Here is a 57,671-nt window from a genome sequence, read left to right as displayed (position 1 = left end):
TACCGGCAAAAAGGTTGCCGTAATAGGCTCAGGGCCATCCGGTTTAACCGCGGCATTTGACTTGGCGCGTCAAGGGCATCAGGTTGCTGTTTACGACCGTTCCAGGGAGCCGGGCGGACATTTCATGGCCTCGCTGCCGACGTTCCGCCTGCCGCGGGAGGTACTGAGACGTGATGTCGGACTGATTCTGTCCGCCGGGGTTGAATTTATTCCGGAAACCGAAGTGGGTAGGGATATCAGTATTGATGAATTGAGAAACGAATATAACGCGGTTATTATTTGTACCGGTCTATGGGGTGGCCGGGGCCTGGCCATGCCGGGTTTTGACCATCCCGGCATATTATCTGCGCTGCCTTTTTTGAAGTCGGCAAATCAGGGAGAGCGCCCACGGGTTGGGAAAGAGGTCGTTGTGATCGGCGGAGGAAATGTGGCGATTGACGTGGCCCGCGCCGCGTTGCGCTTGGGGGCGCTAAGAGTTAAAGTCATTTCAGTTGAGAAACGGGAGCAAATGCCGGCGTCAGCCTGGGAGATTGCCGAGGCGCTGGATGAGGGGGTGATTTTGGAGCCTGGTTACGGCCCGGTGGAGGTCCTGCTGTCTAGCGGAGGTATTATTACCGGTGTCAAAGTGCAGAAGGTGAAAGCTGTTTTTGACCGGGAAGGAAAATTCAACCCGACTTATGAACCTAATGTTTATCAGATTGTTCCGGGAGATACGGTAATCCTTTCCATCGGTCAGACGCCGGAGACATCTTTTCTTGAAGGAAGCGGCCTGAAAACCGATGCGCTGGGTTACTTGCCGACAGATGAAAATTCTCTTGCAACCGGTGCCTCCGGCGTTTTTGCTTGCGGTGAAATAGTCACGGGGGCGGGACTGGCAATAGCCGCAGTGGCGTCAGGTCACCGGGCGGCAGGTATTGTCGGCCGCTACTTGCGTGGTGAAAAAGCGCTCCCGGTTGGTGGAGAATTTAAACTGCTTGGGGCGCTGCCTGAAGAAGTAGCCAAAAAAGTGCCGCTTAAAGAACGTCAGGGAATGCCTTCTCTATCGCCTCGACAACGTTCTCTGAGCTTTTTGCCTTATGAAATGGGTTTAAGTGAAGACGCGGCCCTTCGTGAAGCGGGACGTTGTATGAAATGCGGGTTGGGAGCAAGGGTGGAGCCGGAAAAATGCGCCGCTTGCTTAACCTGTCAGCGAGTTTGTCCTTATGGTGTTCCTGTTGTTGAAGAACACGCCAGGATTTCCGTGGAAGGCTGCCTGGCCTGCGGCGTCTGTGCGGCCGCCTGTCCGGCGGGCGCTATCACGCTGGAAGCTCTGGATGAGATTACCGTAAACATATCAAACGAAAGTTACCTGGTTATATTCGCCTGCCGGGAGGTCTGCACGAGCATCACCCGGAAAAAGTTAAAAAATATATCCGCATTATATGAATCGCGGCTGGTAGAAATACCTACCGCCGGAGCCCTGCGCCTGGAATGGATTCTGGAAGCTTTTGAGAAGGGTGCCGCCGGTGTGGCGGTCGCGGCCTGTGGACCGGGTCAATGTCGGCACCCCGGCGGGAGCGCCTCATGCAAAGGCGTATTAGAGCGCGCCAGAACGCTGATGGCCCAATTGGGGATTCCCTCAGAGCGGCTTTACTACTGCCAGCAAGATGAGGGAGAGGACCTGATTCCTCTGCTTGAAAATTATTATCACAGGTTGAAGATTATCGATACAAATTAGATGAACTCACCACAGTTTTGAGAGAATAAGCCGGGTGTTGGTAACCCGGCCGGCAATGAATTATTTTTTTTCATCTTTTGGGGGCTCATCTTTTTTGGCTTCTTCTGAATAAAACCCTTGGCCGCAGCCACAGTCACCGTCACCCGTGCCTGGGGGCATAATAGGGTTGGGATTCCAAGCCGGCATAGGGAAGCCGCCGGTTAGTCCGCCGGTTAATCCACCGGTTGGCATACCTGGACCGGGAGTGCCTGGACAAGGAGTGCAGCCGGGGGCTGGGCACCATCCGGATGTCGGGGCCATGCCGGGCGGCATGCCTGGAGGGCAGCCGGGAGTTGGGCACCATCCGGATGTCGGGGCCATGCCTGGAGGGCAACCGGGAGTTGGACACCATCCGGATGTCGGAGCCATGCCGGGTTGCATCCCTGGGCAAGTCTCTCCTCCGGTTACCTGGACTCCCCGGTATGCGGCATCAACTGTGTTCCAAAACTTTGCTTCCCCTGCCTCTTCCATGATCATGCCTAAAATTATATGCCGGGTAAATTCGTCCGGAGCCATACATCCCAGCATAGCCAGGTGTTTTATTTGCTGGAGTTCGATCTGAATCACTTCATGAACCAATGTGCGAAGAGCATCCATTTTTATTACCTCCTGTAAAAAATGTTTAGTAAATACTATTTTTTTTCTTCTTGCTCACCGGCGGAATAAGGCATGGTGCCAACAGGTGACGCGGCGGGCATTACCCCGAAACATTGGGACAGCAAGGAAAGTTTTTCCGTCATGCGTTGTTCTTTGCAGGCCATGTATAAGATTATTCTGCGGAGTTCTTCTGAAGGTACGGCTTGTGCAATCCGGGAATAGAGAGCGACTTCCTGTTGTTCACCTTTTGCCAGCATCCCCAGGATGTTTTGCGGGTTGGGATAACAGTCTCCTGTCATGCCGCCCATTACGTCTTCTTGCTTAGCGCTCATATTGATATCCTGCCTTTCTAAGGTTGATTGTTGTTATATTATATGAAAGCGGCTCCATGTGGTTACATTTACCATGTCTGGAATGTGAAATAATTTTATATTTTGTTGAGGCACCCAATATCGTCGTATGTTTTAAAATGTTATCTGACACGCAGCTTGGTTTGCTGAGGCACATCGTAATTGCCTTCTTTGCTGATCGTGGCGTTTATGTTAAAACGTGAAAACTTGTCCCGGTATGATTGGACAGCCGATAAATGTAAATCGTGATGACCTAAGACAACTTTTAAGTTATTGATGTTATCAGAACAAGTAAGACTGGCGCCATCAACGGACTGGACCCGTTGATAAAATTCAACAGCTCTCTGATGCTCTAATGTTACTGACAATTCAAACCGCGCCGGGCGAAATAACCGGCCGTTAGAATAAGAAAAGCACCGATCACCTATCCCGCCGAGACCGTACCAGGTGAAAATGGCATTACCACCGTTTTTGAGAATAAACCTTCCCCGGGACATTTCCGATAAATCCAGCCTGCTCACTTTGTATGAGTTGTAGACAAAACCATTTTCAAAAACTTGAACTACGGCATAAGCGCAAGGGAACTGCACAGTCGCCGGCACTTCCACGTAAGGGAGATTGCCGGTCATGAACCGGTTGGCGGTAACCTTGTTCCGGTGTATATGTCCGCAAAAAACACCTTGCACACAGGAAAATGGCCTGATGGTTTTTTTTAACTCAATATGGTTTTTGACGCCGAACCATAAGTCCGGACCGTTGCATGGATGGTGAAGAAACAGGTAAGAGGGCTTGCCCTCATTTTGCAATATGTTTTTAGTCCATTGCAGCTGATTTTGGTCTATATATCCCCAATTATTGTTTTCTCTGCAGGAGTCAACCAAAATAAACTGGTAATCACGAAATACATAGTTCGCGCAAGTTTTTTCCCGATTGGACACATAGTCAAGAAAACCCTGTTCGCCTATACCTGAATCTTTGGTATATTTGTCATGATTGCCGATGCATAACAGGTGGGGGGTGTCTCCGAAGCAGGGCAGGATTTGATTGCGTAGTTCCAAATATTGCTGCTTGTTGGCGGAATCAGTAAGGTCGCCTGTGAGTACCGCCAGATCAATGTTCCGTCTTTTGCTGTCCTGAATGCACTGGACTAATAAACTGCTTGAGTATTCAACGAGCTTGCCAAAGTAAATTTCATTGATGTCCTGCGCGGGGTTTGTGGAAGCAATGTGCGTGTCGCTAAAAATGGCGTAACTGAAAAGGTGCCTCCCTTCCGGTTTAGGTAGAGTGGTGAACGAGTTAAGGGGGCCTTGCGCTTCTTTGCATTCCACCCGGTACCAATAACGCGCGGAGGATTTTAAGCCATGTATTTCCACCCAGTGATATTGTGTATTTTGGTTGACTGTGTACTTAGTTAACCGTTCGGGAGTGTCCCCAAAACATATTGTGGTGTCGGCTAATCGTTTTGGTGTTGCCCAGGTGATCATGGCGTGGTCATAACCAACAGTACATAACTCTTCGTTGCAAATCGCCGGATAGCTTGTTATAGCCAACGGATAGTAATCAATTTGGCTGTCTGTTTTAAAATTCCAGGGTAAGTTATTGATACACCGTATAGCTGTTTTTTTTGAAACAGTACTCATTTGTGAATTTCTCCATAAATTTATTATTGCTAGTATATGCTTATTTATTGCGACTTGTAACATTTAGCATCAGCGGCGTTGAGTATCTAAAGCGGGTGGCTAAAATTGTTATTTAGACGAGGACAAGTGCCCATGTTTTGGATACCTCGGTATAGAGCAACTGTAGCCCCAAGGAGTATAGTAAAATTATACGGGACCAGACTAAGCGTTGAGTCTTTGTTTTTTCAGTAAGTATATGAATTTTTCTACCAATTGTGGATCAAATTGTTTCCCTGCACACCTTCTTAACTCTTTTATGGCTGCTGTTTGGGTTAAGGCCTTGCGGTATGGACGGTCGCTGGTTATGGCGTCATAAGCGTCAACAATTGCCAGGATACGGCATTCCAACGGTATTTCCTCACCCTTCAGTCCAAGGGGGTATCCCTCGCCGTTCCACCATTCGTGATGTTTAAGGACCCAGTCGGCAATAGGAACAAGATCCGGCGCGAGTATGGCGATACGGTGGCCAATTACGCAATGCTGCCTCATTTCAGCAGTTTCTTCAGCGTTTAGAGGACCGGGTTTAAATAAAATGCTGTCCGGTACTCCAATCTTGCCAATATCATGGAATTGCGCCAGAAGACGCAAATCGGTTAAACTGCGTTCCGGCAGATCGATGGCTGAAGCCAGATTAACGATCAGGATTTGTAACCGGTCCGCATGTTCTTCTGTCATAAAATCCCTTACTTGAAGCATTTTCATCAAGGTTTGCACTACGGCGCTGCGTGTGCTTTGAGCCTGGTGGAGTTTTTCCCGGTACATCTTATTGTCCGCTTCTTTAAAAAGCTCGTTGATGCTTATAGATTGATCGCTTCTTGCGGCAAACCCGACGGAAATACTGAGCGGCAGTTCATGGTTTGTCGCGTTGTGTCTGGCGATGGCGTCTTTTATTCTTTTACAGGCTTCTGCGAGAGTGCTTTCTTTAGTGTCTGGAATAATCGCGGCGAATTCGTCGCCGCCGATTCTTGCCACCACATCGCTTTCACGAAAAGAACTTCTTATGATATTGGCGACTGTCAGCAGTAGAGCGTCCCCGGCTTCATGCCCAAGTGTATCGTTGACAAGTTTGAGCCCGTCCACATCACAAACAATTATACCCGCCGTGTTGCCGCGCCCTCCTCCAACCCGCCGCATTTCCTCCTCAAAATAAGCGCGATTATGCAGGCCGGTGAGGGAGTCATGCAGGCTTATATGTTTCAGGCGTTCCTCAAGCTGCTTTTGTTCAGTTATGTCCCGAATAGTCTCAATCGCTCCGACAACTTGCTTTTCTTTGTCAAAAAGAGGTGAAACAATTCCCCAAATATAGGCGCCTTTTCCTCCGTGCAGATCAGGCAAATATGACTGCCCGTGCAATGTGATGCCTTTCTTTTCAAAGTAATCGTAAAAAGAAGAGGGATCAGCTTCAGCGTTGAAGGCAAAATCAACCAAACCTGGGCGGGGTATCCCGTAAAAAGGTAGGGAGTACATATAATCTCCTTTGCCCAGCATTTGTTCTTTTGGCATACCAGTCATTTCTTCAATAGCCCGGTTCCAGGCAATAATCTTCTTATCCGGGCCGATTACAAAAGTGGCATCGGGCAGGAATTCAATAATATCCTGCAGCCGCTGGTTTGCTAAAGCCAGGGCGGCCTCTTTCTTTTGTAATTTGTCATACTGTTGCCTGAGTTCTTCTTCGGTGGCAATTAATTCTTCATTGATGGCAATTAATTGTCCAAAACCGCCACCAAACAACCGGCAGTATCAACAACTGCTGAGATGAAATCACGTTCCCTTTTTAAATCCCGCTCAGCCTGCTTTCTCTTTGTGATGTCCGTGAGCATGCCCAATGAGCCAATAAAGCGACTGTCCTTGTCAAAAAAAGGGGTGGCCGACACTATCGCCCAAAATGGTGAGTTGTCTTCGCGGCGGTATTCAAATTCGTATTGTTCCCAAATTCCCAGTTTGCGGCGTTTCATGATGTTTTTAGCATGGGACCAGTGCTCTTTGTCTATATAATCAAAATAAGATCGCCCGTTCATTTCTTTAACAGTAGAACCAAACATTAAAGCCAGTTTTTCATTGGCGAAGGTTGTCCGATTGTCGGCATTCAATATCCAGATGCCATCATTGGCGGTTTCGACTATCCGGCGGTACTGCTCCTCCATGTCATACTTGTTTTCCGAGTTGTTTAACCAGTGCTCAACTTCGTATGCACTACTTTTTTGGTTTAGAAAATCATTTGGAGGCAAATAGTAAAAGTTATGGTGAATATGGGTACCACGCACCAGCATCGGGTGAGTGATGATCACTTCTTTTATGATTTCCGGGCCGGTTTCTTTACGGTTATACTGGCAAAGGGAAACACATGGATATTCCGGAAAGAAATAATTCAACTTGGCCTCATATTCCATTAGCTTACGCGCATCTGTTTCACTCTGGAGAAACCGGGTCATTTCTCCGGTTATACGTATGATATTATAACCATCAGCTATTGCTTCAGTTGTTTCTTTCTTTAATAATGCAATCATTTGGTCAGGATCAAATACGCCGTTTTCCAATTGAAGTTCATTTAATGTTAAAATAAGAAGTTGCCCGGATGATTCAGCAGCAGCTACGTTGACGCCTTCTTCATTTAAGTAGCCGCGTACTTGGTCAGCCGTGCTTGCATTCGCGATATAAATGCATTTGTCACCCTGCTCAAAACCAAGGACAATAAAAGGGATGACAATATCATACCATTCTTCCGGCGTGTCATAGATCAAGCAAAGATGACTGTGAGGCTTAATCATTTGCAGAGTATCCTTTTGTTGGTGAAGCAACCTATTTTCCTCCCAGTGCTGTCATATATTTTTTGTGAATTATTTGTTTTTCGGCAAAATTATGAATTTACCTGCAAAACGTGTCTTTTGATGTCGAAAAATATTGTAAAATAGTAATTAAATTATGACTATTATTAGGTGATATAAACTTTTATAATTAGATTACCAGCAGTTTGGTATGCCCGTCCGCATATCAGCCGCATTGTATGTCCAAGGGTTATTGATAAAACATATGTTCTTAAAGAGCAAATGTTTCTTAATTAAAATATATATGGAGGTGTAACTTTATTGAACAAGACAGAAATATTAAATAACATAACTAATTACTATATAAATTCTCACGATTTTAATGGGATTCCTTATATGGAGATCAAAAATAAATATAAAAATTATGATGAGAATGATTTTAAAGCAATAATAATTGATTTAATAAAAGAAAAATTAATAACATTAAACTATACAATAAATCCTCATGTTAAACAATATAGTGATTTTCCTATTACACAACAAATTGAAGTATTAAAGAACAATTCCGTAAAACAAATTTATTTTTATCCAACTGAAGAACATTTAGAAAGTACCTTGGATGAAAATAAGTACAGTGATAAACCGTTCATTAATATGTTGTATTTTGGCAAACCTCAATTAGAACCATTATTCTTCGATATGAGAATTCTGGCGGAATATTCCAATGATTCTTACCATATCAATGTTATATCTGATTATTCTGGTGCCATAGCTTATAATTATAAAGATATGTGCGAGAAGGACAAGATTCTGCTGCCGGCATTTGAGCTTGGATTTGTTAATAAAAGTAGAGAAAGGGTGGTTGCAGCTTCCTTAAGACATCTTAAAGATCTTTCTGTAGAACATCAAAATAAATGGATGTCTTATTTGATCGTTGATGATGAGTGTCAAACTTTTTGCGGTGATTATCATAATTCCATCTTCGGCGAATGGGTTGAAAACGCATCAATATATGAAGCTTTTATAGAGCAATTATTTCATATAAACCAAATGTCTTTGAGTATATTTGATAAAAAATTATTCAAAGAAGATTTCAAAAAAAACAGACCTGATGGTTTCAGGCCGCTTTTTGTTCCAAATGAGAATAATTATAATAATTTTATTAATGTATTGGATGATATGATGTCTGGAAACATCAATATAACTTTCTTTGAAGAGTCTCAAGATTCTTTTAATAACCCGGCAGCGCATCTCTTTAATGAATGGCTGCGGAAGAAAGTCATATTGCAGGATGATGAGGATTATAATGTTATTATTAACCCATTTCTTAGAATCAGCAATATTAAACAAAATTTAGCGCATCATATTGGTAATAATAATTACGATAAGAAATATATTAATGAACAGAATTCTTTATTGAAGGAAGCATATGAATCAATAAAGGCAGTTAGAACGTTGTTTGCCGGTCACCCGGCAGTTAGAGGTTATAGCGTACCGGATTGGTTAAATAAAGATGACTTGATCTTAATTTAATCTCAATTTTCAAGTATGTATTTAAATGTGCCGAGCGCTGCTTTTGCTCCTTCCCCCGCCGCGACGATTACTTGTTTCTCAGGCGCGGATGTGGCATCTCCCGCCGCGAAAATCCCCGGCACGGAAGTATTGCAGCTGCAGTCAATGACAATTTCGCCATTGTCATTTAAATTGATAAATCCCCTTAAAAAGTCGGTCATAGGCACGGTGCCGATTTCAATAAAGACACCTTGCACCTCCAGGGTCGATTCCCTGAAAGGCTCTTTGACAGACTTGAGGACAATATTTTTTACGGTTTGCTCACCGTCAATTCTAATTGTTTGATATCCGGTCATTTTAGTAAGATTCGGGGCGTCTTTAATCTTATCGTTTAGCACGGGATCACTGCTCCAGTCGTCCGGGGAAATCACGTATATGTGCTCAGCTATTTTCATTAAGTCATATGCCGCTGTAATTGCAGAATTGCCTCCGCCGATTACCGCTACTTTCATGTTCGCAAACAAGGGGGCGTCACAGATGGAGCAGTAACTTATTCCTTTGCCGGCAAACTCTTTTTCCCCCGGCACATTCAACCACCGGGGTTGCTTGCCGGTGGCCATGATCAATGTTCTGGCGGAGTATTGCCGTCCGCTTTTTGTGGCAAGAATAAAATTGCTGTTTTGTTTCCCGGCCGAAATAACTTCATCCAGTATTTTTTCAACCGGATACTTCTCAACCTGCTCCTCAAATTTTTTCATCAATTCTTGACCGGTGACAAGCTGAAACCCCATATAGTTCTCCACCATACCGGTCCTTGCCGCCTGACCTCCCCATTCCTTGCCGATGAGCAGGGTTTTTAGTTTTTTGCGTGCCGCGTATACAGCGGCTGTCATCCCGGCGGGACCCATGCCAACTATTGCGACATCGTACAAGAATAAAACCCCCTTTTATTATTAACTTTTGCTCAGTTGCCGGGGATTATTCATCAAACAACGATGGTGGATGGAATTGTCCTTCGTTTGACAGGGACTTGTTTTTTCTATAATATATAAACTGAAATAAAAATTTCCTCGTTAGGTGAGGCTTCTACATAGACCATATGCCGCTGCCCGGAAAAGTCGAAAGACTGTAACGGGTCAACAGGTATTACCGGCTTAAGGTTTTATCTAATGTGGCTGAGATCATTTCTCTAGCTATGTACGTGCCAAAGCTCGAACGAGAGGGGAAAGGGATTTACTGGGAACGACCCTTTTGATACCTTTCTCCAGGGTTGTTTTTATTTTTGTAACCATGAAGGGAAAATACTGTCCGGAAGCTGGGAGGTGCCTTTAAATGAATGAAGTCAAAACACAAGGAGAGTTTTTTATCAGCACCTTCCTTGGTAAAAAGATTTATGACGCCGGCGGTAAAAAGATAGGGACGGTCAGGGACCTGGCGGTGCTTTGGGACGGAATATATCCGAGAGTGACCGGGATAAAATATGCCAAAGGAAGCTTAAAAATCATTAATATTTCTGAGATAAATACATTTCATAATAAAGGGCTTTTTTTAAAAAACAATTCCGATGTGATGAATAATGCGGAAATTCAGGAAAATGAACTCTTTGTAAAAAAGTGGCTTCTTGATAAACAGATCGTGGATATCAAAGGGTCAAAGCTTGTTAGGGTTAATGACATCCAGCTTTCCTGGTTAAAGCGGAACGATGTCTATGAAGTGATGCTGAGCGCGGTAGATGTTGGCGTGCGCGGTTTACTCAGGAGGGTTATCGGTTACGACCCCAAGACAGAGCGGCTGCCTGTAAGTCTGGTTGGCTGGCAGTACTTGGAGCCGCTCCAGACACGCACGGAAAATATAAAGCTTTCCGAGACCACCGATAAGTTCAGTAAACTGCACCCCGCCGATATCGCCGAGATTATTGAAGAACTTGATCACTATGAAAGACCTCATTTTATCAATAAACTGGATGATCAGACCGCTGCCGAGGCGTTGGGCGAGGTGGACCTTGATACCCAGGTCAATATCATTGAACGTATGGATAGTGAGCGTGCTTCCCGCATCATCGAGGAAATGGCCCCTGACGAGGCCGCCGATTTGCTCGGCGAGCTAACGCAGGAGAAGTCGGATGAACTGCTGAACTTGATGGAGCCTGAAGAAGCGGAAGACGTGCGGGAATTGATGGAGTACCCTGAGGATACGGCCGGTGCGCTAATGACCACCGAGTTTATCGCCATAAGCCTAAACATGACCGCGCAGGAAGCTATTGATGAAATTCGCGAGACGGCCCATGCGGCGGAAATGATTTATTACCTTTATGTTCTGGATGAAGATGAAACACTATTGGGAGTGTTGTCCTTACGTGAATTAATTATGGCTCAACCGAATACTCCAATGCGGGAAATAATGCAGGATCGAATCATCACTGTTTTATCCGGCGACGAACACAGGGATGTGCTTGACACCATCGTAAAGTATGACTTGATCGCTGTGCCGGTGGTGGATGACAAAAATCACATGCTCGGAATAATCACGGTGGATGACGTATTAAACACTATTGTGCCTGATCGCAAAAACCTGGAGAGCTTTTCCTATTACATGATGCGCAAAGCCTTCAGCAGGAGGTGAGCGTGAATGAAAAAGCCGTCCTTTTTAAAGAAAATAATATTTTTCCTTTCTATTTTAGGGCCGGGAGTGATCACGGCCAATGTTGACAATGACGCCGGGGGTATTACTACTTACTCCGTGGCGGGAGCTACATTCGGCTATCAAATGCTGTGGGTTTTTCTGCCCATGATTCTGGCGCTGTTTGTCGTGCAGGAAATGGGCGTGCGGATGGGGGCTGTAACAGGCAAAGGCCTGGCAGACCTGATTCGCGAAAAATACGGAGTGCGTCTGATATTATTCGCCATGCTCGGTTTGGTTCTTTCCAGCCTGGGCAATACCATTGCTGAATTTGCCGGTGTGGCTGCGAGCCTGGAAATATTCCAGATAAATAGATATATATCAGTGCCGGTTTCCGCATTGGTTGTCTGGTGGCTGGTGGTTAAAGGAACATACCAAAGAGTAGAAAAAATATTCCTAATTGCCTCAGCTATATATTTTTCCTATATAATTTCAGGTATTTTGGCTGAACCGCCGTGGGGCACTGTCGCAAGAGAAACGGTAACCCCTCATTTTACATTTGACAGCGCGTATCTGGCCATGTTAATCGGTCTGGTCGGCACTACCATCGCGCCGTGGATGCAGTTTTACATTCAGTCTGCCGTTGTGGAAAAGGGGATAACAGTTAAAGAGTATAAACTTTCACGTCTTGATGTCATCGTCGGGGTAATTATGGTCAACGTAGTGGCCATTTTTATTGTGGTTGCCTGCGCGGCGACACTGCATAAAAACGGTGTCGCTATTGAAACAGCCAAGGACGCGGCCAGCGCCCTGATGCCCTTCGCCGGCCGCTGGGCTTCCGAGTTGTTTGCTTTCGGCTTGTTTAACGCTTCCTTGTTCGCGGCGTCAATTTTACCTCTTTCCACCGCTTTTCTTATTTGTGAAGCCCTTGGTTTTGAAGCGGGTGTGGATAAGACGTGGGAAGACGCGCCGGTGTTTTACTGGCTGTATACTTTTCTGGTGGTCGCGGGTGCCGGGATTATTCTTATTCCGAATATTCCCCTGATCCCAATAATGATTTGGTCCCAAGTTATCAACGGCGTGCTATTGCCGCTGGTATTGGTGTTTATGTTAAATTTGGTAAATGACCGTGACTTGATGGGTGAGTATGTAAATTCCCGTGTGTTTAATCTGATCGCTTGGGTGACTACAGTAATAATGATTATTTTAACAACGCTCCTGGTTATTTCATCGATATTGCCGGGTTTGTTCCGGTAAGAGCCTGTTGATTGACAGAAAGGTACCAGGGCTGAAGATAACGGCGGGTGATAGATTTGGGAATAATAAATTATGAAAGGAGTAATAGAACCAATATTTTATATAAAGATTATATAAATATTGGCTATGAATACTTGTTTTCTAATATTGTATCACTATAATATAAGCAGTGCAGAATACTATAAAAAACCCAGGTGCCATTTTTAGCATGCTGGGATTTTATTTTGGAGGAAAAAATAGTGTTTAAAAGTTCGGTGAATGGTTCCTCCATATCTTACGGAGAACAACAAAAGAGGTTGACCTTGCGGGCAACCCCGTCTCAGGTTCTGGTAGTGGGTTTTGCATCGCTTATTCTGACCGGAGCTGTTTTGCTTACAATGCCGGCGGCGGTGCGGCCTGGTCAAGAAATTAGCTTTTTAACCTCCCTCTTTACGGCTACGTCCGCTGTCTGTGTCACCGGGCTGGTGGTCGTTGATACCGGCACTCACTGGACCACTTTTGGTCAGGTGGTCATTCTGGCTTTAATCCAGGTAGGCGGTTTGGGATTTATGACAATGGCCACATTCTTCGCCATGTTGATGGGCCGCCGGATTGGCCTCAGGCAAAGGCTGATTATCCAGGAGTCGTTGAATCAGACCAATATAGCCGGTATAGTGAGATTAGCCAAATACGCGCTCCTTTTTACTTCTACCACCGAGTTTGTCTTCGCTATTCTGCTGGCCATCCGCTGGTCGACTGACCTGGGGTGGCGAAAGGGGCTCTGGTTCGGTTTATTTCACTCTATTTCGTCTTTTAACAATGCTGGTTTCGATCTGTTCGGCGGTTTTAAGAGCCTGACCGGTTATACTGGAGATATCACGGTAAATCTATGCATTACAACTTTGATCATCTTAGGCGGTATCGGTTTTAGTGTCATAGTCGACGTTTTGCGGCACAACAAAGATTTTAGACGTTTGTCCCTGCATACGAAGATGACTTTATCGGTTACCGGGCTTTTATTAGTAACAGGAACACTGATAATATACTTTCTGGAAATGGATAATACTTTAAAAACGCTAAGTCCGGCTGGCAAGGCTTTAGCCGCTTATTTCCAGGCGGTTACGCCCCGGACGGCGGGATACAACACCCTTGATATGGGTGCGTTGCGTTCAGCCACGCAGTTTTTTATCGTAATTCTGATGTTTATCGGTGCCTCGCCGGGTTCCACCGGAGGGGGCGTGAAAACCACCACCATAGGAGCCCTGGCCATTGCTGTCTGGTCAATGGCTAAAGGAAAGGAAAACGCTGAAGTATTTCAACGGCGGATTGGACCGGAGCAGATTTACAAGTCGGTTGCCATTATTCTGCTGGCCACTATCCTGGTTGCGTCAGTTTCTTTACTGTTGTCTATAACTGAGAATGCGGATTTTCTGGCAGTATTGTTCGAGGCCACTTCAGCTTTCGGCACGGTTGGACTGTCTATGGGGCTTACTCCTGAGCTTACCTCAGCCGGACGTATTATTATCATGCTGACTATGTTTTTAGGCAGGGTGGGCCTCCTGACTGTAATTTTTGCCTTGGCCAATAAACAGCGTAGCACTCCCCTGCGTTACCCTGAGGAAAAGATTATGGTCGGTTAGGCGTGGCAGTTGAAACACAACTCCTTTTCTCACTGCATATGCTATTAGAAAAAACATCATTATTGTTCAGCTTTTTTGTTTTTCGCCGATTTCACAGGGGGTATCGCAGATGAGGATCGGGGATATAGTAACCAGGAAAATATACGGTGAGGACATGCAGTTTTGTATTATCGGGTTTTATACGAATCAGACTACAGGGGAGAGGGTGGCTATTCTTGCCATCCTGGACCCCAGTTTAATTGTGGAGGCTTCAGTACAAGATCTGGCTCCAATTTCCGCCCGTCATTTATTTGCTCTGACAGCGCCTTTTGTACACTAAAATGCCGGGGACAGCATTGTTGTAAAGCGGAAATAGATATTTAAATCCATGTGTGCTGTAAATTCTTAGTTTCGTTAAAAGGGATATTATAACTGACATTGAATTATACTACATGAACAAGTAAAACAAGAGCTTGCTGTGGGAAGCTCTTGTTTTACTTGAACAATGCTCCAATTTTACTCATGTGAAATGACGGCATGTGGTAAACAGCATGTCAAAGCAAACTTCTCTTTTGAATTAATAGACGTTCTATGGTAGAATGTTTCCAGCCGGTAAGAGGTGTTATTATTGAAAATATTGGTGCTGAACGGTCCGAATTTAAACATGCTCGGGAAGCGTGAACCGGGAATATACGGTTCCTTGAGTTTGGAAGAGATTAACAATAATTTATCGGTATTGGCCGCCGAATTAGGCGTTGAAATTAGCTGTCGCCAATCAAATCACGAAGGCGACTTGATCGATTTGCTCCATCGCGCCGCAGCGGAAGTTGACGCGGTTATCTTCAACCCGGGTGCGTTTACCCATTATAGCTACGCCCTGCGCGATGCAGTGGCGGCTGTTGGCATTCCTACTATCGAAGTCCATCTATCTAATATATACGCGCGCGAGGATTTTCGGCAGCATTCCGTGATAGCGCCGGTTGCCGCGGGACAAATCAGCGGGCTTGGCGCAAGCAGTTACCTGTTGGCTTTGCGGGCATTAGTCGGTTTATTGGAGGAGAAGCGTGCAAGTAAAAATGCAGGCAAGGATTAATGAATTACAAAAACTGATGGATGCCGCTCAAGTTGAGGCGCTTTATGTGACTAATCCGGAAAACCGTTACTACCTGAGCGGTTTTACCGGAACAGCCGGCGCTCTATTAGTATGCCGGGACAATACTTTCCTGCTCACTGATTTTCGCTATTTGGAACAGGCGAAGCATGAAAGCCCGGGATTGACAATAATAGAGGTAAATGATTCTTACGCTGAGGCGCTTGCTTCGATTTTGACGGCGAATAGCGTTTCCGGTCTGGGTTGTGAAGGGGACCATCTGGTCCACAACCAGTTTCTCATGTTAAAGGATAAATTAGTTAGCGTTGAAATAAAAGAGACAAGTGGACTGGTGGAGAAACTCAGGATGGCTAAAGACGATGATGAGATTAAAAATATTGAGGAGGCCGTCCGCCTGGCTGATCTGGCTTTTGCAAAGGTGTTGCCCATGATTAAACCGGGCGTGTCCGAGCGTGAGGTGGCTCTGCAGCTGGAGTATTCAATGAGGTGTATGGGGGCGGATGGTGTGGCTTTTCAATTCATTGTCGCTTCCGGTCCCCGGTCGGCGCTTCCGCATGGAGTAGCTTCCACCAGGAGGTTGCAGCAGGGGGAGCTGGTTACCTTGGATTTTGGGGCGCTCTACCATGGCTACCATTCCGATATTACCAGAACTGTTGTTTTAGGAGAGCCAAGTCCAAAACAGCAGGAAATATATTATATCGTACTCGAAGCCCAGATGCGGGCAATAGAAGCGATTCGCAGCGGCGTACGGGCGTCGGATGTTGACAAAATAGCCCGTGACATTATTACCGGCAAAGGCTATGGTGAACGATTCGGTCACGGCACCGGGCACGGGCTTGGCCTGAATATACACGAAAACCCCAGACTGTCCATGAAAGATGATACTGTGTTGCGACAAGGTATGACAGTAACGGTTGAACCGGGTATCTACCTTCCGGACTGGGGTGGAGTGAGGATTGAAGACACGGTCGTGGTCGGGGAGTCCGACTGTGAGGTTTTAACCAGGACCCCCAAGGATAGGCTTATTAATCTGATCAACCTTTTTAGTTTATCATAAAAATTGTCAGGAGGCGGGAGCAGTGATATCAACCAACGATTTTAAAACAGGACTAACTATTGAACTGGAAGGAGACGTCTTCCAGGTAATTGAGTTCCAGCATGTTAAGCCGGGTAAAGGCGCTGCCTTTGTACGTTCGAAACTTAGAAACATACGTACTGGAGCCGTTGTCGAAAAAACATTTAACGCAGGGGAAAAAATACCTAAGGCCAGGATTGAGCGGCGTGAGGTTCAGTATCTTTATAACGATGGAAAAGACTATAATTTTATGGATATGGAGACTTATGATCAGATGGCCATGAATACCGAACAACTGGGTGATGCCGTAAAATACCTGAAAGAGAATATGAATATTCATATTCTTACTTTTCAGGAGAGGTCCATCGGTGTGGAATTGCCGAACTTCGTTGAGTTGGAGGTGGTTGAAACAAGTCCGGGTATCAAGGGCGACACCGCCTCTGGCGGTTCCAAACCGGCCACCCTGGAAACCGGGGCTGTAGTCCAGGTGCCTTTTTTTATTAATGTGGGGGATAAACTTCAGATTGACACCAGAACAGGGAACTATATTAAACGGGCGTAATTGATAGACGTGTTTAAACCCCCCTGGTTATAGACATACTATTAAAGCCGGTCAAGGATATAACCAGAGGAGGTATAATTTGAATGAATGATTTAAAAGCGAAAGTAGCATACCTGCAGGGATTGTCAAGCGGGCTTGACTTAAGCCCCGACTCGAAAGAAGGCAAACTTTTTCATGGAATTATTGAGGTCTTGGACGAATTCGCCGATTCATTCGGTGATCTGGAAGAAGGACAGGAACAGCTTGAAGATTATTTGGAAACAATCGACGAGGACCTTTATCAGCTGGAAGATGAATTGTATGAGGATAATGGAGCAAGCCAGAGCGCCGGAAATGGAAATTATATCGAAGTGGAGTGTCCCGGGTGTGGTGAAACAGTCTATTTTGATTCCAGTATAACTAATGATAAAGATGTAGTGGAAATCACCTGTCCTAATTGTGATGAAGTGGTTTTTGTAAACGACGAAGATTATCAAGTCGATGAAGAACCTGAAATGCTTGAAGGACAGACGAACGGGAAAAGATTAACGGCAAGCGATGAAGATATTTGAATTGTTTTTGCGTATTTTGCCCTGAAGCGGCGGCCAACAAGCTGGCCGCTTTAAATCTTTATTGAAAAATCTTACGGATGACCGCCAGTATTTGTTCTTTTCTTGTACCAAGCATGATTAAAATAAATATCAGGAATAAAATATAAGCGTTGGGCAGAACGGGTGTTTGTCTGGAGCAATTGTTAGCGGCCTGACAGGCATTTGGGTTGGCGCCGCTTAAATCCGCCGGGCAAAACGGCAGGGAAGTGTAAGGTGAACCCATGTAAGGACATGACGGATAAACCGGTATAAAAACCGGCGCGTAATTTTGATATTCTTTGGCGCTGCCGGCAGGACGGGCGTTTCCTTTGACCGGTTGTTGGTTTTGCAGCCATAAATGGTATTGTTCGAAAAACGTTTCCGGCCAGATGTATGAAACAGATGGTTGTTTTTTCATAATATATTGTCCTTCCAAAATACTGTTATAATTTTACCTACTACACAATATATGGCATAATGCCGCTTGGGTGACTGGTTTTTTTAAACCATGGTCGTTTAAGCGGCTTTTTTGTGTTGAAAAGAACTGGCATATTTTACCGCAATACTCAATATTAATTATTCAGGAGGGACAAAACTTTGAGTTTCGCGGACTTGTATCAGTTTACCCCGAGACATTGCGGCCCCGGGGCATTAGATGGTATTTTACCGGTTTTGCCGGGCAACATCCGGTCCATGGTTGCCGCGTTGCCTCACACAGCTATTGATAAAATCGAAGAGATCCGGTTTAGACAGGGAAAACCCTTAATCCTCGGGTTAGCCGGCAATGAAATTTTCTTAACTGTTGAGGGGCGGCCTACTCGTGAAGCCGGAGAAGCGTATTGTGTCGCACCTATTGACATGGAAAGATTAATCCAATTAATCAGCAACTCGTCTTTTTATGCAATTGAGGAAGAATTGAAAAACGGGTTTATTACTCTACCCGGTGGTCACCGTGTCGGCATTACGGGAAAAGCAGTGTTGGATGGCGGGAAAATCAGGACATTGAAGTACCTTTCCGGGTGCAATATTCGCCTAGCCAGGGCCGTCACCGGCGCAGCTTCCAGTCTTCTCCCGTACCTGTTGAACAATAGCCGTGGGGATATCTTCCATACGGTTTTGGTTTCCCCGCCTTGTTGCGGTAAGACAACCATGCTTAGAGACTTGATCAGGCAATTGAGTAATGGTGTTCCGGAACTTGGTTTTTCAGGATTAACTCTTGGCGTGGTGGACGAGCGGTCGGAAATTGCCGGCTGTTACAAGGGAGTACCGCAGCTGGACGTGGGACTAAGGACTGATGTCCTGGACGGGTGTCCTAAAGCAGAAGGCATGATGATGCTCTTGCGCTCAATGAGCCCGCGGGTAATAGCTGTTGATGAAATCGGACGCGGTGAAGATGTTGGGGCGTTGGAAGAAGTATTGAATGCCGGGGTGAAGGTTTTAGCCACCGCCCACGGAAAAAATTTGGCCGAACTGGCTGAGCGGCCGGCGCTGGGAAGGATAATCCGCTCAAAAATAATCGAGCGTTTTGTCATACTTGGCCGCTCCCGGGGGGTGGGAACAATAGAAGAAATAATCGACGGCAGAACCATGCGGTCACTGGGGGTGAAAAAATGCTGAAACTGATTGGAGCAGTGATGGTGATAGCGGCCAGCGGCCTCAGCGGGCTAGCCATGGCGGGAAATTACGCCCGCAGGCCGAAGGAATTGCGCTCGCTCCGTTCAGCACTTCAGATACTTGAAACGGAAATTGCATACAGCGCAACTTGTTTACCGGATGCTTTTATGCAAGTATCCGGCCGTTGCGATAAAACCTCTGCCACTTTATTCAGTGGGGCGGCGGCGGAACTTTCCAACATGTCCGGTGTTACCGCCTCAGAAGCCTGGGATAAGGCCCTTGAGAAATATTATCCGGGTACCGCGCTAAAGTCAGGTGACTTATCCATCCTGCGCAATCTTGGAGGTTCCCTGGGTATTTCCGACAGGGAGGATCAGATAAAACACCTGCGGCTGGCTATGGAACAAATCAGTGCGGAGACTTTAGCCGCGGAAGAGGAGGCGGCAAGGAATGTCAAGCTTTGGAGTTATCTTGGTTTTCTGGGAGGACTCCTGGTCGTGTTGCTCCTTTATTGAGAAGGGGGATAATTAGGTATTCAGGAGTCAGGATACATAGTAAGGATAAACCATTCTTTATTCTAGTAATTTCTAAATGATTTTTAGAAATGTTGAGGTAATTATAGATCGGAGGTCAATATATGGGAAGCAGTATAGATCTGATTTTTAAAATTGCCGGGGTGGGTATTCTGGTGGCTGTTTTAAACGCTATTTTAAAACACGCCGGAAAGGAAGAACAAGGTCATCTAGTCACTTTAGCGGGGTTGGCCATTGTTTTCATGTGGGTCATCCAACTGCTCGCCAATTTATTCGACCAGGTGAAATCTGTTTTTAAACTATTTTAGGGGCGTCAGTTTGAGAAAGTGTACGGGAGAGCAAGACATGGACATTATGCAAATAGTTGCCATCGGTCTTATTGCCACTGTCCTGATCGTGGTAGTGAAAAGTCAGCGGCCGGAATTGGGGGTACTCTTAAGCTTAGTGGCCGGCATTATCATTTTCCTTCTGGTATTAGGTAAAATCGGTTCGATTATGGATGTAATCATGGATTTGACGGCTAGAGCGGAAATCAACATGGTTTACTTGGGTACCATTCTAAAAATTATTGGAATTGCTTATATTGCTGAATTCGGGGCTCAAATCAGCCGGGATGCTGGTGAGAGCGCAGTTGCCACCAAGATTGAATTTGCCGCTAAGATAATGATTATGGTGCTTGCAGTACCAATGATCGTAGCTGTGCTTCAGATGCTTTTAAAACTTGTACCGTGAGGCGGTGGGATATTGCCTAATATTTTTTTTACGTTGTTTTTTGCTGTTCTTTTACTGGTTCCGGCGCCTGTATGGGGGGAGCAGCCCGCGGTTATAACACCGGAAGGACAAATATCATCCTTAAACCTGGCGGAAGTGCAACAATATGTTGAAAAGCTTGATACGGAAATCAAGGGGTCGATTCCCGCCTTCGATTTTAAAGACATGGTAATTAAGCTGGTGAAAGGAGAACTGGATTGGAAACCGGCGGAAATCTTTAAGAATTTAATCCGGCAGCTTTTCAAGGAAGTGGTAGCGAACTTCGACCTCTTGGGAAAGCTGGTAATCCTCGCGGTAATTTGCGCTATTCTGCAAAATTTAATGGCATCTTTTGAAAAAGGCACCGCCGCTCAATTGACTTATTCAGTTACTTATCTGGCATTAACTACCATCGCTATCGGTTCCTTTTCCCTGGCAGTCAACGCCGGCAAGGAAGTTGTAGAAAATATGGTGTTGTTTATGCAGGCGCTCCTGCCGGTTTTATTGACTCTCCTGGTTGCCGTAGGGGGTGTGGCTTCCGCCGCGGTTTTTAGCCCCGTTATTTTGACCACGGTGGGTGTTTTTAGCACCTTAATAAAAAATATAATTTTACCGTTGCTCTTTTTCGTGGCAATTCTGGGGATTGTCAACAATTTATCGGAAAAATTCAAGGTTTCAAACCTGGCCGACTTGTTAAAAGGGGTAGCCATGGGCTTAATGGGAATATTCTCCACGATTTTTTTGGGGGTTCTGACTATTCAGGGCGTGGCCGGCGCTGTTGGTGATTCTGTTACTTTTAAAACGGCTAAATTTGGGGTGGACGCCTTTGTGCCTGTAGTGGGCGGAGTGCTCTCCGACGCTCTTGCCGCCGTGGTCAGTTCGTCTTTGTTAATAAAAAACGCTGTTGGCATAGCCGGGGTGGTGGTAATTAGCGCAATAATGCTTATTCCTTTATTAAAGATTATAACGCTCGCTTTTATTTATAAACTTGCCGGAGCATTGATTCAGCCGATTGGAGACGGACAAATGGTCAACTGTTTAAATGGTCTTGGCAATAATTTACTCTTGATTTTCGCTGCGGTGGCGACAGTAGGCCTGCTGTTTTTCTTTGTCATCACAATTATTGTCGGTGTGGCGAACATTACCGTCATGCTCAGGTGAACAGTTAGGAGTGGTCGGGTGGAGGTAATACGTTCACTTATCCAAAATTTGATTATCATAGTAATCTTAGCAGTATTTCTCGAAATGCTTCTACCTGCCGGAGAAATGCGCAGGTATGTAAAAATGGTCATGGGGCTCCTGATTATCGTGGCAGTAATTCAGGCGGCGGGTGATCTGATGCACCGGGACTATTCCAGTGACTTGCCTTCGCTAACTGAAAAAATGACGGATGAACGTCTTTCCATGATCATGGAGTCTGGGAAAAAAATATCCAGCGAGCAGGAGCAAAAAGCGATTGAACAATACAAGCGCGGACTTGCCAATCAGGTAATGGCCATTGCCAATATTAACAAGGAATTACCAGTGGTGGATGCGGAGGTAATGGTGAATTCGGAAAAAGAAGGAGCAAACTATGGGCAAATAAACAGAATAGTTCTGTTTGTGGAAAAAGAACCTGGCAAATTTGACAAACAAAATGGCAAAGACAATGCCTCAATTATTGAGCCGGTAACTGTGCGTGTCGGGCAAAAGGCTGAGCAAAAAGAGCCGGTAGAGGCTGAACCGGGGCCTCCTGATGAAGCAGCAGCCGGACTGATCAAGACAGTTGCCAATTTTTATAATTTAAAGCAAGAACAAGTTGACTGCGTGTACCGTTGAAAACAGTCGTCGGAAGTCAGATGTCAGATCTCGGAATTGAACAAAAAGTAATAGTTATCTGCAATGCATATGAGTGGAGGTGCCTATTTGAACAAGCTGCTTGAATTCTTTGGTTTCGGTGGACAGGGGGGAGGTGGCTCAAGATGGCAAAACAAGCGCAACCTCTGGCTGGCGGGACTGGCTGTGATTGGAGTGCTGATGCTTGTCTTCTCCGCGGTTGACGGGACAAAATCAAACCAAAAACAAATACCGAATGCGGAAGTTTCTAATAAACAAGCTCAAGAACAGGTGATAAGCGGCATGTCGAGAGAAGAAGAACTCTTAAGCAAAAAGCTTTGTGAGATGCTTAAGAAAGTTGAAGGAGCCGGAGAAGTTGAGGTGTCCGTGCGGCTGTCGGACACAACCCAGTCTGAATATGCGGTCAATACTACCACGGGCAAGAAAACAGTTCAAGAGCGTGATCAGTCGGGGGGAACACGGCTTACAACTGAGGACAATAACAGCGGCCAACTGGTGATGAACCGCAACGGACAGGGAGAACAACCGGTTGTGGAACGGGAGGTGGCCCCTCATGTGGCCGGTGTCTTGGTTGTTGCGGAAGGTGCGGATAACGCCGAAGTGAAGGCGATGCTTTTTCAGGCGACGAAGGTGGCCATGGGTATCGAACCTCAAAAGATACTCGTATTGCCAAGGGAAAGGAGAGAATGATGAAAACACTTATTATCAGTAGAAGAGTATTGTCGCTCGCTGTCTTGAGTATAATCGGCGTTGTTCTGCTGCTATTATTTAAGCATGGCGCTGTCAAGGAGAAAACAGACGTTCCCGGTATGCAAGTAAATATTCCCACTGCCGGAGAAGTGCTTATTAACAATGACAGGACAGCGCCGGACGGGAGGATTGCCGGTGATTTGATGGAAGAGACCGCCACCAAGAGCGATGCCAATTTCTATGTGGAATACCGGCTGGAAAGAGAACGCACCAGAGGCCAGCGGGTAGAGTGGCTTCGCGAGGTGATTAATAATGCCAATTCTTCCAGCGAGACCAGGCAAAAAGCACAGGATAACCTGTTAAACATCAGCAGCCGTATGGAAAAAGAAGTTGAAATGGAAAACTTGATTAAGGCAAAAGGATACGATGACGCGGCAGTATTAATTGATGATAAGTCTGTGACGGCGGTCGTGGCGGCAGACAGCTTAAACCACGAAGAAACGATGCAGCTGGGGGAACTGATTGCGCGTGGGACAGGCGTTGACTCCAGCAGCATTGTCATTATCGCTAAACTCTGACCGTATATATTTATCTAAAATTATTTTCCCTGCAAATAATCTGGTTTGCGTTAATTTACCATCTTTGCTATAATAAAAAATGTGGAATTTTAATTGTTTTTGGTGTGACTGGGGGGAATAAAGGTGGATGCCTCGGGAGTAGTCCGGGAGGAACAAACCAGGTATGGCGCAATAAGAATAGCGGATGAAGTTGTTAAAGTTATTGCCGGATTGGCGGCTATCGAAATTAAAGGCGTGGCCGGCATGAGCGGCGGCCTTGCGGGTGGTATCGCGGAACTGCTCGGAAAGAAGAACTTTTCAAAGGGTATTAAGGTAGAGGTCGGGGAGAAAGAGGCGGCTATAGATATTTTCGTAATTGTGGATTACGGTGTGCGAATTCCGGATATTGCCGCAAGTATCCAGGGCAGCGTTAAAAATGCCGTTGAGCGAATGACCGGGCTGGTTGTTGTGGAAGTTAATGTCAATGTTCAAGGTGTTGCTTTTACTTCTGAAATGAAAGAAGAGGAACATAGAGTAAGATAAACTACGCAGCCCCCAGAAAGAGGGGGGCTGCTTTTTAAGGGGGTATATCCGGTGAGGCCTTTTGACCGTGCTTTACTGGCAGTATACACTTTCTTTTTAACAGCGATTTTCGTACTTTTTTCAGCGGTGATGCTGGGCTGGACAACACCACAGTTCCTGCTCAGAGATCTTTTTTATCCCGGCCAGCCGGAGGTTTTTTGGACACTTATGGCAATATTGATACTTGCCGGTGCCAGATTGTTTTGGATAGGTGTAAGCAGATCCGACAGAGTTGGCAGGTACGTGTTGCTCACAGAAAGTGCTGCTGGTCAGATTCGTGTGTCCATAAAAGCGATAGAAAATCTTACTGTAAAAGTAGTATCTCAGGTTAACGGGGTAAAAGAGGTGAAACCCAGGGTAGTAGCAGTCTCGCAGGGGGTCGGGATCCAACTGCGCGCCGTGGTGACTCCCGACATCAATATTCCGGAAGTTTCCGAGAAAATACAGACCCTGGTAAAAGAAAAAGTTTTTGAAGTAACGGGTATTGCTGTCAGCACAGTTAAAGTTTCTATTGAAGATATATCGGCGCACAAGCCGAGAGTCGAGTAATATTGCCGGAGAAGAGAGGGAGCGGGTTGGGCATAATCCAAGAAATTTTGGATAAACACTTGGGCAAGGCGGCAGGTGTTTTATTGGGTTTGATTTTTGGCTGGTTTGCTATCAAGTACGGCCTTTTTAAAGCTTTGTTTGTTGTTGCTTGCGCTGTGGCCGGCTACTATTTGGGCAAGCGCCTTGATGAAAAAATTGATTTTCGGGAATTTATATCAAGGATTTTTCGGGAACGATAGCTTGCAGTGTATTCGGGCCGGAGTAATGGTTGCCGTCTAGGGCGCTGGATACGTTATTTTTGCGCGTAAATTGCTACGAGGAGGAATTTGATGAGCAGGAGACAGGCCAGAGAAAGGGCGCTTCAGGTCCTGTTCCAAATAGATCTTGGCAATATTGAGCCAAGCGAAGCTTTTAATAAAGTGGACGGAAGTCTGGGCAGATTAAAGAAAAATGAAGAATTCGCCCGGCAGCTTGTTAACGGAACATTGGCCAACTTGAGGTCTATTGACCAGGTTATCGCAGGCCTAAGCAAAGACTGGAATATAAAGAGGATGGCAAGCGTCGATAGAAATATAATGCGCCTGGCGCTTTTTGAAATACTGTACTGTAAGGACATACCGGATAACGTTTCTGTGAATGAAGCCATAGAATTAGGCAAAGCATTCGGCAGCGAAGAGTCAGGAAAATTTATCAACGGCATCCTGGGGCGTGTTGTGGAAAAACCGGAAATATACCAAAATAATATTGAGTCTTAGAAAGAGTGGTTGTTTTTATTGAACAACTGCTCTTTTGAATTTGTATTTTATTAATCGGTTGCAGGGATTGTATTCTCATTATAGAATAATAACATATGGCATTATTAAAATAGAACAGGTCGTTTTAGCCGGGCTAAAGGCGCTGCTGCTATTTTCAGCGCGGTGGCCCGGTTGCTTTCATTATTATTATTAGGAGTTAAGAGCGGTGCGTGTGCTAAGTGTCCGGGAATTGACCAGGCAAATCAAAACAATGTTTGAAAACGATTACCTGCTGGCTAATATCTGTGTAAAAGGGGAAATATCCAACTTTAAGCCTGCTTCATCCGGACACTATTACTTTACCTTGAAGGATGAGTCAAGCTGTCTGAAAGTGGTCATGTTTCGCTCCCGCAGCCGCGCCGTGCCTTTCCGGCCGGAAAACGGCATGGCCGTGCTGGTACGCGGCTACGTTTCAGTTTATGAAAGGGACGGCGTATACCAGCTTTACGCTGATGAGATGGAACCGGACGGAACCGGCGCGTTGTATTTGGCTTTTGAACAGCTGAAAGACAGACTGCAGCGGGAAGGGTTATTTGACCCAAAACATAAAAAAAATTTGCCGCTGCTGCCCCGCCGGATCGGTATTGTCACTTCCCTGGCCGGTGCGGCGGTACGTGACATGGTGGAAATAATTCGGCGCCGCTGGCCCGGCCTGGAGGTTATTCTGGTCCCGGTGCTGGTGCAGGGCGAAGGCGCGCCTCTCGCGGTGGCGCGGGGGATCCAGCTGTTAAACAAGCTCGGCGGGGTTGAATTGATTATTATCGGCCGGGGCGGCGGGTCTATTGAGGACTTGTGGGCTTTTAACACGGAAGTTGTCGCCCGTTGTATTTATTACTCCGAAATCCCCGTCATATCGGCGGTGGGACATGAAACTGACTTTACCATATCCGACTTTGTGGCTGACGCCCGCGCCGCCACTCCTTCGGCCGCCGCGGAAATGGCTGTTCCCAATAAAAGGGAAATGGAGCGTTATGTCCAAACAATTGCGGACAGGCTTAAGCGCGCTGTTGAGCAAAAAATAAATGAAGGAAGACGGCGTCTGGATTATTGTCTGTCCGGCAGGACTTTGGCGCGGCCGGTGGAAACTTTTTGCGGCGCCAGGCAGCAATCAGTTGACTTCCTCACCCACCGCCTGACCCAAAGCGTGTGCAGCGTGGTCGAAAGCGAGGGCGGCCGCCTCGCGGCGCTCGCCGCCCGGCTAAACACCTTGAGTCCGCTGGCCACTCTGGCCAGGGGATATAGTATTTGTACCACACCGGACGGCAGGCGCGTCATTAGCGACATTAAAGAAGTGGACGAAGGCGACAAGCTGGTTGTGCGCTTGTACAAGGGGTTGTTGCAGTGTGCTGTGGAGGAAAAAAGGTTACAATAAAATAAAGAAAGCGCACAGGTAATAAAATGGCAATTATTCTCGACGGTAAAAAAATTGCTGGATTAATCAGAGCGGAAATAAAAAAAGAAGTTGGGCAACTGCGCGCAAGGGGAATTGTGCCTAAACTGGCTGTTATCCTGGCTGGTGATGACCCGGCGTCAGTCATTTACGCCCGCTCCAAGGAAAAAGCCTGCCTTAACGCCGGCATCAGCTACGAGCTCTTCAACTTGCCGGGTGGAATTCCTGAAGATGAATTGATGTTCTTAATCGGTAAGTTGAATAAAGATGAAAATGTGCATGGAATTATCATTGAATTGCCTTTGCCCGAGGGAATAAACAAACAAAGAGTTTTAGAAGCGGTATCGCCGCTTAAAGACATTGACGGGGTGCATCCCGTCAACCGGGGTTATCTCGTCAGTAATAGCGACGGGCTTTTTCCGGCCACACCGCAAAGTTGTATTGAAATCATGCAGCGCGGCGGAATAGAAATAGAGAGTAAGCATGCCGTTCTGGTAGGCCGTGGCGAAACAGTGGGTAAACCGCTGGTTTTTATGATGCTGAACCAAAACGCTACGGTGACTGTCTGCCACACTAAAACCAGCGACCTTGGCCGGCACACCAGACAGGCGGACATACTGATCACCGCCGTGGGCAAGGCCAAGATGATTACAGCCGACTTGATCAAACCCGGCGCCGTAGTGATAGACGCCGGTATAAATGAAACGGCGGAAGGCATTTGCGGGGACGTTGACTATGAAAATGTGCAAAAGGTTGCCGGCGCGGTTTCACCAGTCCCAGGCGGGGTCGGCAGTCTTACCACCGTTTTGGTGCAGAGAAACCTGCTTAAAGCAATCAAACTTCAGAAGAAATAGTGCGCAGGACAGGGGAAGACAGAGGGGACGGTTCTCCTGGACCGCTCAGGAAACATTTAATAAGTTGTCAGAAGAACCGTCCCCCTGCCATCTCCCCCTGCCAACTCTTTAAAAAAGGAGATGTCGCCTGTGAGCGCTTTATTTGATAAAACCTTGCGGGAAGTAATAGAACTTTCTGCCTCCAGTTCCCCTGCGCCGGGTGGCGGCAGTGTTTCCGCCATAGTGGCGTGTTTCGGCCTGGCTATGACCGCTATGGTCTGCAATCTGACCACGGGGAAAAAGAAGTACCGGGAGGTTGAACCGCAGGTCAATGAAATTATCAGCACCGCCGATAATTTGATGAGAAGACTGGAAGAACTGGTAGACAGGGACATGGCGGAGTTTAACAATTATATGAGGGCTTTTCGGATGCCCAAGGAAACCGATGCTGAAAAAGCAACACGTGAAGAAGCTATGCAGAAAGCTTTAGTAAAAGCCACGGAAACTCCTTTGGACATAGCCCGTGTTTGTCTGGAAGCGCTGCGGATCACCGCGCGGCTCTCCGGCATGGGAAACAAAACAGCCATCAGCGACGCCGGGGTGGCCGCCGTTATATTTGACGCCGCTGTCAACGGCGTGCTTTTGAGTGCTGAAATTAATGCCGCCATGATCGAAGATCAGGATTATGTAAAAAGGGTTATTGAGGAAAAAGAGGCGATGGCTGCCGCGGCCGGGCGGCTGAAGGATGAGGCCGTGGCCGCGGTGCGGGCGCGGATTAAAGAGTCTTAAGAGGTACGGTAAGGAGGACATTTATGGTTGTGGAAAACACCGCTGGAGGTAAAAAAATATCTTTCGAAGAAGCCATAGCGCGTTTGGAAGCACTGGTGCGGGAATTGGAAGACAGCCGGTTGCCGCTGGAGAAAGCGCTGGAGATGTTTACGGAGGGAATCGGACTTACCCGTGTCTGTAATGAATACCTGGCGGCGGCAGAGCAACGTATTGCCATATTAACCGCTAACGAAAAAGATGAAATAAACGTTAAGGAAATTGACGCGTTGCCCTTGGCGGTAGGGGGTCAAAAAAATGAATTTTGAAGAAACATTGGAGAAGTATAGTTCTATTGTTGAAGAGGCGCTTGAACATCACCTGCCGCCGTCCAACGCCTATCCGCCTTTGATTCACCAGGCTATGCGGTATAGCGTCATGGGTGGAGGCAAACGGCTCAGACCCGTCATGGTAATAGCAGTGGCTGAAGCAGTGGGGGGGAAAGCCGCGGATGTAATGCCCGCGGCCTGCGCTCTTGAAATGATTCATGCCTACTCACTGATTCACGATGACTTGCCTGCCATGGACAATGATGATTATCGCCGGGGTAAACCGGCGAACCACAAGGTATACGGGGACGCTGTAGCGATTTTAGCGGGCGACGCCCTATTAACTCTGGCATTTTCCATGTTAGCGAACGTTCGCGCCCAAAATACGGATGATGTTGTAAAAGTTATTGATGAGATTGCTCTCGCGGCAGGAACATTCGGCATGATTGGAGGACAGGTTGTCGATACGTTTTCCGCGGGAGAGGATATCAATGAACGCACGCTTGAATACATTCATAGTCACAAAACAGGCGCCCTTTATCGCGCGGCAGTTCGGGCGGGGGCTATCCTGGCCGGGGCGGAAGAGGAAAAATTAAATAGTCTTACATGCTATGCGGATAATTTAGGCCTTGCTTTTCAAATAATTGACGACATTCTTGATGTTGAAGGTGACGCGGCAAAGATAGGCAAACCGGTGGGAAGCGATGTCAAGAACAAGAAAGTCACTTACCCTTCGCTTTTTGGTATGGAAGAAGCGAGGGCAAAAGCGCGTCAGGCCGCGGGAAGAGCTTTATCGGCTCTGGATTGTTTTGGGGAAGAGGCGGATTTTTTAAAGATGCTCGTACATTATATCATCGACCGGGATTACTAAATTATGCTTTTAGTCCGGGCAGTTCAATAAGTGAAAATATTATCTACAGGAACACACCGCTACTATACAGATTTGCGATATGGCGGTTATTATTTTTTAGGCTAATAACCAATTAAACAGCGAAAACAGAGAAAAACCGGCATTTGAAAGAAAATAGATGTTTTGTTATAATTACAAAGTGAAAATATTTATCGGTAAGTGATACAGTATTCTAGTCAGATGCACCTTTTTGAAGGCGGGCCTAAAAATCCGTCAAGGGCACAACGATGAAGTTCCTGGTGCTGGCTGCTGACGCCCAGTCGGGGGCTGGTACTGGGAGTTAAGGTGGTTGGGCGACCCGCAACGGCATGCGGGCGTTGACCCTGCCTCCGTGGAGACCCAAGTATGTGGGAAGCTGTACCGCCTTGGCGCGGTTGGTAGACTATGGCTTGGGATTTAAACCTGCATGTGGTCGAAGCTGCGTGCAGTGTAGCCTGCCTTGAGTGGTAAGGGTGGATTTCAGCATTTTTACAAACCGGCTGACATGGGCCCGTGCACGGTTGGTTTGATGATTGAAACCTTTATTGCAAAAGAGGCTAAAAAAGGTAAATTCTGTCGAGGAAAACTCCTAGGCTGTCCGGAATTCCGGGGCAGATTGGGGATTGCAGTGTGGACTAAGTGGTAATCTAGCCCCGGTACGGTGACGGACGGAAACAGTTGTAAAGGGAAACCGCCGGTTTGGCGACAGCCGGTAGCTGTTTGGGAAAACCTGCTAGACCTAAGCCACAATATTTACCCGGTCTGCTGTCACTTATCTTACATATATTACGTAATAACTTGTGGCATAGTATACTTTACATGATATAAGTTTCTATTTGTTACTATTCTGGCATTCAGAATTCAGGAGTCAGAATTCAGAATAGTTCGAGACAATAAACAGTTTTCTTATTCTGACTCCTGACTACTGATTACTGGCCCCTGAGTAGTGCAAAATAGATATGCCAACTGTCGCAGTATGAGGTGACATTTTTGGGTAATAATAAATCTACTGTTTCCGGTAGATATATTTTCCTGGTCGGTATAGGCTCGTTTATAATCGCAATCATATTTACCTTGTTTTCAGAAATATTTGCGTCTAAATTGAATAACCTGATTTTGTCTTTTGTTTTTTTGATTATCATCATTACAATAAACATTCTGGCCGATCTTGTGGGTACGGCTGTGACAGCCGCCTCTCACGCTCCTTTCAACGCAAAGGCAGCTAAACGTGTTAAAGGTGCGCCCCAAGGGCTGCTGTTAATCAAAAATGCCGATAGAGTAGCTAATATCGCAAATGATATTATCGGTGATATAACCACCACGGTAAGCGGCGCGTTGGGGATATCAATCGTAGTGCAAATCATGAGGGTGGGACCGCGGTTCGATCAGTTTTGGCTGAATGTGCTGCTTACCGCCCTTATTTCTGTTTTGATTGTTACCGGTAAGGCCGCGGGGAAAAAAGTGTCTCTCAGCCATCCTGACGAAATTATTTTTTTTGTCGGTACTGTCCTGGCGAAAATTGAAAGTGTCACCGGTTATAACTTTTTTCAAAAACAAAAGGTGCCGAAGAATAAGCAAAAGGTGGGTAAGCAGTGAGTAGACTTTTAAAAAAAGTTCATTCCCCATATGTGATTCGCTCGCTGAATTTTGCCCAACTGCAGGAGTTAGCCGGGGAAATACGTCAGGAAATAATTAATACTGTCGCGAAGAATGGGGGACACCTTTCACCTAGTTTAGGGGTGGTGGAACTAACACTGGCTCTTCATTATGTTTTCAACTCTCCCGTGGATAAGATTATCTGGGATGTGGGACACCAGAGCTATGCTCATAAACTGCTTACGGGACGTTATAAGGAGTTTGGCACTTTGCGTCAAATTGGAGGTATCAGCGGTTTTCCCCGCCCCGCTGAAAGCAAGCATGATGTGTTTGGTACAGGGCACAGCAGTACATCTATTTCCGCCGCCCTCGGCATGGCTGTCGCGCGGGATTTAAAAGGAGACAATTATTCTGTAGTCGCAATTATCGGCGATGGCGCCATGACCGGCGGGATGGCCTTTGAGGCGCTTAACCACGCCGGTCATATGAAAAAAGACTTGATCGTGGTTTTAAATGATAATGAAATGTCCATTGCCCAGAACGTGGGGGCTTTGTCCGGCTATCTTAACCGCCTGCGCACCGATCCGATGTATTCAAGGGGCAAGGAAGAAATTGAGCAAATCTTGCGCAAACTGCCGGCGGGTCCAACCCTGTTGCGGCTGATTGAGAAGCTAAAAGACAGCTTGAAATACCTGGTGGTGCCCGGCATGTTTTTTGAAGAACTGGGTTTTATTTACCTGGGGCCTGTAGACGGACACGACATCAAGGCGGTCACCGGCGTCCTGCAACGAGCCAAGTCTATCAAGGGGCCGGTCTTGATTCATATGTTGACAAAGAAAGGCAAGGGCTACAAGCCGGCTGAAGATAATCCGGACAAGTTTCACGGAGTTGGCCCGTTTGATGTTGCTAGTGGAGAGGTTAAGAAAAAAAACGCCCCGCTTTCATACACCGAAGTGTTCGGCAGAACTATGGTGAAGCTTGCCGGCAGCGAGCGGAACGTCCTGGCAATCACAGCCGCCATGTCGGGCGGCACGGGTTTGACAAAATTCGCGCGGCTTTTTCCGGAACGTTTCTTTGACGTGGGTATTGCCGAACAGCATGGGGTTACCCTGGCCGCCGGGCTTGCTTCCGGGGGATATCATCCTGTTGTGGCAATATACTCAACTTTCCTCCAACGCGCTTATGATCAGATCCTGCATGATATTTGTCTGCAAAACCTGCCGGTGGTTTTTGCTATTGACCGGGCTGGTATTGTCGGGGAGGATGGCCCCACTCATCATGGGCTTTTTGACTTGTCTTACCTTGGGTCTATGCCCAATATGATCGTGATGGCACCCGCAAATGAAAATGAGCTGCAGCATATGCTTGCCACAGCGTTAACATGCCATGGGCCGGTGGCTATACGCTACCCGCGGGGAGCGGGAGTCGGCTGTAAAATAGACGATGAGCTGAAATTACTGCCTATCGGTAAGGCTGAAGTGCTCAGGGAAGGGGCAGACCTCACTTTACTGGCGGTGGGGAGCATGGTCGGCAAGGCTGAAGAGGCGGCAGGGGTTCTTTCCGGAATGAGCATTGAGGCGACAGTAATAAACGCTCGTTTTATTAAACCCCTTGACGAGGAACTCATCCTTAAATATGCTACAATTACAGGTAAGGTTTTTACCTTTGAGGAACATGTTGTTAAAAACGGCTTCGGCAGCGCCGTTCTGGAATTATTGTCATCAAAAGGGAAAAAAGAAGTCATGGTGCACCGTTTCGGTATTCCCGACTGCTTTATTGAGCATGGCAGTCATTCACTTTTAATGGAGAAGTATGGCCTTACTGTGCAACAAGTGGTCAATTTTATCGCGGGTCAATGCGTGCCGAGAAAAGTGACTAAAAAGCTCAAGTTGGTTTTTGATTAAAACGGCGCGGAGGTTATCAGCTTGTTGCCGAAAAAGCAAAGGTTGGATGTCAGGTTGGTGGAGGGCGGCTTTTTTGCCAGCCGTGAGAAAGCGCGCGCAGCTGTTATGGCCGGCCTTGTTTTTGTGGACAACGAACTGGTGGACAAACCCGGCCGGACGGTTAACCGGGAGGCCAAAGTTGAGGTGCGCGGTGAAGCGGCTCCTTACGTTAGCCGCGGCGGGCTTAAATTAGAAAAGGCAATAAATGCTTTCCACCTTGATTTGAGCGGGAAAGTGGTGCTTGATGTCGGAGCCTCCACGGGTGGTTTTACCGACTGTGCGCTTAAGCACGGAGCGAGACTGGTTTACGCTGTGGATGTCGGCTATGGCCAACTGGCCTGGTCGTTGAGAAATGATCCGCGGGTGGTTGTCCTTGAACGGACAAATATTCGCTACCTTTCAAGTGATATTCTCACTGAGCCGCCGGATTTTACCACAATAGATGTTTCGTTTATCTCGCTTGCCAAAGTGCTGCCGAAAGTCAACGAATTGATTCTTCCGGAAGCCGCCGGGGTGGCGTTAATTAAACCACAATTTGAGGCTGGCCGGGAAAAGGTCGGTAAAAGAGGGGTCGTCCGCGATCCCAAGGTTCATTTTGAAGTAATGCAAAATATAGCCATGCTCGTCGCTGCCTTGGGTTGCTCGGTAAAAGGCCTTGATTTTTCACCAGTTACCGGACCGGAAGGAAATATTGAATTTTTAATCTACTTTATGAAAAATGAGAAAAAGGAATCTATTATTTCCGGCGCCGAAATTGAGGAATGCAAGATGATAGTGGAACGTGCGCATGCTGAATTGTCTTGATATGTTTTTAGGGGAGGTCCCGGATTGAACACAATCGGGCTTGTTATTAATTTACATAAAAAAGGGGTTGTTACCCTGGTAGAAGAAGTTATCAATTGGCTTGAGGACAAAGGCCGTAAAGTATTGATTGAGCAGGAGACCGCCGGTTCCATTGGCTTGGTCAGATTAGGCACAACGGAGAAAAACTTGATTGAGCAGGCTGAATGTGTGATCGTGCTCGGCGGCGACGGCACGCTGCTCAGAACGACTCGCAAAGTAGCGGCGGCGGGCAAGCCTGTTATCGGCGTAAATCTGGGACATTTGGGCTTCCTGACCGAAATCGACATACCTGAGGTGATCCCTGCCCTGGGAAAAATGCTTGCCGGGCAGTATTATATTGAAGAGCGTATGATGCTTGAGGCGCTGGTATATCGTGATAATGAGGCAGTTGAGCATGCCTTGGGGCTAAATGACGCCGTGATCACAAATGGAGCTTTTGCCAGGCTGATTCATCTGGAAACTTATGTTAATAACGAGTACGTGAACACTTATCCTTCTAACGGCTTAATCATAGCCAGCCCAACCGGTTCTACCGCTTACTCCCTCTCTGCGGGGGGACCCCTGGTTACTCCCGATTTGAATTTGATGTTAATCACTCCGATTTGCCCGCATACCCTCTGGGCGCGACCGCTGGTTGTCGCGCCTGAAAGCACGGTTAAAGTAGTGATCCTGTCCGGCCGGGAGGAAATCATGCTGACCATGGACGGCCAGCACGGCTTTAGGCTGCTTCAGTCTGATCAGGTGCTGATCAGACAGGCTTCTCAAAGGGCCCGGTTCCTGAGACTGAAAGGGAGAGGTTTTTTCGAATTACTGGGAAAGAAGCTGAAAGAAGAAGGGGACCGTTCCTGTGATTAATAAAGGATTGGGGAGCGCCGTCCACATAGTCCAAATGATTATCGCCGAGGTGCTGAAGCACGGCGGAACAGCGGTTGATGCCACCGCCGGTAACGGACATGACACCCTTTTTCTGGCTCGCCTGGTGGGGTCTGAAGGGCGGGTCTACGCTTTCGATATACAAAAAAAGGCGCTGGAGAGCACAAAAAAATTACTTGAACGCTATGGCGCCGCCGGGCAAGTGACCCTGCTTAACACGGGACATGAGGAAATGGACAAACTGGTGCCTGAGCCGGTGGATGCGGTTCTATTTAATCTTGGTTATCTGCCGGGTGGCGATCATGCTCTGGTTACCAGTGCCGGCACTACCGTCACGGCGCTAAAATCTGCGGTGGAGCTGCTCCGCCCGGGGGGCAGAATCGGCATGGTGCTCTATACCGGGCACCCGGGCGGCAATGAAGAACTCTGCGCTGCGGAACAGTATGCTTCCGGCCTGAAGGGAGCCGGATTTAATGTGATTAAAATAAACTACTTAAACCGTACTGCTCACGCACCGGTAATCATCCTTGTCGAGAAAGCGGGTGATCTGCTTGAAAGCCAGGCGGCAACGCAAAATTCTTGAGATTATCCAGCGGGAATTAATAGAGACACAGGAGGAAATTGCCGTTAGTCTGAAGAAATGTGGCTTTGAGGTTACCCAGGCTACAGTTTCAAGGGATATCAAGGAATTAGGCTTAATCAAAATACCGTATGAGAAAAATCTTTTTAAATATGCGTCGCCCGGTGAACATACTGTCCAACGCGCGGCAGACCGCTTAAAACGATATTTTCGCGATTCAGTAATAAGTTTGGCCATAAGTGAAAATTTGCTTGTAATTAAAACACATCCCGGCGGGGCGCAAGGAGTGGCCTCGGCAATAGATCAAATCGGTTGGCCGGAAATAATCGGCACGGTCGGCGGAGATGACACCATCCTGGTGGTTGTCAAACCAAAACAAGTTGCAGAAACTGTGCTGAAAAGGTTTGAGGAACTGCATAGGGGGTAAGATAATGTTGCTCAATCTGTATATCAAGAATTTCGGACTGATTGATCTGCTGAGTGTGGACCTGCAAAACGGACTAAATGTCATTACCGGCGAAACCGGTACGGGAAAATCCATTATCATTGAAGCGCTGCAAGTGGCATTGGGCGGCCGGGCCGCGGCAGGCGAACAAATCCGAGCGGGGGCTGACAGAACGTTGGTTCAAGCTGCTTTTGACGTCAGCAATAACAGAAATGTCATCTTAATGCTTGATGAGCAGGGGATAGAATTAACTGAGGACGGAACCTTGATCTTAGCAAGGGAAATAAACCGTTCAGGCAAGAACACTTGCCGCCTGAACGGGCAGATTGTCACTTTAGGTTATTATCGGGGGATCGGGAGAAATCTTGTGGATTCGCAAGCACAGCATGAACAGCATTCATTGCTTGACCAGAATCGACACCGTGACTTGCTTGACCGGTTTGGCGGCGCTCCCGTTCTTGACGCGCTGAAAGAGGTAAACACTTTATATTCACAGTGGAAAGAAAAGCTCGGCATATGCGAAAATCTCCACCGTAACAATGAGGAAAGAATTGAACGCGCGGATTTATTGCGCTATACAATAAAAGAAATCGAGCAAATCGACCCGGAACCGGGGGAAGATGAAAAACTGGCGTCAGAGAGGAAAGTGCTGGTCAATGCGGAGAAAATATGCCTTCTCGCCGCTGAATCATATTCATTGATTTATGAAGGCGCGCACGGGCAGGCGCCGGTAACGGATTTGTTGGCCAAGGCCATGGATTTGCTCAAAGATCTGGCGCTTTTAGACGAAAGCGCGGCATGCTTGTACCAGTCCCTGGAAAATGTTTTCTATCAAGCGGAAGATACCGCCCGGGAGCTGGCCGCCCTGCGGAACAGAGTGGAACTGAATCCCCAAAGGCTGGAAGCTGTGGAAGAAAGACTGGCACTCCTTAATAATTTGAAAAAAAAGTATGCGCCCACGATTCCAGAAATACTGGATTATCTTGCACAGGCCCGGAATGAACTGGAAATACTTGAGGGTAATAAAGAATTAGCCGCCATTGCCGCCGGGGAATTGAAAAAATTAGAGCAGTCTTACCTGAAGGCCGCCGAAATCTTGAGCTCCCGCCGCGTACGGGCGGCAAAAAAGCTTGAGGAGGAAGTGTCGCGCGAACTAGTTGATTTGGAGATGGGCAGGGTTAAATTCCAGGTAGTTTTTACCGGGATTAACGGCTTGTCACCGGGCGGTGCGGAACGTGTTGAATTCCTGATTTCGCCGAATCCTGGCGAACCGTTGAAACCACTGGCTAAAATCGCCTCGGGAGGTGAGCTTTCCCGGATTATGCTTGCCTTGAAAGCACTGCTGGCGGAGGCAGACGAAATTCCAGTGATCATATTCGACGAGGTGGATGCCGGAATTGGCGGCCGGGCGCTGCATGCCGTCGCGGAAAAACTGGCTGTGATTAGCGAACATCATCAGATTATATGTGTTACCCATGCGGCTCAAATAGCCAGCTACGCCGGTGCGCACTACCGGGTGAGCAAGGAGTTCGACGGTGAGCGCACGGTTTCAAAAGTGGATAAACTTGATTTTGCAGAAAGGGTGGATGAACTGGCAAGAATGCTGGGCGGCAAAGACGTAACGGACATTTCCAGACGCCACGCCAGTCAGATGTTAAGTTCAGCCTCAAAAAAACTTGCTAGTGAAGAGATTTCTTGAGTTCATTTATTCTGCCGGGATCGAGGAGTTTTTTTAATTCATTCTGCTGTTCTTCATTTAATAAATCCTTTAGCGCTAAAAAGCCTTCCGCTACTTTATCACTCAGATAGATAGGTGTTTTGGTGCGAATAGCCAAAGCGATGGCGTCACTGGGTCGCGAATCGATTACCAACTCCCTGTCATGATGCCACATGTGCAATTCAGCCATATATGTTCCTTCGATAACGTCATTGATAATTACCATGCTGAATCTTGCTTCGAGCTTATCGCAGATTCCTATTAACAAGTCATGGGTCAAAGGCCGGTCCAGACAAATTCCCTGAAGAGCCAATGATATGGAGTTGGCTTCGAACGGACCAACCCAGATTGGCAGCGCCTTTAATTGATTTTCATCAATTAGCAGCACTACCGGATTCATCATAATGTCATAAGCAATTTCTGTCGCTTTTACAAGTATCACAACCTCACCTGCTTTTCGAAACGACTAATAAAATAATATGTTATATTCTAAATGCATTGCCTTTAAAATGTCAATTTTCTTTTTCAATTATGCCTGGACACCGGTTGTAGTAAAAAAAATATTGTGCTATACTACTTTTAAGTCAGGCCGGTAAAACCGGTCGGGCCGCAAGGCAGCGGTATCGCCCGTGGGACTGCATCTATTCGCAGAAGATGAGTTCCATGGGCTTTTTTCATTGCGGGAGTGGTGCAGCATATGAATGAAAAGATGAAGGTAGCCCGTCTGTCAATAGCTTCTAACACAGCATTAACATTGGGAAAACTGGCAATAGGGGTTACCATGAATTCCGTCGGCGTAATATCAGAGGCGATTCACTCCGGGCTGGATCTGATTGCCGCGCTAATCGCTTTTTTTTCCGTCAGGGAATCATCCAAGCCGGCTGACGAGCGTCATCACTACGGTCATGGAAAATTTGAGAATGTCGCCAGTATTACTGAAGCAATATTAATCATGGGCGCTGCGCTGATCATTATATACAACGCCTATCCGAAGCTATTCGGTCAGACGGAGATTCATGCTCTGGACATGGGGGCCGCGGTGATGGCGATATCCGCCATAGTTAACTTTTTCGTTTCCAGAAAATTATCCATTGTCGGCCAAAGGACTGATTCACCGGCGCTGGTAGCCGACGCCTGGCATTTGCTTACCGATGTTTACACGTCTTTAGGGGTTTTGGCCGGGATTATCGCGATCAGGATTACCGGTCTCACCATCATTGATCCATTAATCGCAATCGGTGTGTCACTGCTAATCTTCAATGCCGCGATAAAACTGATCAGGGACTCTATGCAAAGTATATTAGACGCACGTTTGCCGGAAACTGACGAGAAAATTATCAAAGAAGTTCTCAATAAATATTCCGCTGAATTTGTGGAATTCCACAAACTAAGAACTAGAAAAGCCGGTTCTCAGCGTTATGTGGACCTCCACCTGGTGGTGCCCGAAAACATGGTTATTAATAAAGCGCATAATATTTGCAATCAAATTGAAGAGGAAATTTCAGTCAGGTTATCCGGCATTCATATCTTAATTCACGCGGAGCCGTGCGCCTTGAATTGCAGTGACTGCCGCCAGACTGCGGCTGGAAAGCCGAACAGTATGTCATGCGATAAAAATAGACGATAAGATTGGATTTAATAATACCGCCTAGGTCCAGTGGAAATTAGCGGCTGAGGCTTATGGCAAGTGGAAGTCAATATTTTCGAGGGCTTCCATTTTGTTTATGCCGGAAGTTCCAGCGTATTGTGTGAATATATGTTGCATTATGATAATTTGTTGCTATAATTATGTTATGCTCGTTCGCCAATTAGTTACCACTATGCTATTTGTTTCTGAGGTGGAAGACAATCTTTTACCAGCAGCCCGATCATCAAACATTCTGTTCAATTTCAATGGTGACTTATATATATTTGGTTAAGTAAACACAAAACCCCTGCAATTAAACCGCCAGGTTTAACTACTGCGTACACAGAACGCCTCGTATTCTGTACTTAACCAAAATAGCTGCGGTAAACAAAATTGGTCGTTCACACGTATGTCTGAGCAATGATTTTTGAGTTTAAATGTGTCTGAGACAAAAAATTTGAGGAGGAGTTATCATGGGTTTAAGAGCTTATCTTTTGGTTACCGCCAACGATGACGTGGGGCGAAAGGAGTTTGTGGACGAGTTGCTGGAACTGGAAAAGGTGCCTGAAGTGGACTTCGTTGATCCGGTTGTGGGCAATGTGACAGATGTCGTGGTCATGATTGAAGCGCCTGTTTCAGTAGAAGCCGTTGCCCGTAAAATCGAGGCTAAGCCGTGGGTAAAAGACGTCAAGGTGTTAAGGATTGTCAGCGTGTTTGAAAAGCATAAGGATTCGAAAGTGGAACTGCTTAAAACCCTGAATGGGTCAGGGGTTTAACAAATAAAAAATATTTGCGGCAATATGTCAAGACATAGAGGAAAGTTTAACTTGTGATAAGTCCATATTGCCGGGGCACACCAATTATTTATTCAAGGGGGGGTAATAACTATGAGCGATGAAATGGTTGGCGTATTACCGGATGAAAAAATCATTGCTCTCGACCAGTTAATCCAGAACAACAACGGGCCCGGTGCCGCTATCATCATCCTGCAAAAAGTTCAGTCCATGTTCGGCTGTGTAACCCCGGCCATGATTTCCCGCATAACCGAATATACCGGCATCCCGGAAAGCGAATTATACGGTATTGCTACATTTTACTCACAATTTCGGTTGCAGCCGCCGGGCAAATACCTTATCAAGGCCTGCTGCGGCACCGCGTGCCACCTGGGCGGCGCGGAAAAAGTGGCGCGGGCGATTGAGGAGTATACCGGTGCCGCGGAGGGAGGCACCAGCGAGGACGGATTATTTTCACTTGAAACTGTCGCCTGCCTGGGATGCTGTAGCATGGCCCCGGTGATGATGGTTAATGAGACTGTTTACGGCGGGGTTACGCCTAAATCCATACAAAAAATCGTCAGACAAATAAAATCCCGGGAAAAGGCCGAAAAGTCTTCAATAGGGGTCCTTGAGGGAGATGATAAATAATGGCAACAGCAAAGACTGCAAAGACTGCAAAGACTGCAAAGAAGCCAAAGACAGTAATTAAAGTAGGCTTGGCTACATGCGGCATAGCGGCCGGCGCTGACAAGGTATTTGCATCCCTGGCGAAATATCTTGACGGAAAAAAAGACATTGAACTAAAGCGGACGGGTTGCCTGGGCATGTGTTACAGCGAACCCAATCTCGAATTGTCATTCCCGGAAAAAAATGAACGTTATATATATGGAAAAGTAACACCTGAAACTGCTGAGAAGATAGTCAAAGGGTTTCTGGAAACCGGCCGTCCGGTAGAAGACAACCTGATGTTCAGCAATGTTCATGAGGTGACCGGGGCGGAGTTTCTGTCCAAACAGCAGCGCATCGTATTAAGAAACTGCGGTGTGATCGACCCCGAAGATATAAATGACTATATCGGTGTCGGGGGTTACGAGGCTATAAGAAAAGCCGTTACGGAGATGACCCCTGAGCAGGTGATCAAAGAAATAGAACTTTCCGGCTTGCGCGGCCGGGGAGGTGCAGGATTTTCAACGGCGCTCAAGTGGAGTTTTGCCCAGGCCAACCAAGGCAGCGCCAAGTATGTAATATGCAACGCAGACGAGGGCGACCCCGGCGCGTTCATGGATAGAAGCGTTCTGGAAAGCGACCCGAACAGCGTTATTGAAGGCATGCTTATTGCGGGATATGCCATAGGGGCTTCAGGGGGATATATATACGTGCGGGCAGAGTACCCCCTGGCTGTATCCAGGTTGACGAAGGCCATAGCTCAGGCCAAAGAAAAAATGCTTTTGGGAGAAAATCTTTTTGGCAGCAGTTTTTCCTTTGATATTCAATTGCGCGAAGGAGCGGGGGCCTTTGTCTGCGGCGAGGAAACCGCTTTGATCATGTCCGTTGAAGGAAAGCGGGGCATGCCGAAGTTGCGGCCGCCTTTCCCGGCGCAGTCGGGTCTCTGGGGTCAGCCCACTATCATTAACAACGTGGAAACTCTTGCCAACGTAGCCTTTATTATTAAGCAAGGCGCTTCCGCTTACAACGTTTACGGGACGGAAAAAAGCAAGGGAACCAAGGTTTTTGCCCTGGCGGGGAAAGTGAAGCGGGGTGGACTGGTGGAAGTGCCGATGGGCGTATCCATCAACGAGATCGTTTTTGACATCGGCGGGGGGATCGTTGAGGACAGGCCGTTCAAAGCAGTCCAAACAGGCGGGCCGTCAGGCGGCTGTATACCCGCCAACCTTTGTTCCACACCTATCGATTACGACTCGCTGGCTCAGATCGGTTCAATCATGGGCTCAGGCGGCCTATTGGTTATGGACGAGACCACCTGCATGGTGGATGTGGCCAAGTTCTTCTTAAACTTCACCCAGAGCGAGTCATGCGGAAAATGTACTTTCTGCCGGGTGGGGACCAGGCAGATGAAACTTATTTTGGACAGGATAACAGAAGGTAAGGGTGACAATGATGACCTGGCCAAGCTCGAGGAACTGGCAGCCAGCATCAGCCAGGGGTCCCTCTGCGGGCTGGGCCAGACGGCACCCAACCCGGTACTCACCACCTTGAAGTACTTCAGGGACGAATATGAAAAACATATTCTGGATCATAAATGTCCTGCGAAAAAATGCAAGGACTTGCTTGTATACTCGATTATCGCTGAGAAGTGTACCGGGTGTGGACTTTGCCGTAAAAACTGTCCCGCCGGAGCCATTTCAGGGGACAAAAAGGTACCTCACACCATCGACACTGAAAAATGCATTCATTGCGGCGTCTGCATAGATAATTGCAAGTTTGAAGCCGTTACAGCGGAATAACCCCAGAGCGGAGGAGGGAAAAAATGGCTACGGTTGATATTTCGATAGACGGAGCGAAAATCAAAGTTGACGAAAATATGAGCATCCTGGATGCAGCCCGGGAAAACGGTATAGACATACCAGTCCTGTGTCATGACCCGAGGCTGGAACCGTTTGGCGCTTGCCGCCTGTGCCTGGTTGAAATGGAAGGGGGGCGCCGGCCCATGCCGGCGTGTGCGACAAAAGTCGGCCCGGGCATGGTAATAAAAACAAACACTGAAGAACTGGCAACCATGAGGAAGACGGCGCTGGAGCTGCTGCTTTCCACACACTACGGTGACTGTGAAGCCCCCTGCAAGAATGCCTGTCCGGCGGGAATAGACATACAGGGATTTGTTGCCATGATTGCCGACGGCCAATTTGACGAGGCCGTGCGCCTGATTAATGAGCAACTCCCCTTCCCGGCATCAGTGGGCAGGGTGTGCCCGGCTTTCTGTGAAAAAAACTGCCGGCGCAATCTTGTCGACGAGCCTGTTGCTATATGCGACCTCAAGCGGTTTGTCGGCGACTTGGACATTGATGGTGAGTCTGTCCCCGCCGCCCTGCCTTCTACCGGCTGTAGTGTAGCCGTGGTCGGCGGCGGTCCCGGCGGTCTTGCGGCGGCTTATTATCTGGCCCTGCAGGGACATGAGGTGACCGTTCTGGAAGCCAATGACAAACTCGGCGGGATGATGCGCTACGGCATTCCAGAATACCGCCTGCCGAAAGCGCTGATGGATACGGAACTGGCCAAGGTGGTTAAATTATGCCGTGAAGTAAAATATAATGCCGTATTAGGGAAAGATTTCACCCTGGACAGCCTCAGGAAGAAATATGACGCCGTTTTCCTGGCCATTGGCGCCCAGGCTTCCCAAGGGCTGGGGATTCCCGGGGAAGACATGGCCGTTCACGGCATCAAATTCCTGCGGGACGTTACCGATGGCAAGGATATCAATCTTGGCGCCCGGGTGGCGATAGTAGGCGGCGGGAATACCGCCATTGACTGCGCGCGGACAGCTTTAAGAAAGGGCGCGCAGGAAGTAATTGTTCTCTACCGGCGCTCCGAAGAGGAGATGCCGGCCAGCGAGGAAGAAGTAAGAGAAGCGCGCGAGGAAGGAGTCGTCTTTCAATTCCTGGTTAACCCCGTCAGCCTGGAAGGCAGCAACGGTGTTATCCAAAGTTGCACATGCGTCAGGATGGCCCTGGGAGAGCCGGACAGCAGCGGCCGGCGGCGGCCGGTACCGGTGCAGGGCTCGGAATTCCAGATTCAGGTCGACAGCGTGATCTGCGCAGTCGGGCAAAAGGTTGACACTGCCTGTCTGGAAGGCAGTGAAGTGCTGGATAGAAACAGGGTCTCTGCCCAGTCAGACTCCCAGAAAACCCGCCTGGATAATGTCTTTGCCGGCGGAGACTGCGTCAGCGGCCCGGCTACAGTGGTCGAGGCAGTGGCGGCCGGGAAAAGAGCAGCCTTAGCTATAAACATGTTTTTGACGAACCCTCAAATGGACCTTGCTGCCAAGCCTTACAATCACTCAAAAGGAGAACTCTCCGAGATCGACAGGGAAGAGTTTAGTAAATATCCCAAGCTGCCCCGTGGCCGCAAGACAGTTATGGAGGCCAAAGCCAGGAGGAACGGTTTCCAAGAGGTGGCTTCCACCTTCACCGAGGGAATGGCCCGGCAAGAGGCCATGCGGTGTCTTTCCTGCGGGTGTCTTGACGCCTATGAATGCAAGCTGAGAAGTCTGGCAACCGAATACAAAGCTGAGGCGGACAGGTTTGTCAGACAAAGACAAGACCATTTCATCCAGGAAGACAACACGCAAATAGCCCGTGATGTCAATAAGTGCATACTCTGCGGCTCTTGCATAAGGATATGCAGTGAAGTGCAAGGCATAGGCGCCCTGGGCTTTGTGGGCAGAGGCTACCTGGCGGTGGTAAAACCGTCCATGGGGGTACCGCTTGATGAAACTTTGTGTACATCCTGCGGGCAGTGCATTTCAGCGTGCCCGACCGGCGCCCTGACGGCCAAGACGTACCTGCCCAAGCCCATTCCCTGGAAAGGTGAAAAAATCGACACAGTTTGCCCGCAGTGCAGCATGAACTGTGATTTGGAACTTAAGATAGCGGGCAAAAAAATCATTGGTACGGGATCTCCTTTAGAAGACACGGTAAATGAAGGAAACCTATGCAAACTGGGTGCTTTCGAGTATGATTTCATCCACAGTAAGGACAGGATTACCAGGCCTCTTATGAGGAAAGAAGGAAAGCTGACTGAAGTAAGCTGGCCGGAGGCAATTTTCGCGGCCTGCCAGGGGCTTGCTAAAGTCAGGGATCATCTTGGCGGAGAATCATTGGCTGTGCTGGCTTCGCCCAACCTCACCAATGAGGAAAGCTATCTTGTCCAAAAGCTGGCACGAATGGCTATGCGCACAAGCAAAGTGGAAAGCTTGAGGCCTTTGCCTGCCGAAATACTGGTAAGCGCCGGCGGTTCACTGAAGGACCTGGAAAAAGCAGACCTGGTGTTTGCATACAAGTGTGACCCGGACGTCGACAGCCCTGTGCTGGCCAATAAGCTCAGAAAAATGCTGAGCGGAGGCGCCCAGCTTGTCTTTGCGGGCCCGCGGGTCACCAGGTTTGCCAAAGAGTCCGAGATGACCATAAAGGTTGGTTCCGAGAAGGCAAGGTATATCCTTAAGGGCATGTTGAGTTACCTTCTGCAGAACGATTTGTTGAAGCCTGAGGATGTGGCTGCGGAGACTGAGCGCGACCGTGAGCGGTTGTTAACCGATATCCAAGAACTGGAAGGCTCCATCCGGACAAAGCCCGCCAAACTCGTTGAATTTACCCAGCTCTACCTGCGGGCAAAGAACCCGGTGGTCATTGTCAATGCGGAAAAAATCGACACCGATGAACTGCACATGCTGCGCATCCTGGCCGGCCTGAAAAATTCCGCATCCGGCATCTATGCCTTTAACCCCTATGGAAACCTGTACGGTCAGGCCTTCATGGGAGTAAATCCGAGTCTTTTGCCGGGATGCAGAAACCTGCAGGGCATGAAGGTCAACGGAGCACGGCTGTGTGAAGAAGGCCTCGCGGACGTAAAAGAGAAAGCTGATATCCTCAGCGAGCTAAATAACGGCAATCTGGCCGGCCTGCTGACCGTGGTTAACGATGACATGAAACTGGACGGACTGATTAAAGAGAATGTTTTCAACGTCGTCGTCGCGCCTCTGCTGAGCAGTGAGATCGCCCGGGCAAATGTGATTCTGCCGGCGGCGACTTTTGCGGAAACACAGGGGACATACCTGAACAGCAGCGGTGAAAAGAGAATACTGAACAAGGCTCTGCATCCGCTTGCAGGCAAAGAGAATTACAGCATACTTGCCGAACTAAGCACAAACCTGGGTATCCCCACGGATTACCGAGACATAACCGACTTGCAGAAAGAAATAGACGGCATTGTTTAACTGACCGGTTGACCGGTTCGCCGGGTTGAAGCCGGCCGGGATCAAGATCCATGCCGCTATAAGTAAATCACATGAGTCAACGGAACCGTTCCTCTGACTCATGTGATTTTTTGCATGTCGCTGAAGGCGAATTTATGTTCAACCCGCCGGTTAAATACCATCAGCGTTAATTGTTTCAGACCGTTTTGCGTTGCCAAACCATATCGGGTCGGCTATAATTTTAATAGTCATGGAATATTCTCCGAAGATCAAACAACAAAAAATATGGCAGGTTAAAACCCCTTTTCCGGCTCTGCAGCAAATATTAGCTCGTGAATTGGGCATTTCTTTAATTACGGCTCAGTTGCTGATTAACCGGGGTTTTTATACCGTTGAACAATGCCGGGACTTTTTCAATTGCGGGCTGGGCAGGCTTTATCATCCGCTCCTGCTAAAGGATATGGGGACAGCTGTCAGGATAATTAACCAGGCTGTGCAAGCAAGGAAAAAAATATTGGTTTACGGTGATTATGACGCTGACGGGATTACGGCAGCTGTGCTGCTGGTACAGGTTATGCGGCATTTAGGCGGAGTGGTTGAATATTATATTCCGAATCGTTTGGACGATGGCTACGGATTGCATATTGACGCTTTGATGCGATGTAAAGAAAAAGGGACAAGCCTGATTGTTACAGTTGATTGTGGCATTAGCGCTCTGGAAGAAGCAGCCTGGGCGCGTGAAAACGGATTGGACTTGATTATTACGGATCACCATGAACCTCCCCCGGTCCTGCCGCAGGCGCCGGCGGTGATTAATCCGAAAAGACCGGATTGCGGCTACCCGTTTAAAGATTTAGCCGGGGTGGGTGTCGCGCTAAAACTTGCGCAAGCGCTTTTGGAAAATGACGGTTATGAAAGACAAGCCTGGCATGATTACCTGGACCTCTGCTGTCTTGGCACCATAGCTGATATTGTTCCTCTCCACGGTGAAAACCGCATCCTCGTTAAGCATGGGTTGTCAAGCCTCGCGAATTCTAAAAGGCCGGGTATTCAGGCCTTGATCGGGGTAAGCGGCATTAAAGATACTATTGGAGCCAGTGAGGTGGGCTTCAGACTCGTGCCCCGCTTAAACGCGGCGGGACGTATCGGCAGCCCTGATTTGGCGGCGCGGCTGTTGCTTACTGATAATATTGGAGAAGCATGGGAATTAGCCAACGAGCTGCACACGGGCAACAAGATCAGGCAGGAAATAGAAGCAAAAGTTATGCAGGAGTCCCTGGCAATGCTTGGCGATCAGCCGGGTACCGCCAAGGAAAAAGTTATTGTGCTGGCCTCGGCGGGTTGGCACCCGGGAGTAATCGGCATTGTCGCCGCACGCCTGCTGGAACGTTTTTATCGTCCGGTGCTGCTGATATCTCTGGAGGGGGAAACAGGTAAAGGTTCAGCGAGAAGCATCCCGGCTTTTAACATTTACGGCGCTCTCTCGCAATGCCGGGAATATTTGCTGAAGTATGGAGGGCATGCCCTGGCGGCGGGGTTTTCGCTCCCCGCGGACAAGATTGAGGAATTTTCCAGGGAAATAAATAATTACGCCGGCAAAGTACTTGACGATAAAAAAATGGTTCCTCGTTTAAACCTTGACGGCTTAATTAGTCTAAATCAGGTCTCAGAAGAACTGGTAAATGAAATTGAACTTATGCAGCCGTATGGACATAGCAATCCGGTCCCTCTTTTAGGCTGCCGTGAAGCGCTGGTGAAAACCTGCCGGGGTGTGGGCAGGGACTCCGCGCACCTGAAGATGCTCTTGTATTCCGAAGGAGTGACGGTTGACGGTATCGGTTTTGATCTTGGCGCTTACGCGGAGGTGCTCGCCACAGATGAGTCGGTTGATCTGGCTTTTGTGCCCGGTATAAATGAGTATAACGGACGGCGCTCTTTGCAACTGGAAGTCAAGGACGTGGGGATACCGGCATTATTGGAGCTTTCCACACAAGAAAACAGCAAGAGCAGTTCTTGGGAGGAATATGTAACAAAAAATGTCTCTCAAAATCAGGAGGAGCTTTTTATACCGGAATTCATCCTTGAGACGCTGAATAACGGCCATTCAGCGGAAATGCGGCCTTATTTATATGAAATGAAGAATAATCAAGCAAAGCCGGAATTTATTGACCTGCGCGAATCTATAGACAGGCAGGACAGATTAAGAGATTTGGCTGCTGATGAAATACCTACGGTGATTATCACCGCCTGCGCTTACCAAACAATTGAAATTGCCTATTATCTGCAATTATCTTTCCCGTCGCTGAAAGGTAAACTTGCCTGCTGCCATGGTTTGTTGCCTGAAAAAGATTTATTGGAGAACGCTGTCAGATTTCAGAATGGCGAGCTGAGCATACTGGTGGCCACTCCGTCTATGGCACGTTCTTTAAATATTAAAGCAGGTCATGCAATAATTTATCACCTGCCCTTTAACCGGACAATGTTTAATAATGTTACAGAAATGGTGCAAACAAAAGGCTCTGTTTATTTGCTTTTTGGAACCGATGACTTTGAAAAGAATAGCTCTTACCTTGCCGCGCTGACACCGGACAGGGATTGCCTGGCCCTTTTTTACACAATTGTTCGCCGCAAGATCAACAAGTACGGGCGGTTTATACTGGAGCCCGGGCAGATGGTCCGGTCGTTGACGGAGTCAGGTTTCCTGCACGTGCGCAAGTATACTGTGCAAATAGCGATCAAGGTTCTTCAGGAGCTTGGACTCCTTAAAGCGGAAGGAAAAGAAGAAGCCATTCAGGTATGTTTAATGCCGGCGCCCGGGGGAAAACGGGATCTGCACAGTTCCCAGACATATTTTCGTCTTCACCGGGTAAGAGAGGAATCAATGGCCTGGATGATGAGGCTTCTGAAGGACCCCTTAAATAATTTTATTTAGGTTTGGGCAATATGGTACCTTATAGATTATAATACAAATAACATAGTGTAATTATGAAAAAGGAACATGATTGTTATGGATATTAATCCAGCCTGCGCCTCTGCAAATAACGAACTGCCTGACCGGTCGGAATATGTGCCCGCGGAGAACGGAGCATATTTTGATGATTTAATGCAGCGGTTAAAGGAATATAATTCCAGGGCAGACTTGTCGTCCATCAGCGACGCCTATAAATATGCCGAAGCAGCGCACCGGGGGCAGAAAAGGTTTTCGGGTGAACCTTTTATCGTCCATCCGGTGGAAGTGGCTAAAATCCTGGCGGAACTCGAGTTGGATCAAGAAACTGTTATCGCCGCTCTGCTGCACGACGTGGTGGAGGACACTGGAGTCGCATTGGCCGACATCGAAGAGCGTTTTGGTAATGAAGTAGCTCTTTTAGTGGACGGAGTGACAAAGTTAAGCAGGATTGAGTATATATCTAAAGAAGAACAACAGGCGGAAAATCTTCGCAAGATGTTTCTCGCCATGGCTAAGGACATCAGGGTGATTTTGATCAAACTGGCCGACCGTCTGCATAACCTGCGCACGTTGAAATATCATCCGGTGGCGAAGCAGGTGGAAATAGCGGAAGAAACTCTGGAAATATTCGCTCCGTTAGCGCACCGTTTAGGAATTTACCGGATCAAGTGGGAACTGGAAGATTTGGCGTTTAGCTTTAAAGATCCGTTAAAGTATTCGTCATTAGCGGATAAAATTGCCAAGACCAGAAGCAAGCGTGAAGAATATATTTGCTCGGTGAGTTCTCTTTTGAAGGACAAACTGGCGGTCATGGGAGTTGACGCCGGTATTAAAGGCCGCCCCAAGCACTTATACAGCATCAACGCAAAGATGATCAAGCAGCAAAAAGACTTGAACGAGATTTATGATGTAATGGCCGTGCGCTGCCTTGTGAAAACAGTGCGGGACTGCTACGCCGCGCTCGGTATCATTCACACTCTGTGGACTCCCATACCTGGGCGTTTTAAAGATTATATCGCCATGCCGAAGTCGAATATGTATCAATCCCTCCACACAACAGTTATCGGGCCGAATGGGGAACCTCTGGAAATACAGATACGCACGTGGGAGATGCACCGGACCGCTGAATACGGTATAGCCGCTCACTGGCGCTATAAAGAAGGCGGCCGGGGCGATAGTGATTTTGATAAGAAGCTGGCCTGGCTGCGCCAACTCCTGGAATGGCAGCATGACCTGCGTGACGCCAGGGAATTCATGGAAAGCTTAAAGATAGATATATTTGCAGACACGGTTTTCGTATTCTCGCCTAAAGGTGATGTAATTGAACTGCCGGCAGGCTCAATGCCCCTGGATTTTGCTTACCGGATTCATACAGCGGTTGGTCACCGGTGCATCGGAGCGAAAGTAAACGGGCGCATCGTGCCGCTTGAATACAAGTTAAAAAATGGCGATATTATTGAAATTATGACGTCGAAAAACAGCGCTCCCAAAAGAGGTTGGCTTAATATAACAAAAACTTCCCAGGCAAAGACAAAAATAAGGCAGTGGTTTAAAAAGGAGCAGCGTGAAGAAAATATCCTGAAAGGAAAAGAAAGCTTTGACCGCGAAGTAAAGAAACAGGGAATAGAGGCGGAACAGCTTAAAAGCGATAAACTGCTGGATATCGGCAAGCGGTTAAATATTTTGACTGTTGAAGATTTGTACGCGGCTATCGGTGATGGAGTGATCACTGCTAATTATATTCTGTCAAAGATAAAGATGGAGGAGGCAAAGACTGAAAAAAAAGGCTTGCTCGCTGAAGAAGCCCAGACATTAATCAATGAAACAAGGCCTTCCGGCGGATGGGGCAAACCCACTCAGGGAATTCGTATCAAAGGTATCGACAACCTGCTGATCAGGTTGTCACATTGCTGCAATCCGGTGCCGGGCGACTTGATCATCGGGTATATAACCAGGGGAAGGGGTGTGTCGATTCACCGGACAGATTGCAGAAACATAGCGTACGCGGTCCGGGAGGAACCGGAGCGATTGGTGGAAGTCGCCTGGGACAAGGAATTTGAAGAACCTTTCCAGGTTAAGCTGGAAGTAACCGGTATGGACCGCGCGGGGCTTTTAAATGATGTGATGTCAGTACTTTTAGAGATGAAGATCAGTGCCAACTGGGTTACCGCGAGGGGTAAAAAAGAGAGGGGCGCGGTGATAGATATGGTGTTGGAAACAAAGGGGCTGGAGCAGCTTGAGTTTATAATGAATAAAATAAGACGGATCAAGGACATTTATGATATTAGGCGTGTCAGCTTCAGCGGCCGGCCGACGGTGGAAAATCGGGCGGAAACCGTAAATTAAGAAACCGGGGAGGTAAATGTTGCGGGCTGTTGTACAGAAAGTTGTCAGGGGTTCAGTGACTGTTGACAATAAAATTGTGAGTGAGACCGGACACGGTATGGTGGTGCTCCTGGGAGTGGGGCGCGGTGACACTGTGGCAGGGGCGGCGTATCTGGCGGACAAGATTGCCAATTTAAGAATATTTGAAGATGCGGACGGCAAGATGAATCTTTCTGTCAGGGAAGTTGGAGGGGAAGTGCTGTCGGTTTCGCAGTTTACCTTATATGGAGACTGCCGTAAAGGAAGAAGACCAAATTTTTTCGACGCCGCGTCTCCTGAAGAAGCAGGGTGTCTTTATGAAATATTTAACGCGGAGTTGGAAAAACTTGGCTTAAGAGTGGCAAAAGGCTGTTTCCGCGAGCATATGGTTGTGGAAATAATCAACGACGGGCCGGTAACAATACTGCTTGACAGTAATAAGATATTTTAATTAGCGGAGGTTGAATTTATGATTCTGGATGGATTTTCGGTAGGCTCCATTGACGCGAATTGTTTTATTGTCGGATGTGAGGAAACAAAAGAAGCAGTGGTAATAGACCCGGGGGCGGAAGGCGGCAGAATTTTAAAAAGGATCGCATCGTTAGGTCTTAAAGTCAAATATATTATTCTGACCCATGGGCACATTGACCATATCGGCGCGCTGGATGAAGTGCAGCGGGGCACCGGCGCCAAAGTGCTGATCCACGCTGAAGATGCCGGTATGTTGACTGACGCGGGTAAAAACCTTTCGACATATGTGGGGCCCGCGGCGAAAATGCGCGCGCCGGACCAACTGCTTAAAGACGGGGATATTGTCAAGTTTGGAAAAGAAACTATGGAAGTAATTCACACACCGGGGCACACCAAAGGGGGAATCAGCCTCAAATGCGGTCCTGACGTGATATTTTCCGGGGATACACTTTTCGCGGGTTCGGTTGGCCGCTCAGATTTTCCTGGAGGCAGTCATACCCAGCTCATCGAATCAATCAAGAAGAAGCTTTTACAATTCCCGCCGGAAACAAATGTGTACCCGGGCCACGGTCCCGCGACCACTATCGGCATGGAAAAGCGCTACAACCCGTTCCTTATTTTTTAAAATATATGTTGTGTTTCATGTAAGGAATAAAGGGAACCCAAAATATAGAGGGTTCTCTTATTACTTCTAAAGAAGACTGTGAATTCAGGAGTCAGGAGTTAGAATGTCGGACCGAACCAGCGGCGCTGCAAAGGCGGCGATAGGCTGGTTATGGAAGAAGTCAGTTATCCACTAGACTAGTTGTCAGTTGTGCTCAGATTCGTAACGCTGGTAGCCCGCTGGTTTCGCGTCGCGTTTGGTTACCCTCGCTTCGCCGGCTATTGTTACCGGCGCTCCGCAAGTCGTTCGCTAACGATAACACCATACCTCAGCCGGGTTAAACTGAATAGTACGAATGAGAAACTGGCTTATCTTAACGTTAAATTCTGAATGCTGACTACTGACTCCTGAATACCTAAATAGTACTATAATGAGCAGATATTTTGAGAGGGAGTGGCAAAATTATGGGTGTTTCAAACAAAACTGCTATTATAACCGGCGCGGGCAGCGGAATTGGCGCCGGTATCGCGGCAAAACTGGCGCAAAACGGCGCGAATATCGTGGTATGCGACCTTAACGGTGATAACGCGGAATCTGTAGCCGCGCAAATTAATACCGCGGGTGGCAGGGCAATAGCCGCCAGGGCGGATGTGACCAATTGGCTGGAAGTCAGCGCTATGGCGGAAGAAGCCGCCCATGTTTTCGGGAGCGTGGATATTCTCGTGAACAACGCCGGCGCGCTGAAAGACAACTCAATATTAAAAATGCCTGTGGAAGACTGGGAACTTGTAATCAATACCTGTCTGAAAGGCTCCTGGTTATGCTGCAAAGCTGTTTTAGGCCATATGCGGGCGCAGGGATTCGGACGCGTGGTCAATATAACCTCCCGCGCCTGGCTGGGAAATCCCGGTCAATCAAATTATTCCGCGGCCAAGGCCGGGGTAGTGGGGCTGACGAGAGCCCTGGCCCTGGAATTCGCTAATTTTGGTGTCACAATAAATATTGTGGCGCCCGGCTTTATTGAAGCGCCTATGGCCAGAAGGCTGCCGCCGGAGACACAAGAAAAAGTTATTAACGCCCAGCCTATCAAGAGACCAGGTAGGATTGACGATGTGGCGAACGTGGTATTATTTTTCTGTGATGAAGAGACAAGTTACATAACCGGACAAATTTTATATGTCGACGGCGGCCGTCATGTTGTATGATATAATCTAATATAGATCGGCTGCCAATATTTTCTGAGAGGGTGGTGGGTATGGCTTGTGTAGTCATCATGGCCGGCGGCAGGGGTGAGCGATTTTGGCCGCGCAGTAGAATGGCTTTGCCAAAACAGTTTTTAAACTTAATTGAAAATAAAACCATGCTGCAGCAAACGGTAGAACGGGTGCAAGGATTAGTAAACATGGAGGATATTTATGTAGTGGCCGGAGCGGAGTTTAAGGATATAATAATTAAACAAATTCCGCAAATACCGCAAAGCAATATCATTGTTGAACCTTTTGGACGGGATACCGCGGCGGCTGTCGGACTGGCCGCGCTGGTTGTGCGGCAAAAAAACCCTTTTGACGTGATGATCGTGTTGCCGGCGGATCATTACATAAATGACGTTCCCAGGTTCAAGGATATTATTAAAGGCGCTATAGCGGCAGCCGGCAGAGGTGAAAATATTATTACCCTCGGCATCGCCCCGCACAGACCTGAGACCGGGTATGGATACATTTGTCAGGGTGAGCAATTTGATGAGTTCGCCGGGATAAAAGCTTACGTGGTCGATAAATTTTTAGAAAAACCAAACTATGCTCAAGCTTTGGAGTTTCTTTTCCAGGGGAATTATTTATGGAATAGCGGCATGTTTGTTTGGCGCGTCGATCTGATCAGCGCATTGATTGAAATACACATCCCTGAGTTGGCTGAAGGTTTAAGAATAATTGAGCGGACAATGGGCATGGAACAATATGACGACACACTCAGAGAAGTATACAACGGTTTGCCAAAAATCTCAGTTGATTATGGCATTCTGGAACGTACGGAGCGTGTTTTAGTGATCCGCGGTGATTTTGGGTGGGACGACCTCGGGTCGTGGACGGCTTTGGACCGTTACGCTAAAAAGGATAAGAGCGGGAACGCTCTTGAAGGCAATGGAGTATTTCTGGAGACAAAAGATACTTATGTATACTCTCCGGATAATATTGTGGCTGTAATCGGTGTTGAAGATCTGATTGTTGTCTGTGAAAATGACAGTTTGCTTATCTGTCATAAGGACAAGGCGCAGGATATCAAGAAGGCCGTACAGGCCTTGAAGGATAATGGCTTTGAGGACGTGCTGTAAACCTAGCCTTGCCTAATCCGGGGCTTTTCATGTCGGACCTTTGCCTGAAGGCCCTGCCGGGTCAAGAGTTATATTGATCATGATGACTTTTTCGTGAATGACTTAAAAATCGTTTTTGCGCTGGTGGCGGCTAAACTGATAAAACCTTTGTGTTTCCTGAAAATGCCGTCCAGGGCTTCCAGCAAGGTGTCTATTTGTTCCCTGGTTACCTGCAGGGGCGGCTCCAAGCGGATGACGTTGGGGTTGTTCAGGGTGTAAGCGGTGATAATCCGGTATTTGTTGAGCAATTCCACGGCGATCAAACTACCCATGTACTCTTGCGAAATTTTGTTTGCCAGTCCCAGAGTTGCTTTTACGACGAACCCTTCAGGCTGATTGAATTCGAGCCCGGCCATCAGGCCGCGGCCGCGCACTTCTTTGATCAGAGGGTAATTCTCTTTTAACCTGTTAAGCCCGGCCAGCAGGTAGTCGCCGTTTTTACGCGCCCGTTCAGGCAGATCTTCCTCATAAAGTACTTCCAGTGTCGCTATGGCTGCGGCTGCCGCCCAGGTATTGCCGCCGAAAGTGGAAGTGTGGAGCCGCGCTTTTTCCATACCACCGTATGCTCTTTCCCAGATATCGTTTGTGGTGATAAAAGCGCCAACAGGCATAACTCCGCCGCCAAGGGATTTGGCCAGACACATGATGTCGGGCGTGACGTTTTCATGCCGGCAGGCGAACATCTCTCCGGTGCGTCCCAGTCCGGTTTGGATTTCATCAAATATGAGCAGCGTGTTATATTTAGCGCATATTTGCCTGGCGCCGGACAAGTAGCCTGCCGGCGGGAGGATGATGCCGGCTTCGCCTTGAATGGGCTCGACAATAAAGGCGGCGGCGGTTTTATCTTTTAATTTGTCTTCAAGCGCATTTAAGTCGCCGAAAGGTATTGACACTATGCCTGGGATTAAGGGCTGGAAAGCTTTCTGGTATTGCTCGCGTCCGGTTACCGACAGGGCGCCCATGGTTTTGCCGTGAAAGGAGCCTTCGCAGCAAACAATCTTTTGCCGTCCGGTAGCCGCCCGCGCCAGCTTCAGCGCGCCTTCCACGGCTTCCGCCCCACTGTTGCAGAAGAAGGAACGTTGCAGGTCCCCCGGGGTTATCGCGGCTATGTTTTGCGCCAGAGCGCTTACGACGGTGCCGAGCGACGCCTGCAGCATGTTGGGGAATTCTTTCACCTGTTCCAAAGCCGCCAGAACGCGCGGGTGGTTGTGCCCTAAATTCAAAGCGCCGTAGGCGCCTAAAAAGTCCAGGTAAAGGTTGCCGTCGCTGTCCCAGACCTTAATTCCTTCAGCCTTTATAAACTGTTTGTCAAAATTTAAAAGACTCAACATCATGGCCAGGCCGGAGTTGAGGTATCTTTTATGGTTTTCCGCAACCTGCTCCCGGTTCAGCTTGACAGCTTCCGGCAGGGAGATGAAATGATCAGGCGTTTTTATTTTTCTCACCTCGTTAAAAATGTGAATTGATGGCCGCGCTGGGTTATTTATATTATTTTCTACGTTCGGCTATAAAAACCTTTAAATATTAAAAATACATGAGCTATGCAGTTATTGGTGAATAATGCCAGTCCCGCAACCGTAAAAATGGATGCGGAGGCCAAAATTTTTCGATGAACCTTGAAAACCGATTACCAGTTGTGTCAAGATAAACTTGGATTTGTTGCCCGTAACAGCAAATCCGATGACTGGCGTTGAATAAGTATCTAACCATTTCGCGGTGGGATAGGGCTTCTTCGGCGCCTTCTTTATTACATTCCCACCTTGCGTAGCATAATAGGTACGATAGAACACTTCAATACGCCAGCGCTTGACATAAACCGCTGCAACTTCTTCCGGCACATCATACCGGTTGCTGAGCAACAAATAGGCATCCCGGTAAGTGGCGCTCTCATCTTCCACTTGAATAAATAATTCCATCCGGTAGTTATATTGCCACGACAACTGTTTATATGTTCTGTCAGTTTTAATAACATGGATTTATTGCTGCTTAAAAATATTGAATACATTATACAAATTGTCAATTTGTATAATGTATTTTGAGCTTTATTATCGCATATCATTGCTGTTTAATTAAATGATGGCAAAAAATTTGCATATACTCTTAAACGTAAATAGTTTAATAGCAAAGAGGTTTTACTAGAAATCATGCGGGCAGTTGGCGAAAAAATTGATTAGGAATTCAATATTGTGAATCTTCTTCTAGATGAGTATCTTGTAAGTGATGAAAATAGGGGTGGTAGCTGTTCTGGTCAATACATTGGCTACAGCACAGAAATTTTGGCTTTCCTTTTGGTCTTAAGCGTACATAATCAATTTTAAAGTCGTTCTGGCTCTGCAGCAGACGGTAGCACGATACTTTAAGCGCCTGTTATTATATTATCTCATGAAGTTAGCTACAGCTTCATAATGAGTATTTTTATCTGGCATCTTAAAAGGTATCCGTTCATGCTCAGTCTTGAGCTCAAAACAGGTTGTTTCAAATAGGTTACTTGTAATACTATGGCTCGTTGTCCGAGCGTATCAGAGTATTTAACAGATAGCAAAGAAATCACCCCTCATTTATGCCAGCTCGAAAAACCACGGATTTACAAATAATGTGGTTATACGTGTTTAATATTAGTGTTCATTTTTGTAACTATTAAAGGCTCTATCCAAGGATTCGCCGGTTATTCACATGTTTGTCCACTTTTTTTACAGTGTAGTAATTTGAAACACAAACGGAACTTGTTTTTATACAATTCCTTTGTAATAAGCAGTAAAATCCATTCATCGCAATTTGGGGAGTGGTTTTTGAAAGTCAAGTACATATCTAGGCCAATACATTGAAAAATATCGCCATTGCTAGCGATATTGAAAAAAGTAACCTTTTGAGTTTCCGAATACGCTAAATTTTTGTCAAGGAGGTATCAGATGGGCGGAATTAACTAGGTCTTTTGTTATCAAGTTATAGGGAGGGGTTATTTTATGAAAATACTTTCACCTGTTAAATTCAAGAATCTTTCTTTGAAAAACAGATTGGTTTGGC

Annotated in this window: 55 protein-coding genes and 1 riboswitch (1 of these 56 running past the window's edge); of the genes, 45 read left to right on the top strand and 10 right to left on the bottom strand. The window is 47.3% G+C overall.

Annotated elements, in window-relative coordinates; genetic code table 11:
• Positions 1-1,717, top strand: partial view of an FAD-dependent oxidoreductase gene (locus tag A4E54_RS13495; RefSeq protein ID WP_286726403.1) — the 3' portion only. The gene continues 275 nt to the left of window position 1, outside the view; the window shows 1,717 of its 1,992 coding nt (coding positions 276-1,992); its start codon lies beyond the left edge, outside the window; the stop codon is at positions 1,715-1,717.
• Positions 1,718-1,777: 60 nt separating this feature from the next.
• Here A4E54_RS13495 and A4E54_RS13490 read toward each other — a convergent pair whose 3' ends face one another.
• The 5 genes from A4E54_RS13490 to A4E54_RS13470 all read right to left on the bottom strand — a co-directional run bounded on the left by A4E54_RS13490 (position 1,778) and on the right by A4E54_RS13470 (position 7,180).
• A complete protein-coding gene (locus tag A4E54_RS13490; protein ID WP_240083782.1) occupies positions 1,778-2,353 on the bottom strand; it encodes a hypothetical protein in 576 nt (191 codons plus the stop codon).
• A 35-nt stretch (positions 2,354-2,388) separates the two neighbouring features.
• Positions 2,389-2,685, bottom strand: a complete 297-nt coding sequence (locus tag A4E54_RS13485) for a ferritin family protein (protein ID WP_240083728.1) — start codon at positions 2,683-2,685, stop codon at positions 2,389-2,391.
• A 140-nt stretch (positions 2,686-2,825) separates the two neighbouring features.
• Complete coding sequence (locus A4E54_RS13480) at positions 2,826-4,343, bottom strand: purple acid phosphatase family protein (protein ID WP_240083729.1); 1,518 nt, start codon at positions 4,341-4,343, stop codon at positions 2,826-2,828.
• A gap of 201 nt (positions 4,344-4,544) precedes the next feature.
• Entirely contained in the window at positions 4,545-6,113 is a 1,569-nt protein-coding gene (locus tag A4E54_RS13475; RefSeq protein ID WP_240083730.1) for a sensor domain-containing diguanylate cyclase/phosphohydrolase, read from the bottom strand.
• Positions 6,086-7,180, bottom strand: a complete 1,095-nt coding sequence (locus A4E54_RS13470) for an MEDS domain-containing protein (protein WP_240083731.1) — start codon at positions 7,178-7,180, stop codon at positions 6,086-6,088. The genes A4E54_RS13475 and A4E54_RS13470 overlap by 28 nt, the downstream gene beginning before the upstream one ends.
• A 288-nt stretch (positions 7,181-7,468) precedes the next feature.
• On the opposite strand from A4E54_RS13470, the gene A4E54_RS13465 reads away from it, so the two are divergent.
• Positions 7,469-8,680, top strand: coding sequence for a hypothetical protein (locus A4E54_RS13465; RefSeq protein ID WP_240083732.1), 1,212 nt, complete (start codon positions 7,469-7,471; stop codon positions 8,678-8,680).
• A gap of 2 nt (positions 8,681-8,682) precedes the next feature.
• On the opposite strand, the gene A4E54_RS13460 is transcribed toward A4E54_RS13465, so the two are convergent.
• Complete coding sequence (locus tag A4E54_RS13460) at positions 8,683-9,591, bottom strand: NAD(P)/FAD-dependent oxidoreductase (RefSeq protein WP_240083733.1); 909 nt, start codon at positions 9,589-9,591, stop codon at positions 8,683-8,685.
• 130 nt (positions 9,592-9,721) lie between these two features.
• A riboswitch (M-box (ykoK) riboswitch) is annotated at positions 9,722-9,890 on the top strand.
• Between the two features lie 101 nt (positions 9,891-9,991).
• On the opposite strand from A4E54_RS13460, the gene A4E54_RS13455 reads away from it, so the two are divergent.
• The 8 genes from A4E54_RS13455 to A4E54_RS13420 all read left to right on the top strand — a co-directional run bounded on the left by A4E54_RS13455 (position 9,992) and on the right by A4E54_RS13420 (position 17,432).
• A complete protein-coding gene (locus tag A4E54_RS13455; RefSeq protein ID WP_286726399.1) occupies positions 9,992-11,281 on the top strand; it encodes a magnesium transporter MgtE N-terminal domain-containing protein in 1,290 nt (429 codons plus the stop codon).
• Positions 11,282-11,287: 6 nt separating this feature from the next.
• The gene (locus A4E54_RS13450) at positions 11,288-12,535 is read left to right on the top strand and encodes an NRAMP family divalent metal transporter (RefSeq protein WP_240083735.1); all 1,248 of its coding nucleotides are present in this window, start codon (positions 11,288-11,290) and stop codon (positions 12,533-12,535) included.
• Positions 12,536-12,774: 239 nt separating this feature from the next.
• Complete coding sequence (locus A4E54_RS13445; RefSeq protein WP_502687944.1) at positions 12,775-14,154, top strand: TrkH family potassium uptake protein; 1,380 nt, start codon at positions 12,775-12,777, stop codon at positions 14,152-14,154.
• 109 nt (positions 14,155-14,263) lie between these two features.
• Positions 14,264-14,473, top strand: coding sequence for a sporulation peptidase YabG (locus A4E54_RS13440; protein ID WP_240083736.1), 210 nt, complete (start codon positions 14,264-14,266; stop codon positions 14,471-14,473).
• 288 nt (positions 14,474-14,761) lie between these two features.
• Positions 14,762-15,226, top strand: a complete 465-nt coding sequence (aroQ, locus tag A4E54_RS13435; RefSeq protein WP_240083737.1) for a type II 3-dehydroquinate dehydratase — start codon at positions 14,762-14,764, stop codon at positions 15,224-15,226.
• Complete coding sequence (locus A4E54_RS13430; RefSeq protein WP_240083776.1) at positions 15,210-16,301, top strand: M24 family metallopeptidase; 1,092 nt, start codon at positions 15,210-15,212, stop codon at positions 16,299-16,301. The genes aroQ and A4E54_RS13430 overlap by 17 nt, the downstream gene beginning before the upstream one ends.
• A 22-nt stretch (positions 16,302-16,323) precedes the next feature.
• Positions 16,324-16,881, top strand: a complete 558-nt coding sequence (gene efp / locus A4E54_RS13425) for an elongation factor P (protein ID WP_240083738.1) — start codon at positions 16,324-16,326, stop codon at positions 16,879-16,881.
• Positions 16,882-16,964: 83 nt separating this feature from the next.
• A complete protein-coding gene (locus A4E54_RS13420) occupies positions 16,965-17,432 on the top strand; it encodes a CD1247 N-terminal domain-containing protein (protein ID WP_240083739.1) in 468 nt (155 codons plus the stop codon).
• A 58-nt stretch (positions 17,433-17,490) separates the two neighbouring features.
• Here the strand turns inward: A4E54_RS13420 and A4E54_RS13415 are convergent, their stop codons facing one another.
• Positions 17,491-17,868, bottom strand: coding sequence for a hypothetical protein (locus tag A4E54_RS13415; protein ID WP_240083740.1), 378 nt, complete (start codon positions 17,866-17,868; stop codon positions 17,491-17,493).
• A gap of 179 nt (positions 17,869-18,047) precedes the next feature.
• Here A4E54_RS13415 and spoIIIAA point away from each other — a divergent pair, with 179 nt between their 5' ends.
• The 24 genes from spoIIIAA (at position 18,048) to recN (ending at position 37,540) form a co-directional block, all read left to right on the top strand.
• Positions 18,048-19,067, top strand: coding sequence for a stage III sporulation protein AA (gene spoIIIAA / locus A4E54_RS13410; RefSeq protein WP_282442336.1), 1,020 nt, complete (start codon positions 18,048-18,050; stop codon positions 19,065-19,067).
• Positions 19,061-19,579, top strand: a complete 519-nt coding sequence (gene spoIIIAB / locus A4E54_RS13405; protein ID WP_240083741.1) for a stage III sporulation protein SpoIIIAB — start codon at positions 19,061-19,063, stop codon at positions 19,577-19,579. Before spoIIIAA ends, spoIIIAB begins: the two co-directional genes overlap by 7 nt.
• Before the next feature lie 122 nt (positions 19,580-19,701).
• On the top strand, positions 19,702-19,905 hold the full coding sequence (gene spoIIIAC, locus A4E54_RS13400; RefSeq protein WP_240083742.1) for a stage III sporulation protein AC: 204 nt from the start codon (positions 19,702-19,704) through the stop codon (positions 19,903-19,905).
• Positions 19,906-19,942: 37 nt separating this feature from the next.
• Positions 19,943-20,329 carry a stage III sporulation protein AD gene (gene spoIIIAD, locus A4E54_RS13395; protein ID WP_240083778.1) on the top strand — a complete coding sequence of 129 codons (387 nt, stop codon included), beginning with the start codon at positions 19,943-19,945 and terminating at the stop codon, positions 20,327-20,329.
• Between the two features lie 12 nt (positions 20,330-20,341).
• Complete coding sequence (gene spoIIIAE / locus A4E54_RS13390; protein WP_248285978.1) at positions 20,342-21,508, top strand: stage III sporulation protein AE; 1,167 nt, start codon at positions 20,342-20,344, stop codon at positions 21,506-21,508.
• Between the two features lie 18 nt (positions 21,509-21,526).
• Entirely contained in the window at positions 21,527-22,165 is a 639-nt protein-coding gene (spoIIIAF, locus tag A4E54_RS13385; protein ID WP_240083743.1) for a stage III sporulation protein AF, read from the top strand.
• A gap of 87 nt (positions 22,166-22,252) precedes the next feature.
• Positions 22,253-22,873, top strand: a complete 621-nt coding sequence (locus tag A4E54_RS13380; protein WP_240083744.1) for a SpoIIIAG-related protein — start codon at positions 22,253-22,255, stop codon at positions 22,871-22,873.
• Entirely contained in the window at positions 22,870-23,451 is a 582-nt protein-coding gene (locus A4E54_RS13375) for a SpoIIIAH-like family protein (RefSeq protein WP_286726396.1), read from the top strand. Before A4E54_RS13380 ends, A4E54_RS13375 begins: the two co-directional genes overlap by 4 nt.
• Before the next feature lie 123 nt (positions 23,452-23,574).
• The gene (locus tag A4E54_RS13370) at positions 23,575-23,973 is read left to right on the top strand and encodes an Asp23/Gls24 family envelope stress response protein (protein WP_240083746.1); all 399 of its coding nucleotides are present in this window, start codon (positions 23,575-23,577) and stop codon (positions 23,971-23,973) included.
• A 51-nt stretch (positions 23,974-24,024) separates the two neighbouring features.
• Positions 24,025-24,561 (top strand): alkaline shock response membrane anchor protein AmaP, encoded by a 537-nt coding sequence (gene amaP / locus A4E54_RS13365; RefSeq protein ID WP_240083747.1) that lies wholly within the window; start codon positions 24,025-24,027, stop codon positions 24,559-24,561.
• A gap of 26 nt (positions 24,562-24,587) precedes the next feature.
• Entirely contained in the window at positions 24,588-24,800 is a 213-nt protein-coding gene (locus A4E54_RS13360; protein ID WP_240083748.1) for a DUF2273 domain-containing protein, read from the top strand.
• A 90-nt stretch (positions 24,801-24,890) separates the two neighbouring features.
• Positions 24,891-25,316, top strand: coding sequence for a transcription antitermination factor NusB (gene nusB / locus A4E54_RS13355; RefSeq protein WP_240083749.1), 426 nt, complete (start codon positions 24,891-24,893; stop codon positions 25,314-25,316).
• Positions 25,317-25,521: 205 nt separating this feature from the next.
• A complete protein-coding gene (xseA, locus tag A4E54_RS13350; protein ID WP_240083750.1) occupies positions 25,522-26,727 on the top strand; it encodes an exodeoxyribonuclease VII large subunit in 1,206 nt (401 codons plus the stop codon).
• Positions 26,728-26,753: 26 nt separating this feature from the next.
• Positions 26,754-27,599: a bifunctional 5,10-methylenetetrahydrofolate dehydrogenase/5,10-methenyltetrahydrofolate cyclohydrolase gene (locus tag A4E54_RS13345; RefSeq protein WP_240083751.1), complete on the top strand. Its 846-nt coding sequence runs from the start codon at positions 26,754-26,756 to the stop codon at positions 27,597-27,599.
• 129 nt (positions 27,600-27,728) lie between these two features.
• Complete coding sequence (locus A4E54_RS13340) at positions 27,729-28,367, top strand: cyclodeaminase/cyclohydrolase family protein (protein WP_240083752.1); 639 nt, start codon at positions 27,729-27,731, stop codon at positions 28,365-28,367.
• 23 nt (positions 28,368-28,390) lie between these two features.
• Positions 28,391-28,672, top strand: a complete 282-nt coding sequence (xseB, locus tag A4E54_RS13335) for an exodeoxyribonuclease VII small subunit (protein ID WP_240083753.1) — start codon at positions 28,391-28,393, stop codon at positions 28,670-28,672.
• Entirely contained in the window at positions 28,662-29,543 is an 882-nt protein-coding gene (locus A4E54_RS13330) for a polyprenyl synthetase family protein (RefSeq protein ID WP_240083754.1), read from the top strand. The genes xseB and A4E54_RS13330 overlap by 11 nt, the downstream gene beginning before the upstream one ends.
• A 1,008-nt stretch (positions 29,544-30,551) precedes the next feature.
• Complete coding sequence (locus tag A4E54_RS13325; RefSeq protein ID WP_240083755.1) at positions 30,552-31,157, top strand: hypothetical protein; 606 nt, start codon at positions 30,552-30,554, stop codon at positions 31,155-31,157.
• Positions 31,154-33,061 carry a 1-deoxy-D-xylulose-5-phosphate synthase gene (gene dxs / locus A4E54_RS13320; RefSeq protein ID WP_240083756.1) on the top strand — a complete coding sequence of 636 codons (1,908 nt, stop codon included), beginning with the start codon at positions 31,154-31,156 and terminating at the stop codon, positions 33,059-33,061. The genes A4E54_RS13325 and dxs overlap by 4 nt, the downstream gene beginning before the upstream one ends.
• 21 nt (positions 33,062-33,082) lie before the next feature.
• Positions 33,083-33,904, top strand: coding sequence for a TlyA family RNA methyltransferase (locus tag A4E54_RS13315; protein WP_240083757.1), 822 nt, complete (start codon positions 33,083-33,085; stop codon positions 33,902-33,904).
• A 24-nt stretch (positions 33,905-33,928) separates the two neighbouring features.
• Positions 33,929-34,798: an NAD(+)/NADH kinase gene (locus A4E54_RS13310; protein ID WP_240083758.1), complete on the top strand. Its 870-nt coding sequence runs from the start codon at positions 33,929-33,931 to the stop codon at positions 34,796-34,798.
• Positions 34,791-35,399, top strand: coding sequence for a tRNA 5-(aminomethyl)-2-thiouridylate-methyltransferase MnmM (gene mnmM / locus A4E54_RS13305; RefSeq protein WP_240083759.1), 609 nt, complete (start codon positions 34,791-34,793; stop codon positions 35,397-35,399). Before A4E54_RS13310 ends, mnmM begins: the two co-directional genes overlap by 8 nt.
• Entirely contained in the window at positions 35,368-35,823 is a 456-nt protein-coding gene (gene argR / locus A4E54_RS13300; protein ID WP_240083760.1) for an arginine repressor, read from the top strand. The genes mnmM and argR overlap by 32 nt, the downstream gene beginning before the upstream one ends.
• Positions 35,824-35,827: 4 nt before the next feature.
• Positions 35,828-37,540: a DNA repair protein RecN gene (gene recN / locus A4E54_RS13295; RefSeq protein ID WP_240083761.1), complete on the top strand. Its 1,713-nt coding sequence runs from the start codon at positions 35,828-35,830 to the stop codon at positions 37,538-37,540.
• Here recN and A4E54_RS13290 read toward each other — a convergent pair.
• On the bottom strand, positions 37,521-38,000 hold the full coding sequence (locus A4E54_RS13290; RefSeq protein ID WP_240083762.1) for a bifunctional nuclease family protein: 480 nt from the start codon (positions 37,998-38,000) through the stop codon (positions 37,521-37,523). The two genes, recN and A4E54_RS13290, sit on opposite strands and share 20 nt — an antisense overlap.
• 255 nt (positions 38,001-38,255) lie before the next feature.
• On the opposite strand from A4E54_RS13290, the gene A4E54_RS13285 reads away from it, so the two are divergent.
• The 11 genes from A4E54_RS13285 to A4E54_RS13235 all read left to right on the top strand — a co-directional run bounded on the left by A4E54_RS13285 (position 38,256) and on the right by A4E54_RS13235 (position 54,608).
• A complete protein-coding gene (locus A4E54_RS13285; protein ID WP_240083763.1) occupies positions 38,256-39,185 on the top strand; it encodes a cation diffusion facilitator family transporter in 930 nt (309 codons plus the stop codon).
• A gap of 473 nt (positions 39,186-39,658) precedes the next feature.
• Complete coding sequence (locus tag A4E54_RS13280; RefSeq protein ID WP_240083764.1) at positions 39,659-39,961, top strand: hypothetical protein; 303 nt, start codon at positions 39,659-39,661, stop codon at positions 39,959-39,961.
• A 111-nt stretch (positions 39,962-40,072) separates the two neighbouring features.
• Complete coding sequence (gene nuoE, locus A4E54_RS13275; protein WP_240083765.1) at positions 40,073-40,609, top strand: NADH-quinone oxidoreductase subunit NuoE; 537 nt, start codon at positions 40,073-40,075, stop codon at positions 40,607-40,609.
• A complete protein-coding gene (locus tag A4E54_RS13270; RefSeq protein ID WP_240083766.1) occupies positions 40,609-42,426 on the top strand; it encodes an NADH-quinone oxidoreductase subunit NuoF in 1,818 nt (605 codons plus the stop codon). The genes nuoE and A4E54_RS13270 overlap by 1 nt, the downstream gene beginning before the upstream one ends.
• A 23-nt stretch (positions 42,427-42,449) precedes the next feature.
• Entirely contained in the window at positions 42,450-45,911 is a 3,462-nt protein-coding gene (locus A4E54_RS13265; protein WP_240083767.1) for an FAD-dependent oxidoreductase, read from the top strand.
• 229 nt (positions 45,912-46,140) lie between these two features.
• Positions 46,141-48,822, top strand: coding sequence for a single-stranded-DNA-specific exonuclease RecJ (gene recJ, locus A4E54_RS13260; protein WP_286726390.1), 2,682 nt, complete (start codon positions 46,141-46,143; stop codon positions 48,820-48,822).
• A 171-nt stretch (positions 48,823-48,993) separates the two neighbouring features.
• Entirely contained in the window at positions 48,994-51,186 is a 2,193-nt protein-coding gene (locus A4E54_RS13255; protein WP_240083780.1) for a RelA/SpoT family protein, read from the top strand.
• Between the two features lie 19 nt (positions 51,187-51,205).
• Complete coding sequence (dtd, locus tag A4E54_RS13250; protein ID WP_240083781.1) at positions 51,206-51,655, top strand: D-aminoacyl-tRNA deacylase; 450 nt, start codon at positions 51,206-51,208, stop codon at positions 51,653-51,655.
• Positions 51,656-51,673: 18 nt separating this feature from the next.
• Positions 51,674-52,300, top strand: a complete 627-nt coding sequence (locus tag A4E54_RS13245) for an MBL fold metallo-hydrolase (RefSeq protein ID WP_240083769.1) — start codon at positions 51,674-51,676, stop codon at positions 52,298-52,300.
• A gap of 443 nt (positions 52,301-52,743) precedes the next feature.
• Entirely contained in the window at positions 52,744-53,484 is a 741-nt protein-coding gene (locus tag A4E54_RS13240) for an SDR family NAD(P)-dependent oxidoreductase (RefSeq protein ID WP_240083771.1), read from the top strand.
• Between the two features lie 50 nt (positions 53,485-53,534).
• Positions 53,535-54,608 carry a mannose-1-phosphate guanylyltransferase gene (locus A4E54_RS13235; RefSeq protein WP_286726387.1) on the top strand — a complete coding sequence of 358 codons (1,074 nt, stop codon included), beginning with the start codon at positions 53,535-53,537 and terminating at the stop codon, positions 54,606-54,608.
• 77 nt (positions 54,609-54,685) lie between these two features.
• Here the strand turns inward: A4E54_RS13235 and A4E54_RS13230 are convergent, their stop codons facing one another.
• Entirely contained in the window at positions 54,686-56,092 is a 1,407-nt protein-coding gene (locus tag A4E54_RS13230) for an aspartate aminotransferase family protein (RefSeq protein ID WP_286726385.1), read from the bottom strand.
• A 102-nt stretch (positions 56,093-56,194) separates the two neighbouring features.
• Positions 56,195-56,545, bottom strand: a complete 351-nt coding sequence (locus tag A4E54_RS13225) for a hypothetical protein (protein WP_240083774.1) — start codon at positions 56,543-56,545, stop codon at positions 56,195-56,197.
• Positions 56,546-57,671: the final 1,126 nt, after the last annotated feature.

Source organism: Pelotomaculum sp. PtaB.Bin117 (genome assembly GCF_002067195.1).
GTDB classification, from domain to species: domain Bacteria; phylum Bacillota; class Desulfotomaculia; order Desulfotomaculales; family Pelotomaculaceae; genus Pelotomaculum_D; species Pelotomaculum_D terephthalicicum.
The sequence above is the reverse complement of the archived record's forward strand: the minus strand, read 5'-3'. Positions and strand labels throughout refer to the sequence as shown.

Excerpts from the sequence above, each read along its gene's own strand:
- A4E54_RS13490 (WP_240083782.1), bottom strand. The coding sequence starts at position 2,353 with ATGGATGCTCTTCGCACATTGGTTCATGAAGTGATTCAGATCGAACTC.
- A4E54_RS13485 (WP_240083728.1), bottom strand. The coding sequence starts at position 2,685 with ATGAGCGCTAAGCAAGAAGACGTAATGGGCGGCATGACAGGAGACTGT.
- A4E54_RS13480 (WP_240083729.1), bottom strand. The coding sequence starts at position 4,343 with ATGAGTACTGTTTCAAAAAAAACAGCTATACGGTGTATCAATAACTTA.
- A4E54_RS13455 (WP_286726399.1), top strand. The coding sequence starts at position 9,992 with ATGAATGAAGTCAAAACACAAGGAGAGTTTTTTATCAGCACCTTCCTT.
- A4E54_RS13450 (WP_240083735.1), top strand. The coding sequence starts at position 11,288 with ATGAAAAAGCCGTCCTTTTTAAAGAAAATAATATTTTTCCTTTCTATT.
- A4E54_RS13440 (WP_240083736.1), top strand. The coding sequence starts at position 14,264 with ATGAGGATCGGGGATATAGTAACCAGGAAAATATACGGTGAGGACATG.
- A4E54_RS13430 (WP_240083776.1), top strand. The coding sequence starts at position 15,210 with ATGCAGGCAAGGATTAATGAATTACAAAAACTGATGGATGCCGCTCAA.
- A4E54_RS13420 (WP_240083739.1), top strand. The coding sequence starts at position 16,965 with ATGAATGATTTAAAAGCGAAAGTAGCATACCTGCAGGGATTGTCAAGC.
- A4E54_RS13415 (WP_240083740.1), bottom strand. The coding sequence starts at position 17,868 with ATGAAAAAACAACCATCTGTTTCATACATCTGGCCGGAAACGTTTTTC.
- spoIIIAB (WP_240083741.1), top strand. The coding sequence starts at position 19,061 with ATGCTGAAACTGATTGGAGCAGTGATGGTGATAGCGGCCAGCGGCCTC.
- spoIIIAC (WP_240083742.1), top strand. The coding sequence starts at position 19,702 with ATGGGAAGCAGTATAGATCTGATTTTTAAAATTGCCGGGGTGGGTATT.
- spoIIIAD (WP_240083778.1), top strand. The coding sequence starts at position 19,943 with ATGGACATTATGCAAATAGTTGCCATCGGTCTTATTGCCACTGTCCTG.
- A4E54_RS13375 (WP_286726396.1), top strand. The coding sequence starts at position 22,870 with ATGATGAAAACACTTATTATCAGTAGAAGAGTATTGTCGCTCGCTGTC.
- nusB (WP_240083749.1), top strand. The coding sequence starts at position 24,891 with ATGAGCAGGAGACAGGCCAGAGAAAGGGCGCTTCAGGTCCTGTTCCAA.
- A4E54_RS13345 (WP_240083751.1), top strand. The coding sequence starts at position 26,754 with ATGGCAATTATTCTCGACGGTAAAAAAATTGCTGGATTAATCAGAGCG.
- xseB (WP_240083753.1), top strand. The coding sequence starts at position 28,391 with ATGGTTGTGGAAAACACCGCTGGAGGTAAAAAAATATCTTTCGAAGAA.
- A4E54_RS13330 (WP_240083754.1), top strand. The coding sequence starts at position 28,662 with ATGAATTTTGAAGAAACATTGGAGAAGTATAGTTCTATTGTTGAAGAG.
- recN (WP_240083761.1), top strand. The coding sequence starts at position 35,828 with ATGTTGCTCAATCTGTATATCAAGAATTTCGGACTGATTGATCTGCTG.
- A4E54_RS13285 (WP_240083763.1), top strand. The coding sequence starts at position 38,256 with ATGAATGAAAAGATGAAGGTAGCCCGTCTGTCAATAGCTTCTAACACA.
- A4E54_RS13280 (WP_240083764.1), top strand. The coding sequence starts at position 39,659 with ATGGGTTTAAGAGCTTATCTTTTGGTTACCGCCAACGATGACGTGGGG.
- nuoE (WP_240083765.1), top strand. The coding sequence starts at position 40,073 with ATGAGCGATGAAATGGTTGGCGTATTACCGGATGAAAAAATCATTGCT.
- A4E54_RS13270 (WP_240083766.1), top strand. The coding sequence starts at position 40,609 with ATGGCAACAGCAAAGACTGCAAAGACTGCAAAGACTGCAAAGAAGCCA.
- A4E54_RS13265 (WP_240083767.1), top strand. The coding sequence starts at position 42,450 with ATGGCTACGGTTGATATTTCGATAGACGGAGCGAAAATCAAAGTTGAC.
- recJ (WP_286726390.1), top strand. The coding sequence starts at position 46,141 with ATGGAATATTCTCCGAAGATCAAACAACAAAAAATATGGCAGGTTAAA.
- A4E54_RS13255 (WP_240083780.1), top strand. The coding sequence starts at position 48,994 with ATGCAGCGGTTAAAGGAATATAATTCCAGGGCAGACTTGTCGTCCATC.
- A4E54_RS13245 (WP_240083769.1), top strand. The coding sequence starts at position 51,674 with ATGATTCTGGATGGATTTTCGGTAGGCTCCATTGACGCGAATTGTTTT.
- A4E54_RS13240 (WP_240083771.1), top strand. The coding sequence starts at position 52,744 with ATGGGTGTTTCAAACAAAACTGCTATTATAACCGGCGCGGGCAGCGGA.
- A4E54_RS13235 (WP_286726387.1), top strand. The coding sequence starts at position 53,535 with ATGGCTTGTGTAGTCATCATGGCCGGCGGCAGGGGTGAGCGATTTTGG.